This window comes from Methylobacterium cerastii, assembly GCF_022179125.1.
Taxonomy (GTDB): domain Bacteria; phylum Pseudomonadota; class Alphaproteobacteria; order Rhizobiales; family Beijerinckiaceae; genus Methylobacterium; species Methylobacterium cerastii.
The window spans coordinates 55,934-109,597 of sequence record NZ_BPQG01000018.1; the positions used below are offsets into that span (position 1 = coordinate 55,934).

The 53,664-nt window shown below is 70.5% G+C and carries 58 protein-coding genes (2 of these 58 only partly in view); 28 read left to right on the plus strand and 30 right to left on the minus strand.

Translation table 11 applies throughout. The annotated features are described in order from the left end of the window. The 3 genes from MFF13_RS07080 to MFF13_RS07090 all read left to right on the plus strand — a co-directional run. A protein-coding gene (locus MFF13_RS07080) for a glycosyltransferase (RefSeq protein WP_147831921.1) crosses the window boundary here: on the plus strand, positions 1-72 show its end. 1,014 nt of this gene lie to the left of the window's left edge; 72 of the gene's 1,086 nt are visible here — the last part of the coding sequence; its start codon lies off the left edge, out of view; its stop codon occupies positions 70-72. A gap of 276 nt (positions 73-348) precedes the next feature. Further along, a complete protein-coding gene (locus tag MFF13_RS07085; protein ID WP_147753595.1) occupies positions 349-1,833 on the plus strand; it encodes a GumC family protein in 1,485 nt (494 codons plus the stop codon). 19 nt (positions 1,834-1,852) lie between these two features. After that, complete coding sequence (locus tag MFF13_RS07090; RefSeq protein ID WP_238271608.1) at positions 1,853-2,752, plus strand: WecB/TagA/CpsF family glycosyltransferase; 900 nt, start codon at positions 1,853-1,855, stop codon at positions 2,750-2,752. A gap of 10 nt (positions 2,753-2,762) precedes the next feature. On the opposite strand, the gene MFF13_RS07095 is transcribed toward MFF13_RS07090, so the two are convergent. From MFF13_RS07095 to MFF13_RS07110, 4 genes are all read right to left on the minus strand, one after another. Beyond that, positions 2,763-3,335: an NUDIX domain-containing protein gene (locus MFF13_RS07095; protein ID WP_147753596.1), complete on the minus strand. Its 573-nt coding sequence runs from the start codon at positions 3,333-3,335 to the stop codon at positions 2,763-2,765. A 55-nt stretch (positions 3,336-3,390) separates the two neighbouring features. After that, on the minus strand, positions 3,391-3,666 hold the full coding sequence (locus tag MFF13_RS07100; protein WP_238271610.1) for a sulfurtransferase TusA family protein: 276 nt from the start codon (positions 3,664-3,666) through the stop codon (positions 3,391-3,393). 62 nt (positions 3,667-3,728) lie between these two features. Continuing rightward, entirely contained in the window at positions 3,729-5,099 is a 1,371-nt protein-coding gene (locus MFF13_RS07105) for a glutamate--cysteine ligase (RefSeq protein ID WP_238271612.1), read from the minus strand. Between the two features lie 225 nt (positions 5,100-5,324). Beyond that, a complete protein-coding gene (locus MFF13_RS07110; protein ID WP_147831915.1) occupies positions 5,325-6,077 on the minus strand; it encodes a 16S rRNA (uracil(1498)-N(3))-methyltransferase in 753 nt (250 codons plus the stop codon). 292 nt (positions 6,078-6,369) lie between these two features. Between MFF13_RS07110 and MFF13_RS07115 the strand changes: the two genes are divergently transcribed. Both MFF13_RS07115 and ubiA read left to right on the plus strand, forming a co-directional pair. Next, positions 6,370-6,837: a hypothetical protein gene (locus tag MFF13_RS07115; RefSeq protein ID WP_147753600.1), complete on the plus strand. Its 468-nt coding sequence runs from the start codon at positions 6,370-6,372 to the stop codon at positions 6,835-6,837. Positions 6,838-6,889: 52 nt separating this feature from the next. Beyond that, positions 6,890-7,840 carry a 4-hydroxybenzoate octaprenyltransferase gene (ubiA, locus tag MFF13_RS07120; protein WP_147831912.1) on the plus strand — a complete coding sequence of 317 codons (951 nt, stop codon included), beginning with the start codon at positions 6,890-6,892 and terminating at the stop codon, positions 7,838-7,840. Between the two features lie 61 nt (positions 7,841-7,901). Here the strand turns inward: ubiA and MFF13_RS07125 are convergent, their stop codons facing one another. Further along, complete coding sequence (locus MFF13_RS07125) at positions 7,902-8,420, minus strand: DUF6101 family protein (RefSeq protein ID WP_238271614.1); 519 nt, start codon at positions 8,418-8,420, stop codon at positions 7,902-7,904. A 353-nt stretch (positions 8,421-8,773) separates the two neighbouring features. Here MFF13_RS07125 and MFF13_RS07130 point away from each other — a divergent pair, with 353 nt between their 5' ends. Continuing rightward, positions 8,774-9,604: a 3'(2'),5'-bisphosphate nucleotidase CysQ gene (locus tag MFF13_RS07130; protein ID WP_147831910.1), complete on the plus strand. Its 831-nt coding sequence runs from the start codon at positions 8,774-8,776 to the stop codon at positions 9,602-9,604. Between the two features lie 154 nt (positions 9,605-9,758). On the opposite strand, the gene MFF13_RS07135 is transcribed toward MFF13_RS07130, so the two are convergent. Together MFF13_RS07135 and MFF13_RS07140 are read right to left on the minus strand one after the other, a co-directional pair. Beyond that, on the minus strand, positions 9,759-9,995 hold the full coding sequence (locus MFF13_RS07135) for an AsnC family transcriptional regulator (protein ID WP_147753603.1): 237 nt from the start codon (positions 9,993-9,995) through the stop codon (positions 9,759-9,761). Between the two features lie 186 nt (positions 9,996-10,181). Continuing rightward, positions 10,182-10,391: a cold-shock protein gene (locus MFF13_RS07140; RefSeq protein ID WP_147725959.1), complete on the minus strand. Its 210-nt coding sequence runs from the start codon at positions 10,389-10,391 to the stop codon at positions 10,182-10,184. Positions 10,392-10,682: 291 nt separating this feature from the next. On the opposite strand from MFF13_RS07140, the gene MFF13_RS07145 reads away from it, so the two are divergent. Beyond that, positions 10,683-11,072, plus strand: coding sequence for a hypothetical protein (locus MFF13_RS07145; protein WP_147832428.1), 390 nt, complete (start codon positions 10,683-10,685; stop codon positions 11,070-11,072). A 7-nt stretch (positions 11,073-11,079) separates the two neighbouring features. Here MFF13_RS07145 and MFF13_RS07150 read toward each other — a convergent pair whose 3' ends face one another. Continuing rightward, positions 11,080-11,286, minus strand: a complete 207-nt coding sequence (locus MFF13_RS07150) for a hypothetical protein (RefSeq protein ID WP_238271615.1) — start codon at positions 11,284-11,286, stop codon at positions 11,080-11,082. A 147-nt stretch (positions 11,287-11,433) separates the two neighbouring features. Here MFF13_RS07150 and MFF13_RS07155 point away from each other — a divergent pair, with 147 nt between their 5' ends. Continuing rightward, a complete protein-coding gene (locus MFF13_RS07155; protein ID WP_147761992.1) occupies positions 11,434-12,012 on the plus strand; it encodes a type 1 glutamine amidotransferase domain-containing protein in 579 nt (192 codons plus the stop codon). A gap of 80 nt (positions 12,013-12,092) precedes the next feature. Here MFF13_RS07155 and MFF13_RS07160 read toward each other — a convergent pair whose 3' ends face one another. The 3 genes from MFF13_RS07160 to MFF13_RS07170 all read right to left on the minus strand — a co-directional run bounded on the left by MFF13_RS07160 (position 12,093) and on the right by MFF13_RS07170 (position 14,869). Further along, positions 12,093-12,386 carry a hypothetical protein gene (locus tag MFF13_RS07160; protein WP_147752558.1) on the minus strand — a complete coding sequence of 98 codons (294 nt, stop codon included), beginning with the start codon at positions 12,384-12,386 and terminating at the stop codon, positions 12,093-12,095. Positions 12,387-12,751: 365 nt separating this feature from the next. Beyond that, complete coding sequence (locus MFF13_RS07165; RefSeq protein WP_147831785.1) at positions 12,752-13,606, minus strand: NAD(P)-dependent oxidoreductase; 855 nt, start codon at positions 13,604-13,606, stop codon at positions 12,752-12,754. 60 nt (positions 13,607-13,666) lie between these two features. Further along, positions 13,667-14,869 carry a pyridoxal phosphate-dependent aminotransferase gene (locus tag MFF13_RS07170; RefSeq protein ID WP_147761993.1) on the minus strand — a complete coding sequence of 401 codons (1,203 nt, stop codon included), beginning with the start codon at positions 14,867-14,869 and terminating at the stop codon, positions 13,667-13,669. A gap of 184 nt (positions 14,870-15,053) precedes the next feature. On the opposite strand from MFF13_RS07170, the gene MFF13_RS07175 reads away from it, so the two are divergent. Further along, the gene (locus MFF13_RS07175) at positions 15,054-16,076 is read left to right on the plus strand and encodes an LLM class flavin-dependent oxidoreductase (protein ID WP_147831787.1); all 1,023 of its coding nucleotides are present in this window, start codon (positions 15,054-15,056) and stop codon (positions 16,074-16,076) included. A 302-nt stretch (positions 16,077-16,378) separates the two neighbouring features. Next, positions 16,379-17,278 carry a fumarylacetoacetate hydrolase family protein gene (locus MFF13_RS07180; protein ID WP_373322493.1) on the plus strand — a complete coding sequence of 300 codons (900 nt, stop codon included), beginning with the start codon at positions 16,379-16,381 and terminating at the stop codon, positions 17,276-17,278. 212 nt (positions 17,279-17,490) lie between these two features. Here MFF13_RS07180 and cysN read toward each other — a convergent pair whose 3' ends face one another. The 3 genes from cysN to MFF13_RS07195 are packed head-to-tail and all read right to left on the minus strand — an operon-like array spanning position 17,491 to position 20,617. Next, a complete protein-coding gene (gene cysN, locus MFF13_RS07185) occupies positions 17,491-18,891 on the minus strand; it encodes a sulfate adenylyltransferase subunit CysN (RefSeq protein WP_238271619.1) in 1,401 nt (466 codons plus the stop codon). Beyond that, positions 18,891-19,826: a sulfate adenylyltransferase subunit CysD gene (gene cysD / locus MFF13_RS07190; protein ID WP_147831793.1), complete on the minus strand. Its 936-nt coding sequence runs from the start codon at positions 19,824-19,826 to the stop codon at positions 18,891-18,893. The genes cysN and cysD overlap by 1 nt, the downstream gene beginning before the upstream one ends. Beyond that, positions 19,823-20,617 (minus strand): phosphoadenylyl-sulfate reductase, encoded by a 795-nt coding sequence (locus MFF13_RS07195; protein ID WP_147831795.1) that lies wholly within the window; start codon positions 20,615-20,617, stop codon positions 19,823-19,825. Before MFF13_RS07195 ends, cysD begins: the two co-directional genes overlap by 4 nt. A gap of 234 nt (positions 20,618-20,851) precedes the next feature. Here MFF13_RS07195 and MFF13_RS07200 point away from each other — a divergent pair, with 234 nt between their 5' ends. The 5 genes from MFF13_RS07200 to MFF13_RS07220 all read left to right on the plus strand — a co-directional run bounded on the left by MFF13_RS07200 (position 20,852) and on the right by MFF13_RS07220 (position 26,902). Then, a complete protein-coding gene (locus MFF13_RS07200) occupies positions 20,852-21,367 on the plus strand; it encodes an Lrp/AsnC family transcriptional regulator (RefSeq protein WP_147831797.1) in 516 nt (171 codons plus the stop codon). A 111-nt stretch (positions 21,368-21,478) separates the two neighbouring features. Beyond that, positions 21,479-23,263 (plus strand): diflavin oxidoreductase, encoded by a 1,785-nt coding sequence (locus MFF13_RS07205; RefSeq protein WP_238271621.1) that lies wholly within the window; start codon positions 21,479-21,481, stop codon positions 23,261-23,263. Positions 23,264-23,451: 188 nt separating this feature from the next. Next, positions 23,452-25,248 carry an NADPH-dependent assimilatory sulfite reductase hemoprotein subunit gene (locus MFF13_RS07210; protein ID WP_238271623.1) on the plus strand — a complete coding sequence of 599 codons (1,797 nt, stop codon included), beginning with the start codon at positions 23,452-23,454 and terminating at the stop codon, positions 25,246-25,248. A gap of 90 nt (positions 25,249-25,338) precedes the next feature. Continuing rightward, a complete protein-coding gene (locus MFF13_RS07215) occupies positions 25,339-26,436 on the plus strand; it encodes a Gfo/Idh/MocA family protein (RefSeq protein WP_147831803.1) in 1,098 nt (365 codons plus the stop codon). Between the two features lie 268 nt (positions 26,437-26,704). Beyond that, positions 26,705-26,902: a hypothetical protein gene (locus tag MFF13_RS07220; protein ID WP_147752546.1), complete on the plus strand. Its 198-nt coding sequence runs from the start codon at positions 26,705-26,707 to the stop codon at positions 26,900-26,902. 48 nt (positions 26,903-26,950) lie between these two features. Here MFF13_RS07220 and MFF13_RS07225 read toward each other — a convergent pair whose 3' ends face one another. Both MFF13_RS07225 and MFF13_RS07230 read right to left on the minus strand, forming a co-directional pair. Beyond that, positions 26,951-28,213 (minus strand): PilZ domain-containing protein, encoded by a 1,263-nt coding sequence (locus MFF13_RS07225; protein ID WP_238271625.1) that lies wholly within the window; start codon positions 28,211-28,213, stop codon positions 26,951-26,953. A 293-nt stretch (positions 28,214-28,506) separates the two neighbouring features. Then, positions 28,507-29,277 (minus strand): SDR family NAD(P)-dependent oxidoreductase, encoded by a 771-nt coding sequence (locus tag MFF13_RS07230; RefSeq protein WP_147830958.1) that lies wholly within the window; start codon positions 29,275-29,277, stop codon positions 28,507-28,509. A gap of 137 nt (positions 29,278-29,414) precedes the next feature. Here MFF13_RS07230 and MFF13_RS07235 point away from each other — a divergent pair, with 137 nt between their 5' ends. After that, on the plus strand, positions 29,415-30,044 hold the full coding sequence (locus tag MFF13_RS07235; RefSeq protein WP_147752543.1) for a TetR/AcrR family transcriptional regulator: 630 nt from the start codon (positions 29,415-29,417) through the stop codon (positions 30,042-30,044). Positions 30,045-30,054: 10 nt separating this feature from the next. On the opposite strand, the gene MFF13_RS07240 is transcribed toward MFF13_RS07235, so the two are convergent. From MFF13_RS07240 to MFF13_RS07260, 5 genes are all read right to left on the minus strand, one after another. Continuing rightward, a complete protein-coding gene (locus MFF13_RS07240) occupies positions 30,055-30,399 on the minus strand; it encodes a DUF1330 domain-containing protein (protein ID WP_147752542.1) in 345 nt (114 codons plus the stop codon). 5 nt (positions 30,400-30,404) lie between these two features. Further along, positions 30,405-31,124, minus strand: coding sequence for an orotidine-5'-phosphate decarboxylase (gene pyrF, locus MFF13_RS07245; protein ID WP_238271627.1), 720 nt, complete (start codon positions 31,122-31,124; stop codon positions 30,405-30,407). Positions 31,125-31,136: 12 nt separating this feature from the next. Continuing rightward, complete coding sequence (locus MFF13_RS07250; protein ID WP_147762001.1) at positions 31,137-31,823, minus strand: uracil-DNA glycosylase family protein; 687 nt, start codon at positions 31,821-31,823, stop codon at positions 31,137-31,139. A gap of 166 nt (positions 31,824-31,989) precedes the next feature. Continuing rightward, on the minus strand, positions 31,990-34,206 hold the full coding sequence (locus tag MFF13_RS07255) for a xanthine dehydrogenase family protein molybdopterin-binding subunit (protein ID WP_238271629.1): 2,217 nt from the start codon (positions 34,204-34,206) through the stop codon (positions 31,990-31,992). Between the two features lie 69 nt (positions 34,207-34,275). Continuing rightward, a complete protein-coding gene (locus tag MFF13_RS07260; protein ID WP_147830954.1) occupies positions 34,276-34,731 on the minus strand; it encodes a (2Fe-2S)-binding protein in 456 nt (151 codons plus the stop codon). 289 nt (positions 34,732-35,020) lie between these two features. On the opposite strand from MFF13_RS07260, the gene MFF13_RS07265 reads away from it, so the two are divergent. Then, positions 35,021-36,577, plus strand: coding sequence for a sensor histidine kinase (locus MFF13_RS07265; RefSeq protein WP_147830953.1), 1,557 nt, complete (start codon positions 35,021-35,023; stop codon positions 36,575-36,577). A 17-nt stretch (positions 36,578-36,594) separates the two neighbouring features. Here the strand turns inward: MFF13_RS07265 and MFF13_RS07270 are convergent, their stop codons facing one another. The 6 genes from MFF13_RS07270 to MFF13_RS07295 form a co-directional block, all read right to left on the minus strand. Continuing rightward, complete coding sequence (locus tag MFF13_RS07270; protein ID WP_147830961.1) at positions 36,595-37,011, minus strand: EVE domain-containing protein; 417 nt, start codon at positions 37,009-37,011, stop codon at positions 36,595-36,597. 23 nt (positions 37,012-37,034) lie between these two features. Next, positions 37,035-37,538: a hypothetical protein gene (locus MFF13_RS07275; RefSeq protein ID WP_238271631.1), complete on the minus strand. Its 504-nt coding sequence runs from the start codon at positions 37,536-37,538 to the stop codon at positions 37,035-37,037. Beyond that, positions 37,535-38,539: an NAD(P)H-dependent glycerol-3-phosphate dehydrogenase gene (locus tag MFF13_RS07280; RefSeq protein ID WP_147830951.1), complete on the minus strand. Its 1,005-nt coding sequence runs from the start codon at positions 38,537-38,539 to the stop codon at positions 37,535-37,537. Before MFF13_RS07280 ends, MFF13_RS07275 begins: the two co-directional genes overlap by 4 nt. Further along, positions 38,536-39,489, minus strand: a complete 954-nt coding sequence (locus MFF13_RS07285) for a GNAT family N-acetyltransferase (protein ID WP_238271633.1) — start codon at positions 39,487-39,489, stop codon at positions 38,536-38,538. Before MFF13_RS07285 ends, MFF13_RS07280 begins: the two co-directional genes overlap by 4 nt. Beyond that, entirely contained in the window at positions 39,486-40,556 is a 1,071-nt protein-coding gene (tsaD, locus tag MFF13_RS07290) for a tRNA (adenosine(37)-N6)-threonylcarbamoyltransferase complex transferase subunit TsaD (RefSeq protein WP_238271635.1), read from the minus strand. The genes MFF13_RS07285 and tsaD overlap by 4 nt, the downstream gene beginning before the upstream one ends. 98 nt (positions 40,557-40,654) lie before the next feature. Then, entirely contained in the window at positions 40,655-41,005 is a 351-nt protein-coding gene (locus MFF13_RS07295) for a DUF2293 domain-containing protein (RefSeq protein ID WP_238271637.1), read from the minus strand. A gap of 144 nt (positions 41,006-41,149) precedes the next feature. Between MFF13_RS07295 and MFF13_RS07300 the strand changes: the two genes are divergently transcribed. After that, entirely contained in the window at positions 41,150-41,407 is a 258-nt protein-coding gene (locus tag MFF13_RS07300) for a hypothetical protein (RefSeq protein ID WP_147753043.1), read from the plus strand. Between the two features lie 27 nt (positions 41,408-41,434). Next, complete coding sequence (locus MFF13_RS07305; protein ID WP_238271639.1) at positions 41,435-42,382, plus strand: ABC transporter ATP-binding protein; 948 nt, start codon at positions 41,435-41,437, stop codon at positions 42,380-42,382. Positions 42,383-42,696: 314 nt separating this feature from the next. Here the strand turns inward: MFF13_RS07305 and rpsD are convergent, their stop codons facing one another. Both rpsD and MFF13_RS07315 read right to left on the minus strand, forming a co-directional pair. Beyond that, a complete protein-coding gene (gene rpsD / locus MFF13_RS07310) occupies positions 42,697-43,314 on the minus strand; it encodes a 30S ribosomal protein S4 (protein ID WP_147725774.1) in 618 nt (205 codons plus the stop codon). A 193-nt stretch (positions 43,315-43,507) separates the two neighbouring features. Continuing rightward, the gene (locus MFF13_RS07315) at positions 43,508-44,272 is read right to left on the minus strand and encodes an alpha/beta fold hydrolase (RefSeq protein ID WP_147830944.1); all 765 of its coding nucleotides are present in this window, start codon (positions 44,270-44,272) and stop codon (positions 43,508-43,510) included. Positions 44,273-44,377: 105 nt separating this feature from the next. Here MFF13_RS07315 and MFF13_RS07320 point away from each other — a divergent pair, with 105 nt between their 5' ends. Next, the gene (locus MFF13_RS07320) at positions 44,378-45,220 is read left to right on the plus strand and encodes an FkbM family methyltransferase (RefSeq protein ID WP_147830943.1); all 843 of its coding nucleotides are present in this window, start codon (positions 44,378-44,380) and stop codon (positions 45,218-45,220) included. Here MFF13_RS07320 and sfsA read toward each other — a convergent pair. Next, the gene (gene sfsA / locus MFF13_RS07325; RefSeq protein ID WP_147830941.1) at positions 45,207-45,923 is read right to left on the minus strand and encodes a DNA/RNA nuclease SfsA; all 717 of its coding nucleotides are present in this window, start codon (positions 45,921-45,923) and stop codon (positions 45,207-45,209) included. The genes MFF13_RS07320 and sfsA overlap by 14 nt on opposite strands. 122 nt (positions 45,924-46,045) lie before the next feature. On the opposite strand from sfsA, the gene MFF13_RS07330 reads away from it, so the two are divergent. The 8 genes from MFF13_RS07330 to pqqE all read left to right on the plus strand — a co-directional run. After that, positions 46,046-46,786 (plus strand): competence/damage-inducible protein A, encoded by a 741-nt coding sequence (locus MFF13_RS07330; protein ID WP_238271641.1) that lies wholly within the window; start codon positions 46,046-46,048, stop codon positions 46,784-46,786. A gap of 44 nt (positions 46,787-46,830) precedes the next feature. Continuing rightward, entirely contained in the window at positions 46,831-47,706 is an 876-nt protein-coding gene (locus MFF13_RS07335) for a formate/nitrite transporter family protein (RefSeq protein ID WP_238271643.1), read from the plus strand. Positions 47,707-47,838: 132 nt separating this feature from the next. Beyond that, a complete protein-coding gene (locus MFF13_RS07340; RefSeq protein WP_238271651.1) occupies positions 47,839-49,467 on the plus strand; it encodes a sensor histidine kinase in 1,629 nt (542 codons plus the stop codon). After that, the gene (locus MFF13_RS07345) at positions 49,464-50,168 is read left to right on the plus strand and encodes a response regulator transcription factor (RefSeq protein WP_147753035.1); all 705 of its coding nucleotides are present in this window, start codon (positions 49,464-49,466) and stop codon (positions 50,166-50,168) included. The genes MFF13_RS07340 and MFF13_RS07345 overlap by 4 nt, the downstream gene beginning before the upstream one ends. Positions 50,169-50,358: 190 nt before the next feature. Continuing rightward, positions 50,359-50,448, plus strand: coding sequence for a pyrroloquinoline quinone precursor peptide PqqA (gene pqqA, locus MFF13_RS07350; protein ID WP_055889187.1), 90 nt, complete (start codon positions 50,359-50,361; stop codon positions 50,446-50,448). A 45-nt stretch (positions 50,449-50,493) separates the two neighbouring features. Continuing rightward, positions 50,494-51,393 (plus strand): pyrroloquinoline quinone biosynthesis protein PqqB, encoded by a 900-nt coding sequence (pqqB, locus tag MFF13_RS07355; protein WP_147830935.1) that lies wholly within the window; start codon positions 50,494-50,496, stop codon positions 51,391-51,393. Between the two features lie 152 nt (positions 51,394-51,545). Next, the gene (pqqC, locus tag MFF13_RS07360; protein ID WP_147830933.1) at positions 51,546-52,625 is read left to right on the plus strand and encodes a pyrroloquinoline-quinone synthase PqqC; all 1,080 of its coding nucleotides are present in this window, start codon (positions 51,546-51,548) and stop codon (positions 52,623-52,625) included. Then, positions 52,622-53,664, plus strand: the 5' portion of a protein-coding gene (gene pqqE, locus MFF13_RS07365) for a pyrroloquinoline quinone biosynthesis protein PqqE (protein WP_147762005.1). Its footprint extends 103 nt past the window's final position; the window shows 1,043 of its 1,146 coding nt (coding positions 1-1,043); the start codon lies at positions 52,622-52,624; its stop codon lies beyond the right edge, outside the window. Before pqqC ends, pqqE begins: the two co-directional genes overlap by 4 nt.

The window sequence follows — 53,664 nt, forward strand, 5'->3', positions numbered from 1 at the left end:
CTCGTGGAGGGCGCCTCCGCCTACGGACCCGACAGCCTCGTTCCGCCGGCGGCGGTCAGTTCCGAGGCTTGACCGCCGAGACGTGAGCCGGACTACGTATTGAAGGTCGAACCGTCGTATCGTTAAGCATGAAACCGTATCGGCAGCTTCCGAAGCCCGGTTCGGACTTGTCTATAAGGCGACGGGAAAGGTTTTGCTTGGCCGTATGAGGTCGGCGCGCGGTCCGCGAATTGCTGAGATGCTGTCGAACAGTGCGGGCGCCCGCCGCTCCCTGTTCAAGGCGGGACAGGACCGCTCCGATACGGGATCGACCCGACGCCATGCCGGGTACGTGAGGGACAGAGACCGATGTTCGATTTCTCGACCCCCGTGCGCGGCGAGCCGGTGGACGTGACCCTGCCGCCGGGCTTCTCCGATCGGACCGACGCGGGCACGATCCTGCGCCGCCTGTGGAGGGGCGCGAGCTTCATCGTCCTCGGCGGCCTGTTCATGGTCGCCGCCGCCGTCGCGTTCCTCGGACTGCTCACCCCGGTCTACACCTCCAGCATCCAGATCCTGGTCGACCCTTCCGACCTTCGCGTCGTCGACAACGACGTCAGCGCGCGCACGCCCCAGGCCGACAGCGGCGTGTCGCTCGCCGAGAGCCAAACCAAGGTGATCCAGTCGGACAACGTCCTGCGGCGCACGGTCGAGAAGCTCGACCTCGCGCACGACGACGAGTTCGCCAAGCCCGATTCCGACAACCCGACGATCGTCTGGCTGCGGACCGCTCTCGGCATGCTGCCGCCCCCCGGCAGCCGCGACCCGGTCAACGTCGCGATCGACACCCTGCAGACCAAGACGACCGTGCGCCGGGCCGAGCGCACCTTCGTGATCGACGTGCTGGTCCAGTCGCGCGATCCCGCGAAGGCGGCCAGGATCGCCAACGCCATCGGCGACGCCTACTTCGCTGAGGAGGCCGGCGCCCGCACCGAGGCCGCGCGCCGCGCCTCCGACGCCCTGAACGGCCGCCTGTCGAGCCTGCGCCGCGACGTCGAGCTCGCCGAAGGCAAGGTGCAGAAGTTTCGCGAGGACAACAACCTCGTCGCCTCCAGCGGGCGCCTGCTCACCGACCAGCAGCTCGGCGACCTCAACCAGCAGCTCGTCACCGCCCAGATCAAGACCGCCGAAGCGCGCTCGCGCTTGGAGCAGGCCCGCAAGATGAAAGCGGGCGACGCCAGCACCGCGCTGCCGGAGATGCTGCAATCCCTCGAGATGCAGGCGCTGCGCCAGCAATACGCCACGCTGTCGCGCAACACCGCCGAGCTCGCCACCCGCCTCGGCGAGCGCCACCCGGCGATGGCCGAGCAATACGCGCAGCAGCGCGACCTCCAGCGCCTGATCCAGCGCGAGAAGGAGCGGATCATCGAGACGACGCAGAAGGATTACGATCGCGCCGCGGCGAGCGAAGCCGCGATCCGCAAGAGCCTCGACCGGGCCAAGGCCGAGACCGTCACCAGCGACCGTGCCAACGTCGGCCTGCGCGAGCTGGAGCGGACGCTCGAATCCCGCCGCGGCGTCTACGAGACCTATCTCCGCCGGTCGCGCGAGGCGAGCGAGCAGGAGCGGCTGAACAGCATCAACGTCCGAATCATTTCGCCCGCCGTCCCAGCCCGCGTCCGCACCTGGCCGCCCTCGCCGAAGGTGGTGCTGCCGGTGGCGCTTCTGGTCGGAATCCTGCTGGGTGGAGCCATCGCGCTCTCACTCGGGGCCGCCCGCGACCGGCGCAAGGACCGCAACGAGCGCCGTGCCGCGCATGTGTCGCCCCGAAGCTTCCGGGCGGCCGATGCTTGAGGTCGGCGCGGTCCATCTCGTGGACGACAGAACGGTGAAGGCGGCGCGCTTCGATGCGCGTGTCGCATCACCCGGCGCCCGGGCCGCCCCCGGCACGAACCCTTCGCTCGGGCACGGCCCCGACGCCGCGCCGGAACCCATCATGGATCGCGGCATCGAGGCCGGCACGGCCTGGGGCATACGGATGTTCGGGCTCGACTTCGCCGCCGGCCCCGCGGCCGGCATCCTGGCGGCCACGGCGCTGCAGTCGTCTGACGGGCCGCGCCTCGTCGTCACGGCCAACATGGACCACATCGTCCTGCTGTCGGAGAACGATGCGTTCCGGCGGGCCTATGACGCCGCCGCGGCGCGGACGTTGGACGGCATGCCCTTGGTTTGGCTCGCGCGGCTGCGCGGACAGCCGGCCGCCCGCGTCACCGGCCACGACCTCCTCGCGCACGCGCTCTTTGCCGGTCCGGCGGGGCAGCGCGTCTTCCTCGTCTGCTCCAAGGACGCGGTCGCCGACGCGATCCGGGATCGTTTGGTGCGGTCGGGCTACGACCCCGCGGCGGTCGCCACCTGCGTCCCGCCCTTCGGCTTCGTCGACGACGTGGAATACGGCTGCGCGCTGTCTGCCCGCATCCGAGAACACGGCACGACCCTGCTGGTGATGGGCGTCGGCGCGCCGCGTTCCGAGATCTGGGTGACGCGCCAGGGCGCCGCCCTCGGCACGCCAATCGTGCTGGCGGTCGGCGAGGCGGTAAACGTCGCCGCCGGGCTGGTACGACGGGCGCCGATCGTGCTGCAGCGCGCGGGCCTCGAATGGGCGTTCCGCTTCGCCCTGTCGCCCCGGCGGCTGTTCCACCGCTACTTCGTGCGGTCGTGGCGCTTCATCGCGCTGGTCCGTCGCGACCTCAAGGAACGCGACGCGGCCGCCTGAACCGGCCGCCTCAGGCGGCGGCGAACAGGTGGGGGTGGCGCAGGCGCAGGGCGAAGACCAGCGTCAGCGTCTTCATGTCGGCGATCTCGCCGCGGTCGCTACGGGCCGCGAGGTCGTCGAGCGCGACCTCGTGGACCGTGATCGCCTCGTTCTCCTCGGCGAGCCCGCCGCCGGGTCCGGACCGGTCGGCTGCGCTGAAGGCGGCGAGGAACAGGTCCATCCGCTCGGTCGAGATGCCCGGCGCGGTCCAGGCGCTGACCACCCGTTCCAACGCAGTCAGCTCGACGCCGGTCTCCTCGTAGGCCTCGCGGCGGGCGCCCTCCTCCGGGTCGCCCTCGTCGAGGATGCCCGCCGGCGTCTCGAGCATGTCGAGCGGGCCCTCGGCGAAGAACACCGGAGCCCGGAACTGCGAGACCAGAAGCGCGACGCGGCGGGTGGGATCGTAGGGCAGCACGGCGACCGCGCGTCCGTGATCCTCGATCTCGCGGGTGATGCGGGTGCCGTCCGGCATCGTCACCTCGGCGACGAGGAACCGGGCCCAGCCGTCATGAACGAGGCGCGTCCCGCGGATGATGGGTACCATGCCTGTGGATCTTCCTGATCGAGCCGCGTCGATCCTGTCCTAGGCGGGGGATCGTTCAGGAATGAGGCGGCTTCGCGGAGTCTCCGGGGCACGCGGCCGGTCCGCGCCGGATCGAGAAGCACGTCGCGGCGCCGACCCGGTCCCGGGCTTCGAGGGTGTCGCCCTCCTCGCGTACCAAGTTCGGGATGTCGAGCGAGGCCAGCGGATCGGTACAGGTGACCCGCAGCAACGTGCCGGGGGCCAGGCTCCGCAGCGCCTTACGGGTGCGCAGGACCGGCAGCGGGCATTTGAGCCCGGCGAGATCGAGGTCGATCGGTGCTGCGTCCGGCATACGAGGCGCCCCGGCGAGGATGGCGCCGACTTGGTCGAGGGACCGGGTCGGAGCCTAAGGGACTACGCGAACCGGCAATGCGTGAAACTCGGGTCGACCGAGCGCTTCCACGGACCTTCGAAGTCGGCGAGCCGGTCCTCGGCATGCGAGCGGCCGGCGGCGACGATCGCCTCCAGCGGCTGCAGGTAGATCGTCTCGTCCCGTCCCGAGGCGTCGCGGCGGGCGCGGGCCTTGAGGCCGGCGCGGGCGATGGCGAGCGCTTCGGCCGCGACCGCGCCGAGGCTGCGGCGGGGAACCGGCGTGGCGAGGCCCGAGCGCGGGACCGTGGCGCGGATCGCCTCCCGCTCCGTCGCGCTCCAGCCGGAGACGAGGTCGAGGGCGGCGTCGAGCGAGGCCTCGTCGTAGAGCAGGCCGACCCAGAACGCGGCCTGCGCCGCAATCATCCCGGCGTCGCCGACGTCGGCGCCGCGCATCTCGAGGAAGCGCTTGAGCCGGACTTCCGGGAAGGCGGTCGAGGCGTGATTCGCCCAGTCGGAGACGGTGGCGTACTCGCCCGGCATCTGGGCGAGCTTGCCGGCCATCAGATCGCGGAACGAGGCGCCCGAGACGTCGTGGTAGGTGTCGCCGCGCTTGACGAAATACATCGGCATGTCGAGCAACCAGTCGACGTAGCCCTCGTAGCCGAAGCCTTCGTCGAAGGCGAAGCCCAGCATGCCGGTGCGGTCGGGGTCGGTGTCGCGCCAGATCTCGGAGCGGCGCGACAGGAAACCGTTGGGCCGCCCGTCGGTGAATGGCGAGTTGGCGAACAGGGCGGTCGCCACCGGCTGCAGCGCCAGCGAGGCGCGGAGCTTGCGCACCATGTCGGGTTCGGAAGCGAAATCGACGTTGACCTGCACGGTGGCGGTGCGCAGCATCATGTCGAGGCCGAGGGACCCGACCTTCGGCATGTAGCCGGCCATGATCTTGTAGCGGCTCTTGGGCATCGCCGGCGTCTCGGCCCGCGACCATTTCGGGCTCATCGCGAGGTCGAGGAAACCGATGCCGAGGCCGTCTGCGACGCGTTTCGTGGCGGCCAGGTGCTCGTCGAGCTCCGTCGCAGTGGCGTGCACGTCGGCGACCGGTGCGCCCGACAGCTCGAACTGGCCGCCCGGCTCGATCGAGATCGCGCCGCCGGCCTGCCCCGCGAGGCCGATGACGTGGCCCGCGTCGAGGATCGGCTCCCAGCCGGTCTCGCGGCCGACGCCCTCGAGCAGCGCGCGGATGCCGCGCTCGCCCGCATAGGGAACGGGTTCGCGGGTCTCGACGTAGAAGGGGATCTTCTCGTGCTCGGTGCCGATCGCGAAGTCCGCGCGCGGCTTCTCGCCGGCGGCGAACCAGTCGATCAGTTCGACACGCGTGGTGAGCGGTGTCGTGTCGGACGTATCGCGCGCCATGCGCTGCCTCGCCAAGAAATCATGGGCTGAACTCGGGAAGCGCGCCGGCCGTCTGGAAGAGAGCGATGCGGTCGTGTTCCGTCGCCGGGATGGCTCGTGCATAGTCCAGGGCGCCGGACACGACAACGCGACCCTGGGCTTCCCTGCCCCGCATCGGCGGCCAATCGCCCGGCGCCGAGGCCGTCCCGAAGTGCCGATGTGCGCAGGCGCACGCCGGCGGGCGGGTCACCGCGCGTCGCCGAGCACGGCCTGGACCAGGGCGAGGGCTGCGACCATCGCGGTGTCCGCTCGCAGGATGCGGGGGCCGAGGGAGAGCGCCACGGCGTTCGGCCGCGCCAGGATCGCCGCGCGTTCCTCCGGGGCGAACCCGCCTTCCGGCCCGATCAGGACGGCGAGCGGCACCGGGACCGAGGGGTCGGCGGCCGCGCGCAGGGCCGCGACCGGGTCGGCGATGGGCGCGTCCTCGTCGCAGAACACCAGCAGCCGCTCCGGGGCGAGGTCGGCGAGCGCCGCGGGCAGGCGCGCGGCCTCCATCAGGGTCGGCACGGCGAGGATGCCGCACTGCTCCGCCGCCTCGATCATGTTGGCGTGCAGGCGGTCGGTGTTGAGGCGTTCGCCCTGGGTGTAGCGGGTCAGGACCGGGCGGATCGTGCCCGCCCCCATCTCCACCGCCTTCTGGGCGAGGTAGTCGAGCCGCGCGCTCTTCAGGGGCGCGAACAGGTAGTGCAGGTCGGGCGCGACGGTCTGCGTGCGTGCCTGGTCCACGACGGTGAGGTGCGCGCTCTTGCGGCCCGACGGAACCAGGCTCGCCCGCCACTCGCCGTGCCGTCCGTTGAACAGCAGCACCGGGTCGTCCGGCTGCCGGCGCAGGACGTTCAGCAGGTAGTTCGCCTGCGCCCGGTCGAGGGGGAGGTTCGCGCCCGCGAAGAGGTCGTGCGCCACGTGGAGACGGGGCGCGGTGAAGTCGTAGGCGGCCATCCGGGCTCCGTCGCGTGCGCATGCGCGGCTGTCAACGCCTGGACAGGATCGACGATGTTGCCGAAACACCACGAGCCCGGGTTTTCGAAACGTTGCCCAGCCATGTCGGCGCCGGCCCGTTTGCGGCTCGATTGACGCCACATTCCTATGGCGAAGCGGAGCCCGGATCAGTCCGGGCCGTCCGTTCCGCAGCGCGGCCGCCATCCGGATCAAGACGACATCCGTCGACGCTGCGTGCCACGCCGACGGCGCTTCACCCGCGACCGGGGCGGATCTCCAGGGAGTCGAGACCATGCGCATCAAGACCTACGGACTGGCCGCCGCCCTGGTGGTCGGTAGCTTCGCCGCCAGCACCGCCGCCTTCGCCCAGGGCGCCGAGTGCGGCACGATCCAGACGACGCTCCAGACCCGCAAGGACCTCGTCTCCCGGGCGAACTCCGCCTCCACGGCGAAGAAGAAGATGACCCCCCAGGAGGCCTGCGCCCTGTTCGGCAAGCTGCAGGCCAACGGCGTTGAGGGCATGAAGTGGATCGCCGCCAACAAGGAGTGGTGCTCGATCCCCGATTCGTTCGCGGAGGGCTTCAAGGCGGACCACACCAAGGTCGTCGGCATCCGCACCAAGATCTGCGGCATGGCGGCTCAAGCCACCAAGATGGAGGCGCAGGCCCGCGCCCAGGCCCAGAACGGTGGCGGCGGTGGCGGCCTGCTCGGCGGCCCCGGCCTGACCGGCCAGTTCAAGATGCCGCAGGGCGCGCTCTGAGGCGGATGCGACGCAGCCTCCGCCCCACGCGAACCCGATCGCAGGCCTCGGCGTGAACGCCACGAAGGCCGTGGAACCGCCCGTCGCCGACGCCGTCACCGGCCACTGGGTCGACCGGCTCGCGCCGCGGGCCGCGCGGCCCTTCCTCCGGCTCGCGCGGATCGACCGGCCGATCGGCTGGTGGCTGCTGCTGCTGCCGTGCTGGTGGTCGACGGCGTTGGCCGCCACCCATGCCGGCCTGCCCTGGCCCGACCCGCGCCACCTGCTGCTGTTCCTCGTCGGCGCGGTGGCGATGCGGGGGGCCGGCTCGACCTACAACGACATCGCCGACCGCGACCTCGACGCCCAGGTCGAGCGCACGCGCTCCCGCCCCCTGCCCTCGGGCCAGGTGAGCACGCGGGCCGCGGCCGCCTTCCTCGCCGTCCAGGCGCTGGTCGGCTTCCTGGTGCTGATCCAGTTCGACGCCTTCGCGATCGGCGTCGGGCTGTGCTCGCTGGTGCCGGTGGCGATCTACCCGTTCATGAAGCGTGTCATGTCGATGCCGCAGCTCGTCCTCGGCCTCGCCTTCTCCTGGGGCGCGCTGATGGGCTGGGCGGCGCTGCTCGACCAGGTCGGCGTGCCGGCGCTGCTGCTCTACGCCGGCACCATCGCCTGGGTGGTCGGCTACGACACGATCTACGCGGTGCAGGACATCGAGGACGACGAGATCGCCGGCATCCGCTCGTCGGCGCGGTTCTTCGGCGCGCGGCTTCGGCTGGCGGTCGGCGCCTGCTACGGCGCGGCGGTGCTGCTGATCGGCCTGGCCGCCTACGGGGCCGGCGCCGGTCTGCTGGGATGTCTCGGCGTCGCCGCCTTCGCAGCCCATCTCGGCCGCCAAGTCCTGCGCCTCAAGGCGCGCGACGGGCGCGAGGCGCTGGCCTTGTTCCGCTCGAACCGCGGAGCGGGCCTGATCCTGTTCGCGGGGCTTGCCGCCGACACGATCAACCAGGGCTGGCCGACTTAAGATAGTCTTCGATGCGGCGGATGACGGCTGGGTCTCGGGCGAGGCGCCCGGGGGGCGTCGCTTACGAGCGGGCGATGATCTCGTTCTCGCCGCGGTGGATCTGCGGGCGGACCGGGAGGCGGCCGGTCTTGCGGCGCACCAGGAAGCGCGGGCGGCGATCGCCGAGCGAGCCGTGGCGACGGCGGATGCGGGTCTTGCCGAGCATCAGGCGGCCGACCTGGGCGGCGACCACGGCGAGCACGCCGTCCTCACGCACGATCATCCGCGGCAGGCCGGTGCGGGCGGCGAGGTCGCGCCAGATCGCGACGACCTCGTCCTCGCAGAACGGGCCGAGGCTGGCCAGGACGGCGCCGGCGGCGTCGACGAGACACAGCGCGAACCGGTCCTCGCCGCAGCTCTCCGCCTCGTCGGCGGCGAAGGAGAGCGCGATGCCCGTGGGCTTAATCCCGCTGGCGCCGAACACCGGCAAGGCCGAGGCGGCGAAGGCGAAGCCGGCGGGCGCGGCGCCGTCCCGATCGGAACGGACGGTCTCGGCAAGATGATCGGTCGCGGTCCGGTCCATGGTTTCGAAGGTGTTCATCGGTCCGCCGTCCATTTGCAAGTGGCGACCTGCTGGGGTCGTCCGTTCTGCCAAGAAGATTGGCGTCTAACCTCCCCACGGTGCCTTAAGAGTGAGCGTTAAGCGATCGTGGACATCGCCTTCCCGTCGGGAATGCTCAATGGTTCCTTGCCGCGATCAGTGGGTTTTTCCGTTATCGCCCTGCGGCCTCGGCATCCTTGTGGCGCTTTCGAGCAGACCCTACAACGGTGCCGTCGCGCTCCGGCGCGTCGCTCCCCCGTCGCGCCCGGCAACGACCCGCACGTCGCGCCGGCGCGCGGAGCGGTGCGAGCCGCGATGCCGACCCCTTGCCCCATCGCCCGACACGGACCGCCATGACCGACCCGATCTCCGCGGACTTCGTGCACGCCCTGATGCCGGACCTGCGCGAGGCCCTTCGCGAGGCGGCCTCCCTCGCCCTGCCGTTCTTCAAGGAAGGCGGCCATACCTCGGCGAAGATCTGGTCGAAGGCCGGCGGCTCGCCGGTGACGGAGGCGGACGTCGCCGTCGACACCTTCCTGAAGATCCGGCTGAGCCAGATCGTGCCGGAGGCGGCGTGGCTGTCCGAGGAGACGGCCGACGACGCCGAGCGGATCGGGCACGACCTCGTCTGGATCGTCGACCCGATCGATGGCACCCGCGCCTTCCTGTCCGGCCATAGGGACTGGTCGATCGCGGTGGCGCTGCTGAAGGCCGGCGAGCCGGTGGTCGGCTTCGTCAACGCGCCGGCGCTCGGCCATGATTACGAGGCGATCCGGGGACGCGGCGCGACGCGCAACGGCGCCGCGATCGCCGCCGCGCGCGACGCGGCGCTTCCGACCGCCCGCGTCACCGGCCCGAAGCCGATGATCGATCGGTTGGAGCGCGGGGTCTCGCGCGATCGGGCTGAGCCGGCCTTCGACCGGATCGACCGGATTCCGTCGCTGGCCCTGCGGGTGGCCCGCGTCGCCGAAGGCTCGGTCGACGTCGGGCTGGTGTCGTCGGACGCGCGCGACTGGGATCTCGCGGCCGCCGACCTGATCCTGCGCGAGGCCGGCGGGTCGGTCTGCGACATGGCCGGTGTCGCGACGGTCTACAACCGCCCCGATCCGGTGCATGGCGAGCTCATCGCGGTGCCGCACGGCCTGCGCGACGGCGTCGTCGCGGCCTGGGCCAAGGGCCGGTAGCCGTCTTCGAGCAAAAAAAGCGGCCTCGAAACGCGAAAGAGCCGACCCGGTCGGACCGGGATCGGCTCATTGCTGTCGGTCTAAGGCTGGCCCTCGCCGGCTTGCGTTCGTGCCTGGCGGTCACCCGCTCTCGGCCGTTCGCCGCCGCGGGCGATCAGGCGTGGGCGGCTTCGCGCAGCGCGAGAGCCGCTGGCGCGAGCCCGAGGCGCTCGGCGAGATGCCAGCGCAGTTCCCGGGGCGAATGGTAGTTGTAGGAGCCATCGATGAGGTGGGAGAGGTCGAGGGTCGGGGCGTCCGACGTCGCGCTCTGCCTGATGCGTCCCACCTTGAAGGTCGCCGAATCCGTGACGGGCGACCGGACGCTACGGCGTCGGGTGTATTCGAACAACATGGTGTGTGTTTTTGTCTTCCGATTGACCGGGTTTGCTCCGCAGCATGGCGGACCCGGCTCTGTTTCTAAGCTGTGGCGATTAAGATTTGGTTTACCTTGACCGTCCGGCGCAACCGTTCCCGAGGGATGGCGGCGTCGGATGGTTTCGACCGCGTTCACGGTCGCGTGGATGGGAGACCGATGGCCTCAGGCAGCCTGGAGGTTGCCGGCGGCGTCCTTGCCGCTGCGCTTGTCGGTGAGGATCTCGTAGGAGACCTTCTGACCCTCGATCAGGTTGCGCATGCCGGCGCGCTCGACGGCGGAGATGTGGACGAACACGTCCTTGCCGCCGTCATCCGGCTGGATGAAGCCGTAGCCCTTGGTCTCGTTGAACCACTTCACGGTACCGGTATTCACGTAGAGAACCTCGTATCGACGATGGGTCGAGCCGTCCCGCTCCTGAGAACGCGACCGGATCGACTGACTTCTAAGTCTGGTATGGGTGGCAGGGCATCGGGCATGAGACCCGTAACCGGCGTCCGTCCCAGGGTTGAGCCCCCCACAACCCTATCTAAGGGTTGCCTGCGGCCGCAACAAGGCAAGGATGCAGCATCTCGGCGAGGCCCGGCGAAACCGGGTCCGCGGCCGCTGGGATTTTCGGGTGCCTCGGTGCATATAAGGGTTCGCGTTCAGGCTTTTAGGCGATCCATGGCAGGTATCTCGGTTTCGTTGGAAGGGGCCAACATCCAGCTCTCCTTCCAGAAGGACGATCAGGCGACCGCCGTCGTGATGGATGCCCGCGCCGCCCGCGCCCTCGTGCGCGCCGTCGGCCAGCTACTCACCGCCATCGACGAGCCCGAGGAGGCCGACATGGCCGACGAGATGGGCGACGAGGACATCGCGATGCTCGACGTCACCTCCTCGGCGATCGAAGTCGGCACCGACGATCAGGGCCAAGCCGTCGTCGCCTTCCAGGCGGGGGCCCTGCCGCCGTTCCAGCTGCGCCTGACCGACGAAGAGGCCCGTCACGTGGCGACGAGCCTCTCCGAGATCCTCGTGGCGCCGCGCGACGTCAGGGCGTCGCACGGCGGCCATTGAGCCGTCCTCACATCCGGACGCCGGGGTCCGTCGGGGCGCCGGGGAACACGTCCGGCTCGGAGCCGGGGCCGCCCGGTTCGCCGATGCCGGGGTCGTTGACTGGATAGGGCGTGCGCGGCCCGGTCGGGCCGATATCGGGCAGGTCGTCCGGCGGAACGGGCGGCGGAAGGTCGCCGGGGGTGGGATCGGGGGTCGGAAGGCCGGGGTTGGCCATGCGTTGCCTCGTGCAGGTGGGTGGTGGGTTAGGCAACGGATCGCCCGCGCGAGGGTTCCGCGCAGTCCTGGGTTGCCGCTTGGTCCGGGAACCGCGCGCGAGCGTCCCGGTTTGCCGGCCGACGCCATCCATGCGGAGCGAAACGCCATGCCCGACATCAAGCAAGCCAAGGTCCTGATCCTCGCCACCGACGGGTTCGAGGAGACCGAGCTCACCGTTCCCCAGGCCAAGCTGCGCCAGGCCGGCGCGACGGTGCACGTCGCCGCGCCGAAGTCGCGCGAGAAGCCGGAATCGATCCGCGGCTGGGACAAGACCGACTGGGGCAAGAACGTCGCGGTCGACCTCGACCTGGAAGGCGTCGACCCGGGCGCCTACGACGCGCTCGTCCTGCCCGGCGGCCAGATCAACCCGGACAAGCTCCGCCTCGAGCCGAAGGCGCTGGAGGTGATCAAGGCCTTCGTGACCTCCGGCAAGGTGGTCGCCGCGATCTGTCACGCGCCGTGGCTGCTGATCGAGGTCGGCGCCGCGAAGGGCCGCGACCTGACCTCGTTCTCCTCGATCCGCACGGACGTGATCAACGCCGGCGGCCGCTGGCACGACCGGGAGGTCGTGACCGACCACGGTATCGTCACCAGCCGCAACCCGGGCGATCTCGACGCCTTCTCGGCCAAGATCATCGAGGAGATCGCGGAAGGGCGGCACGCGCCGCGGTCGCTCGCCGCCTGATCGGTTGTCCGAACGCGACGAGGCCGTCCACCTTTCGGTGGGCGGCCTTTCGCGTGTTTCGAGACGGTCGCCCGAAGCGCTCAGCGCTTGGCGACGAGCGCTTTCTGCGGCTTCGGCTTCGCACCGGTGGTGCTGGCGATGAGCGCCGAGAGGTGATCCTGATCGAGGTTGGCCGACGCCTTGGCCGGCTGGGCCGCGGCGCGTTCTGCCCTGCGCGGCTCGATCGACCCGGTTGTGGCCGGATCGGGGAGGCTCGCCTGGATCTGCGCGCTGGGCGCCGGATCGCGCTGGACCCGAAGCGCCCAGTGGGCGGCGGTGGACAGCGCCGCGATCGCCAGGATCGCCTTGACGCCGCTGGTGAGGAACCCCCGCATGATGGTCAAGCCCGGCAAAACGCAGTGACACGCGGCCGGTTCCCCGGCCCGTCCTCACTGTTGCCGAAGAGCGTGAACGAAAGCCGAAGGCCTGCGCCGACCTCCGTCCCGGAACGGGTCGAAACTTGTGTGGGCCATGCGCCGGGTCCGCGGTTCCTGTTCCCCGCGCCTCCGACACGCCTGCAGCATCCCGGCCCACCAGGTTTCACAGGAACGGTCCAGAGAACTGGTCCGAGCCGCCCCGTCACTGCCGACCCCGCGTCCATGCAGGCCCGAGCGGGCTCGCGAAACCATCAGGCGCATCGGCCGCAGGGACCGCCGACATAGGTGAAGTGCCTCGAGCCGGCAACCGAAGCGCGGCGCGATCAGCGCGTCCGCGACGATCCGCCTGCGGCCTCGGCGAAGGCGAGCAGCGCGACGACGTCCGCCTCACCCTCGGACGCCGCGAGCCGTGCAAAAATCTCGGCCGCGCCGGCGAAGACTTGGCCGCCGGCGCGGTCCGGCGCGAGGAAGTCGGCGATCTCGTGCATCTCCGCGACCCAGCGATGGGCCTTCGGCATCATGTCGGGAAAGCCAGCGGCGAACCGGGCGAGCAGCTCCGGCTCGCTCTCGGCGAGCTCGGCCCGCAGCGCCGCGCCGGCGCCGGCGCGCTCGGCGCCCAGCACGACGATGGCGGCGAGCGCCCGCAGGCCCTTGTTGATGCCGGCATAGGCCATCTTCAGGCCCGACGCCGCGCCGACGCCGCCCTCGCAGGCGCGCATGTCGAGCCCGCATTCGCGCAGCGCCAGCAAGGGGGCGAGATCCTCGCCCGCCACGTAGATCCGCGGTCCCTTGGCGCCGGGCTTCGGGGGAAGCCCGAGGATGGCTCCGTCGAGGAACGGCGCCCCGCTCGGCGCGATCGTCGCGGCGATGCCGTGCACCGTCGTCGGCGAGACAGCGTTCAGGTCGACGTAGACCGGCTTTTTCACCACCGAGGCCAAGCTCGGTGCGAGACGAGCCACCAGGGCGGCGGCGTCGGCCGGCGGCACGATGGACAGGATCAGGTCGGCCGCGACGATCTCGGCATCCTCGGCATGGGTCATGCCGGCGTCCTCGGCCCGCGCGCGGGTCGCGGCGCTGCGCCTGGTCAGCGAGGTCAGGACGCGGACGCCGTTCTCGGCGAGGCGCCGCGCGACCGCGCTGCCCATGGCGCCCGGGGCGATGACGGCAATCGTTTGCATCGCACCACCTTCAGGCTGGTGCCGGCGCGGGGAGGATCCTCGCGCCGGCCGTCGCCGGTCCTAGCGCAGCGAGCCGCAGAACCGCTGGATGCGGTTGCAGGCTTCCTCCAGGGTCTTGGTCGAGGTCGCGTAGGAGATGCGCAGGTTCGGGCCGAGGCCGAAGGCCGAGCCGTGGACCGCGGCGACGCCCTCCGCCTGGAGCAGCTCGGTGACGAAATCCTCGTCGGTCGCGATGGTCTTGCCGGACGGCGCCGTGCGCCCGATCGTTTCCGCGCAGGACGGGTAGACGTAGAACGCGCCTTCCGGCGTCGGGCATTGCAGGCCCTTGGTCTGGTTCAGCATCGAGACCACGAGGTCGCGCCGCTCCTGGAACGCCGCCTTGAACTGCGCGAGGTGCGCCTGCGTGCCGTCGAGCGCGGCCACCGCCGCCCATTGCGAGATCGACGAGGCGCCCGAGGTCTGCTGGCCCTGGACGAAGTCCATCGCCTTGATCAGCTTCTCCGGGCCGGCGGCGTAACCGATGCGCCAACCGGTCATCGCGTAGGCCTTCGAGACGCCGTTCATGGTCAGCGTCCGCTCGTAGAGGCCCGGCTCGATCTGGGCCGGCGTGACGAACTCGAAGTCGCCGTAGGTCAGGTGCTCGTACATGTCGTCGGTGAGCACCCAGACGTGCGGATAGCGCATCAGCACGTCGGTGATCTTCTTCAGCTCGGCGTGGCTGTAGGCGGCGCCCGACGGGTTCGACGGGGAGTTGAGGATGATCCACTTGGTCTTCGGGGTCAGCACCCGCTCCAGCTCCTCGGGCTGAAGCTTGAAGTCGTGCGCCATGTCGGTCTCGGCGAAGACGGGCGTGCCGCCGCAGAGCACCACCATCTCCGGGTAGGACACCCAGTAGGGGCGCGGGATCACGACCTCGTCGCCGGGGTTCAGGGTGGCGAGCAGCGCGTTGTAGATGACGTGCTTGCCGCCGGTGCCGACGATGGTCTGCGAGACCTTGTAGTCGAGCCCGTTCTCGCGCTTGAACTTCTTCACGATGGCTTCGCGCAGCGGCACGATGCCCGAGACCGGCGGGTACTTGGTCTCGCCGCGGTTGATCGCCTCGATGGCGGCGTGCTTGATGTGCTCGGGCGTGTCGAAGTCGGGCTCGCCGACCGACAGGCTGATCACGTCCATGCCGCCGGCTTTCAGGTCGCGCGCCTTCTGCGTCATCGCGATCGTCGCGGATGGCTTTACGCGCGAGAGGGCGTCGGCAAGAAAGCCCATGATGGGGACTCCGGTTTTCGTGCAGGTTTCGCCGTCCCGTGACGGCGGCGGGACCGTAGTCGCGGGTCGGAAAGCCGGCAAGGCGCCCGGTCGGGGTTCGGCGGGAAACGTCACGCGCCGGATGCAGGGCTCGGGCGCTAGCGACCGCCTCGACGGCCGGTTCGGGCGACACCATCTCCGGTCGATGGCAAATCTCTCCGTTCTCGACCTGTCGTTCGTCGGTTCCGGCTCGACCCCGGACCAGGCGCTGCGCGATTCCCTCGACCTCGCCCGCCATGTCGACCGCCTCGGCTACGGCCGTTACTGGCTCGCCGAGCACCACGCCCTGCCCTCGGTGGCGAGCCCGGCCCCCGACATCATGGTCGGCCAGATCGCGGCTGCGACCCGTACGATCCGCGTCGGCTCCGGCGGCATCATGCTGCCGAACCACGCGCCGCTGATGGTGGCCGAGCGGTTCAAGGTCCTGGAGGCGCTGTTTCCCGGGCGAATCGACCTCGGCCTCGGCCGCGCGCCCGGCACCGACGGCATCACCGCCCAGGCGTTGCGCCGCCGCGAGGCGCCACGCGGCGGCGACGACTTCCTCGACCGGCTGCAGGAACTGATGCTGTGGGAGACCGGTGGGTTCCCCGAGGGCCATCCGTTCAACACCGTGGCGGTGATGCCGGCCGGCGTGCCCCTGCCGCCGATCTTCCTGCTCGGTTCGTCGGATTACAGCGCGCACCTGTCCGCACGCCTCGGGCTCGGCTTCGCCTTCGCGCAGCACTTCGCCTCGTTCGACGCGCGTTTCCCGATGCTCGATTACCGCAGGGGCTTCCAGCCCTCGCGCTGGGGCGCCAAGCCCCACGCGATCCTCGCGGTCGCAGTCGTCTGCGCGGAGACCGACGCGCAAGCCGAGCGCCTGGCGCTCAGCACGCAGCTGGCGACGCTGCGGCGCGAGCGCGGCGAGTACGCACCGATCCCGACCCTGGCCGAGGCCGAGGCTTATCCCTACGGCGACGCCGAGCGCGCCCGCATCGCCCGCGGCCGCGACCGGCTGCATGTCGGCGCGCCCGAGACCGTCTGCGCGCTGCTGGCGGGCCTCGCCGAGGCGACGCAGGCCGACGAGATCATGGTCGTGTGCGCCATCCCCGACCAGGAGGCGCGCCGCCGCTCCTACAGCCTGCTCGCGCAGGCCTGGGGCCTCGCCGAAACCGCCGTCGCGGCGTGAGGCGGGGAACGACAAACCCGTCCCACCTGTCCCGTAGGTTGCATTCGTTCGCCTGACATCGCGCGCAGATCGGCGCATCCTGTCGATCCCGATGCGGTTTCGCCGCATCGGACACGCGGACGGCCCTCCAAAGGGCCGCCACGACGGGACAGCGATCTCGAGAGGAGACGATGATGGGCGATCGACGCAATTTCCTGAAGGCGACGGCGGGCCTTGCGGCTGCTGCCGTTACGGCATCAGCGCCTGCGCAGGCGGCCGAGACGGCGGCGTCCGCGCTGCCCCCGGCAAAGGCCCTATGGGGCATGCCGCGCGACATGATCCTGATCAACCTCCGCCGCGACGGCGCGTACGGCCTCGGGTTGAAGACCCGGGACGGCGTGCTCGACGTCACCGCCGCCGGCAAGGCGGTGGGCCTGCCGGTGCCGGCCGACATGGACGACCTCCTGCAGAACGGGAAGGGTCCGATGCTGCGCGCGGTGATCGACGCGGTCGAGGCAGCCCCCGACCCGCGCCTGACGATCGCCGAGGATCAGGTCGCCTATGCGCCGCTGGTCACCCGACCGGAAAAGATCATCATGATGGGGTTCAACTACCGCAAGCACGCCGAGGAGACGGGAACGCCGCCGCCGAAGGACCCACCGCTGTTCAACAAATACAACAACACGCTCAATCACCACGGCGGGACGATCAAGCTGCCGACGTACGCCGCCCGCGAGTTCGACTACGAGACCGAGCTGGTGATCGTCTTCGGCCGCGAATGCCGCGACGTCTCGGAGGCCGACGCCCTCGACTACGTTGCAGGCTACGCCACCGGCAACGACTTCAGCGCCCGCGACCTGCAGACGCTCACATCGCAATTCATGATCGGCAAGACATCGGACGGGTTCGCGCCGCTCGGCCCCTACCTCGTGACCGCCGACCGCGTGCCCGACCCGAACAATCTGCGGCTCGTCACCAAGGTCAACGGTGCGGTGCGGCAGGACTGGACCACGGCCGACATGATCTTCAACTGCCGCCAGCTGATCAGCTTCGCCTCGAAGGTCATGACCATCAAGCCGGGCGACATTTTCTACACCGGCACGCCGCAGGGGGTGATCTTCGGCGAGAAGATCCCGCGGGCGGAACGGCGATGGCTGAAGCCGGGCGACGCCGTCGTATCCAGCCTCGAGGGACTGGGCGAGCTGCACTTCACGCTCGTTTGAGAGCTGGGCAGCAGCCCGCCGCCCATCTTACGATCCCCCGAACGTCCTGATCCCGAGGTGCCCGCCTCGGCGGGCCTCGAAGGAGCATTCCAGCGACCGCGCGGCCGGTTGGAGACCTCCTTCAAGGCGTCCGCTTCGCGGAAGCGCCTCAGTTCGAGGTGGTGGATCGGATGGAGGGCGCGACGGATGAGCGAGCGCGCACCCTTCTCGGATCAGCCGCCGAACAACCCGCGCAGGCGGCTGAGGAGGCCGCCCCCGTCATTCGTCGTCGGCCTTTCGGCCGTTACCGCCACGCGTGCCGGCGCCTGCACCAGCCCCAGAGCCGCCGTATCCGTGCTCTCGCGGTCGATCAGGATCAGGCCACCGGTGTCGCGGGTCTCGGCGTAGGCGTCGAAGGGCACCGCGCGGTCGAGCTTGAGCGTGACGTCGGCGATGTCGTTGGCGACGAGCTTGTCGGCCGGGCCGGGCTGCCCCGTCTCCGGGTCGACGCGGTTGCGGATGCGCTCGACCACGGCGTTGGCCGTGACGGTGCCGACCTTGGCGAGCAGCGTCGCGCCGGGCGCGAGCTCGGTCTCGGCGGCCCAGAACAGGCGCACGTCGAGGGTATCGGAGACCTGCATCGGGTGGGAGGCGGCGGCGATGACGCTGCCGCGCGAGGCGTCGACCTCGTCGGCAAGCACCAGGGTGACCGACTGGCCCTCCTGGGCGCTGGCGAGGTCGCCGTCCGGGCCGACGACGCGCGCGACCGTGCTGGTGCGGGCGGAAGGCGCGATCGCCACCGCATCGCCCGGCCGAACGGTGCCGGCAGCGATCAGGCCTGAGAAGCCGCGGAATTCGGAATTGGGCCGGTTGACCCACTGCACCGCCATGCGGAACGGGGCGGCCAGGGCCTCCTCGTGCACCGGCACGGTTTCGAGATACGCGAGCAACGGCCCGCCCTGGTACCAGGGCGTGGAGACCGCCGGCAGCACGACGTTGTCGCCGTTCTTCGCCGAGAGCGGGATCGCGCGGACCTCGGTGAAGGCGAAGTCCTTGGTGAAGGCGGTGAAGCCCGCGACCAGCTCGTCGAACCGGGCCTGCGACCAGCCGACGAGGTCCATCTTGTTGATCGCGAGCACGATGCGACGGATGCCGAGCATCGAGACCAGCAGGGCGTGGCGCCGGGTCTGACGGGTGAGGCCCTGGCGTGCGTCCACCAGGATGATGGCCACATCGGCGGTCGAGGCGCCGGTCGCCATGTTGCGGGTGTACTGCTCGTGGCCGGGGGTGTCGGCGACGATGAAAGAGCGCCTGTCGGTGGAGAAGAACCGGTAGGCGACGTCGATGGTGATGCCCTGCTCCCGCTCGGCCTGGAGGCCGTCGACGAGGAGGGCGAGGTCGACCTCCTGTCCCTGCGTGCCGTGCTTCTTCGAATCGCGCTGGAGCGCGGTGATCTGGTCGTCGAAGATCTGCTTGGTGTCGTGCAGCAGGCGGCCGATCAAGGTCGACTTGCCGTCGTCCACCGAGCCGCAGGCGATGAAGCGCAGGACTTCCTTGCTCTGATGCGCGGCGAGGAACGACTCGTAGCCGAACTCGGCGGTGTCGAACGCGTCCTTGGGGGGGTGGACCGTCATCAGAAGTAGCCTTCCTGCTTCTTGCGCTCCATGGCGCCGGCGCCGTCCTTATCGATCACCCGGCCCTGCCGCTCCGAGGTGCGGGCGGCCAGCGTCTCGCCGATGATCGCGGGCAGCGTGTCGGCGCCGCTCTCGACGGCGCCCGTGAGCGGATAGTCGCCGAGCGTGCGGAAGCGGACGTTGCGCAGCATCGGGGCCTCGCCGGGCTCCAACGGCAGGCGGTCGTCGTCCACCATGATCAGCTGGCCGTCTCGCTCCACCACCGGCCGGGGCTTGGCGAAGTAGAGCGGCACGATCGGGATCCGCTCCTGCTCGATGTAGAGCCAGATATCGAGCTCGGTCCAGTTCGAGAGCGGGAAGATGCGCAGCGACTCTCCGCGCTTCTTCCGCAGGTTGTACAGGTGCCAGGGCTCGGCGCGCTGCCGCTTCGGGTCCCAGCGGTGCTGGGCGGTGCGGAGCGACACGATGCGCTCCTTGGCGCGCGAGGCCTCCTCGTCGCGCCGGGCGCCGCCGAAGGCCGCGTCGAACTTGTGCTTGTCGAGGGCCTGACGCAGCGCCTGCGTCTTCATCACGTCGGTGTGGACTTCCGATCCGTGGCTGATCGGGCCGACGCCGCGGGCGAGCCCGTCCTGGTTGGTGTGGACGATCAGCTCGAGGCCGAGCTCCTTCGCGCGGGCGTCGCGGAAGGCGATCATCTCCCTGAACTTCCAGGTCGTGTCGATGTGCATCAGGGGGAACGGCAGGCGGCCGGGCGCGAACGCCTTCAGCGCCAGGTGCAGGAGCACCGACGAATCCTTGCCGATCGAGTAGAGCATCACCGGGTTCTCGGTCTCGGCGACCGTCTCCCGGAAGATGTGGATGCTCTCGGCCTCGAGCCGCTGCAGGTGCGTGAGGCGGGAGCCGGCCGGAGCCTGGATCGCGGGTGCGGCGCTCATCGGGCCATCTCCGGTCTATGGGATTTCGTGGTTTCGAACGCGGCAGCTTCCTCGCCGGGCGCGACGTCGGCCTCGGGCGCATGGATGTGCAAGCCGCATTCCTTCTTGGATTCCTGCTCCCACCACCAGCGTCCGGCACGCTCGGATTCGCCGACGCGGACGGCGCGGGTGCAGGGGGCGCAGCCGATCGAGGGGAAGCCCCGGTCGTGCAGGACGTTGTAGGGCACGTAGTTGTCGCGCACGAAGCGATCGACGTCCTCCCTCGTCCAGTCGGCCAGCGGGTTGATCTTGATCAGGTTGCGGGCCTCGTCGAACTCGGCGAGGAGCGTGTCGGCCCGGTTGGCGGACTGGCCGGCGCGCAGGCCGGTGAGCCAGCCGGCGGCGCCGTCGAGGGCGCGGCCCAACGGCTCGACCTTGCGGAAGCCGCAGCAGGCCTGTCGCGCCTCCACCGAGTGCCGGAAGCCGTTGATGCCGGCGTCGCGCACGAACGCCTCTTCGGCGACGCGCTCCGGCGCGTAGGCCTGGATGCGGATGCCGTAGGCCGATTCTGTCTCGGCCCAGACATCGTAGGTCTCGGGGTAGAGGCGCCCCGTGTCCAGGGTGACGATCTCGGTCCGGCCCTTCGCCATTGCGAGCGCGTGGGTGAGCGCCTGATCCTCGATGCCGAGGCTCGTGGTGAAGACGAGCCGGCCGGGGATCGTCGCCTCGACGAGGGCGATTCGCCCGCGCAGGTCGAGGGGATTCATCTGGGCGGCGAGGTCGAGGGCCGCCTGGGGGCTTTGAAGGGTCATCGCCTGTTCGTTCGCGGGCCGGCACGTGCGCCGGGCACTGGTTGTTCCGTGAGATGTTCGCTATAACGAACGGTGTCAAGGCGCCGCCGTACGGCCGGACGGGACTGCGCTGCACTGCAGAAGACCTTGGCAACACGCTGCGATCGGGATCGGTTGCGCGAAAATGGAAGTTCCTTCTCATGGGGGCCCTGCGCGGGCCGCATGGTGGGACGACGTCGAGACGTGAGGTTAGCCTTGGATTCGATCGACCTGAAGATCCTGGCACTGCTCCAGACGGACGCCACGCTGTCGATCGCCGCGATCGGCGAGCGGGTCGGCCTGTCGCAGACGCCGTGCTGGAAGCGCATCCAGCGTCTGGAGGCGGACGGTGTGATCGACCGGCGGGTGGCCGTGCTCGATCCCGTCAAGCTCGGGCTCGGGCTCACCGTCTTCGTGTCGATCGAGACCGCCGACCATTCCCGCGATTGGCTGGAGCGATTCGCCGGCACCGTCTCGGCGATGCCGGAGGTGCTGGAATTCTACCGGATGGCCGGCGACGTCGACTACATGCTCCGCGTCGTCGTGGCCGACATGAGCGCCTACGATACGTTCTATAAGCGGTTGATCGCGACGCTGCCGTTGAAGAACGTCACCTCGCGCTTCGCCATGGAGAAGGTGAAGTCGACCACCGCCCTGCCGCTGCCCGCCCCCCCGACCAACGGCCGCCAGATCCAGGGGCTGCCACCGACCCTGGTTGCGGTCGGAGAATAACCTTCTTTTTTGCGCCGCAACGACGATCGACTCCTTCTCCAAATCGAGCGTTCTGTAAAACGGACGTTTTCCCGTTGACAGGGGCTCGCCGCCCCACGACATGGTCTGCCGATGTCACGCCAAAGCCTCCTTCCCCGCACTGCGCCGTTCGACGACAGCGAGCGGGCCAGCCTCGACGCCGTCCTCGGCAGCGCGACGGCGATCCAACGCGCCTGGCTCGCCGGCTTCCTCGCGGGCGTCGACGCGGCCGGCGGGCAGCCGGCGGCGGCACCCGCGGCCCCGCCGAAGGCCGCCGAGCCGCTGACGATCATCTACGCGAGCGAATCAGGCAACTGCGAGTCGCTGGCCGGCAACGTCGCCAAGCTCGCGCGCAAGCAGGGCTTCAAGCCGAAGGTCATCGACTTCGCCGACCTCGACCTCGCGGTGCTGCCGAAGGCCGGCAAGCTCGTCGCCATCGCCGCGACCTGGGGCGAAGGCGAGCCGCCGGCTCGTGCGGTCTCCACCTACAACGCGCTGATGGGCGACGGCGCCCCGCGCCTCGACGGCGTGGAGTTCGCCGTGCTGGCGCTCGGCGACACCTCCTATGCCGAGTTCTGCGCCACCGGGAAGGCGCTCGACGCCCGCTTCGAGGCGCTCGGCGGCAAGCGCGCGGCGGAGCGCGCCGACCTCGACCTCGACTTCGAGAAGCCGGCGGCCGACTGGATCAAGGGAACCCTGAAGGCGCTGGCGCCGGCGCCCGTCGCCGCCGACAACGTCGTGGCGGTGGACTTCGCCCGCGCCGCCTCGTCCGAGGACGACGAGGCCGAGCCGAGCCGCGAGCCGGTCGTCGTCGAGGTGGTCGAGCACGTGAACCTCAACTCGTCGCGCTCCGACAAGGAGACGATCCACCTCGCCCTGGCCTTCGAGGACGGCGCCCCCGCCTACGAGCCCGGCGATTCGCTGGAGATCTACCCGGAGAACGACCCGGCGCTCGTCGAGGAGATCCTGAAGGCGACCGGGCTGACCGGCGACGAGGCCCTGCGCCGCTCGCTGCTCGCCGAGCGCGACATCACCACCCTCTCGGCCGCCACCGTCGAGCGCTTCGTGAAGGCCACCGGACACGAGGAGGCCAAGCGCCTGATCGAGGGCGGCGAAGTCCGCGCCTGGATCGAGGGGCGCCACCTCATCGACCTGATCGAAACCTATCCGGCGGCGCTGACCGCCGAGCACCTCGGCGGCATCACCCGGCCGCTGCCGCCGCGCGCCTACTCGATCGCCTCGTCATACAAGGAAGTCGGCGACGAGGTCCACCTCGCCATCGCCGCCGTGCGCTACGAGACCCACGGCAAGGCGCGCTCCGGCGTCGCCTCGACCCACGTCGCCGACCGGATCTCGGACGGCGCGAAGCTCCGCGTCCGCCTGAAGCCGAACCGCCACTTCCGCCTGCCGGCCGACCCGGCGACCGACATCATCATGGTCGGCCCCGGTACCGGCGTCGCGCCGTTCCGCGCCTTCGTGCAGGAGCGCCGCGCCGTCGAGGCCACCGGCCGCAGGGTCGGCAGATCTTGGCTGTTCTTCGGCGACCGGCACTTCACCCACGACTTCCTGTACCAGCTCGAATGGCAGGAGGCGCTGGAGGACCGCTCGCTGACCCGGATCGACGTCGCGTTCTCGCGCGACCAGCCGGAGAAGCTCTACGTCCAGCACCGGATCGACCAGCACCGCGCGGAGCTGGTGGAGTGGCTGGAGGGCGGCGCGCACCTCTACGTCTGCGGCGACGCCAAGGCGATGGCCAAGGACGTGCGCCTCGCGGTCGAGAACGCCTACGCAGCGGTGAAGGGCCTGAGTGCCGACGATGCCGCAGCGGCGGTGTCGGCCCTTGAGCGCGCCGGGCGTTACCAGCAGGACGTGTACTGACACGCGCCAGCCCTCCCCCCGCTGCGGGGGAGGGTGGCCCCTGCCTTGGCAGGGGTCGGGAGAGGGGAACGCCCTTTCCGGAGATGTCGCTCCCCTCGCCCGACCCGCTTCGCGGGCCACCCTCTCCCGCAGAGGGGAGAGGGATCGGCGATCCCTGAGATTTGCGAGAACGAAGTCGGATCACCGCCATGGACGACCACAAGCCCGTTTCCGAGCGCGTCTACGAGACCCCGCCGACCGGTCGCCCGATCGACGAGGCCGAGGCCGCGCGGACCGCGGGGCTCGCGCATAACGAGCACCTGAAGATCGCGAGCGGCTATCTCCGCGGTGGCTTAGCCGACGGGCTGCTCAAGCATGCCACCGGCGCGATCTCCGACGACGACGGGCAGCTCGTGAAGTTCCACGGGATGTACCTGCAGGACGACCGCGACCTGCGCCCGGAGCGGACCAAGAAGAAGCTCGACAAGGCCTACGCCTTCATGATCCGCCTGCGCATCGCCGGCGGCGTCATCAGCCCGAAGCAGTGGCTGGCCCTCGACGACATCGCCACGACCTACGCGGGCGACGCGATCCGCGCGACCACGCGCCAGACCTTCCAGTACCACGGCGTCATCAAGTCGAACCTCAAGCGCACCATGGCGGCGATCGACGCGGCGCTGCTCGACACCATCGCGGCCTGCGGCGACGTCAACCGCAACGTCATGGCCGCGACCAATCCGGCCCAGACCCACGCGCACGCCGCGGCCTACGCGCTCGCCAAGGACATCTCCGATTCGCTGTTGCCGAAGACCAACGCGTGGCGCGAGATCTGGCTCGACGGCGAGAAGGTCGTCGGCGGCGAAGAGGAGTTCGAGCCGGTCTACGGCAGGACCTACCTGCCGCGGAAATTCAAGGTCGTCGTCGCGGTGCCGCCGTCGAACGAGGTCGACGTGTTCGCTCACGACCTCGGCTTCATCGCGATCCTCGACAAGAACAACAAGCTCACCGGCTGGAACGTCACCGTCGGCGGCGGCATGGGCATGACCCACGGCGAGACGGACACCTTCCCGCGCACCGCCGACCTGATGCTGTTCTGCAAGCCGGACGAGGCCGTGAAGGTCGCGGAAGCCGTGATGACGGTGCAGCGCGACTGGGGCAATCGCACAAACCGCAAGAACGCCCGGCTGAAGTACACGATCGAGCGCTACGGCCTGAAGGCGTTCCGCGCCGAGGTCGAGAAGCGCGTCGGCATCAGCTTCGCCGACCCGAAGCCCTTCACCTTCACCGGCAACGGCGACCGCTACGGCTGGACGGAGGGCGACGACGGCCGCCACCATCTCACGCTCTACGTGCCGTCGGGCCGGATCAAGGATTACGAGGACGGCCCGAAGTTCCTCAGCGGCCTGCGCCGGATCGCCACCCAGCACGAGGGCGACTTTCGCCTCACCGGCAACCAGAACGTCATCATCGCCAACGTCCCGTCCGAGAAGCGGGCGGCGATCGAGGCGTTGGTCGACGAGTACGGCCTGACCAAGGGCGCAGGTGCCCTTCGCCGCAATTCGATCGCCTGCGTTGCGCTGCCGACCTGCGGCTTGGCGCTCGCCGAGAGCGAGCGCTACCTGCCGCACCTGATGACCGAGCTGGAAGAGAGCTTGGCCCGCCACGGCCTGCAGGATGACGAGATCACCATCCGCTCGACCGGCTGCCCGAACGGCTGCGCCCGCCCCTTCATCGCCGAGATCGGCCTCGTCGGCCGCGGGCCGGAGCGCTACCACCTCTATCTCGGCGCCGCCTTCGACGGCTCGCGCCTGGGCAAGCTCTACCGCGAGGACGTGGCGGCGTCGGAGATCCGCGACACCCTCGACCCGCTCTTCGCCGACTACGCCAAGAGCCGGAACCCGGGCGAGCGCTTCGGCGACTTCCTCGTCCGCGCGGGCCACGTGGCCAAGACGACGAACGGGCCGGACTTCCACGACAACATCGGCGCGCTGAAGCCCGCCGCCTGACGCCGGGCCGCCGGGACCGTCCGGCGGTCCTCGCGGAAACCTCGGCTCGCACCTCGCGTTGCGCCTGCGTTGGCGCAACCGGGGGCGAGCATGGGTGAGGCGAAGACGATCCGTTACGCGGTGGTCGGCGGCGGTTGGATCTCGCAGGCGGCCTTCATGCCGGCGGTGGCGCAGACCGGCAATTCCGCGATCACGGCCCTGGTCACCGGCGACCCGGAGAAGGCCACGGCGCTCGCCGAGCGTTACGGGCTGACGGCGTTCTCCTACGAGCGGTATCGCGAGGCGCTGGCGTCCGGGCTGTTCGATGCGGTCTACCTCGCGCTGCCGAACGGCATGCACCGCGACTACGCCGTGCCGGCGCTGGAGGCCGGCCTCCACGTGCTGCTCGAGAAGCCGATGGCGACGAGCGTCGCCGATTGCGAGGCGATCATCGCGGCGGCCGAGCGCGGCAACGCGCGGCTGATGCTCGCCTACCGCCTGCACTTCGAGCCCGGCACCCTCGATGCGATCGAGCGCGTGCGCGCCGGGGCGATCGGCGAGCCGCTGGTGTTCTCGGCGACGTTCGGCCAGCACGTGGCGACCCAGAACCACCGCGCGCACCAGGGCTACTGGGCCGGCCCGGTCCCCGACATGGGCACTTACCCGATCAACGCCGTGCGCAACCTGTTCTCCGACGAGCCGGTCGAGGTCCACGCCCACGGCGCCCGCCGGCCGGGGAGCCCCTACGGCTTCCACGGCACGGTCGCGGTGACGCTGCGCTTCCCCGGCGATCGCCTGGCGCAGTTCACGGTCTCCTACGAGACCGACTCGGTCGACGCCTACCGCGTCGTCGGCACCGAGGGCGACCTGCTGATGGCGCCGGGCTTCACCTTCGGCCAGCCGCTTGCGGGCGAGCTGACCCGCGTCGGCAAGACCGAAAGCCTGTCCTACCCGAGCGTCGACCAGTTCGGCGCCGAGACGCGGTACTTCTCTGATTGCATCCTGGACGGCCGGGTGCCGGAGCCGGACGGCGAGGAAGGCCTCGCCGACGTCCGCATCTTGGCAGCAATCGAGCGCGCGCTCGAGACCGGCCAGCCGCAGACGCTGCCGCCGATGCGACGCCGGACCCGACCCGACACGTCGCAGGCGATCGAATTGCCGGAGATCACGGTCCCCGAACTGGTGAACGCCGCCAAGCCGGGCGGCTGAGGGCGTCCATCGAAATCCGGCCCGGAACACGCACCTTCCTACCAAGACCCCGATGCTGAGGCGTTTTGTGGAAGCGGCCGGCGAAGACGCGTTGGAGTGCGCCTGCGAAGGGACCAAGCTTTGGTACGGTCGGCCATGCTGCTTTGCAGCAAAGCCGACGCGCCCTTCATGGTCCTGAGCTTGGCCGTTCCGGTGCGATAATTCTTCGGTTGCATCGAACGAAGTGCGATTCTGCTCGTTGTCCCGAAAATCCGTACGGGACCGCGACATGGCCAAGCACGAAATCCTCGGATACTTCGAACATCGCCGCGACGGCGCCTGGGTCTGCGTCCGTCCGTTCACGCTCACCACGAAGAGCGCGGCGGTCGACATCCGCCAGGGCATGCGCTTCGACTACGGCAAGCGCATCGGCGGCGTGGACCTCGCCGAGTACCTGGAGCAGCTCGGCTCCCAGTTCGGATCGTAGACCTTCGCGTCGGCACTCAGCGTTGCAAGCCCGGAGGCCTGCGTCGCGTCAAAGCCTGTAGGCGGTCCTGCAGGCGCCCCAATGCCGGCCGGCGAGCTTCACCGGCGCGTCGACCTCCGTCACCATGATGACCTGCGTCCCGAGTTCGCGGCGGTAGACCTGCAGCGTCACGGGGCGCGTCGAGCGGGCCGCGGTGATGCCGGTGCGGTCGTCGAAGATCCGCAGGTTGCGTGCGTTGACTTGGTTCCACATCGGGTCGTCGTGGCGCTGCGGCTGCGAATAGATGCGGTTGTGGAACGGCAGGAAGCCGTTGCGGTCGGTGAGGATGCAGAACATCATCCGCGGGTCGCGAGCGACTTCCGCTTCGAGGATCGGCCCTAAGAGCCTGGCGATCGGCTCGACCGAGCGGGTCAGGAATTGCGCCGGGTTCGAGCCGACCACCGGGTGGTCGTCCGCATCGAACAGCGCGGCCTCCGAGATCCGGCCCGACGAGAGCTCGCCTTCGAGGATCGCCGCCGCCTGCTCTGCCGGGCTTTGAACCTTCGTGATCGGCGGCGCGTGCTCGGCATGGATCGATGCGAGCTTGGCGAGGAGCCTGTCGCGGAACGCGGCATCGCTCGCCGCGAAGGCGCAATGCACCCCCATCGCGCTCGTCGCGACCACCTGGGCGGGAACCGCGCCGACGGTCTCGATGTCGAGGGCCACCCCGCTGCCGACGGCGAGCGTACCGCCCTCGGGCGCGCGGAGCAGGACGCCGCCCTCGCTCCGGTCGATCGAGCGCGTGCCGCGACCGTCGGGCAGGCGGACTTGTAGGTCGGCGGGGTAGCGATCGAACCGGCGGCGGTTACCGAGTTCGCTCTGGTGGATCACCGTGACGAAGCGCTGGCCCAGGCGCGCGGCCTGTTCGGCCGCGGCAGCCGTCGCCGATTGCATGCGCTCCGCCTGCCGGTCGAGGTCGAAGGCGGCGGCGCTGGCCGACCCGGCTTCGGCGTCGAGGTGGGCGACGAGGTCCGAGGTGCGCGTCGCCTCGTCGACGATGCTCGTGACCGTGCGCGCCGGGATGTCGACGATGCCGGCGATCTCGTTGCCGGCCTGGGCCAGGGTCGCGTTCAGCGCCCTCGCCTCGCTGCCGCGATCGCCCGCGTGATCGAGATGGCCACCGGCTTGCGACATCGCCGCCGCCGTCCGGTCGGCGAGGCTCGACAGGCTGCCGGTCTGCCCCGCCAGGCTCGCCGCCGCGGCGGCCGCGCTCCGCGAGGCCTGCGCCAGCTCGTCCATCCGTGCGCGGATGGCCGAGAAGCCATCCTTCATCTCGGCGACATCGGTCTGGGCCGCGCCGATCGAACGGCTGACGCCTTCGATGGCCGAGCGGACATCCTCCTCGATGGCGTTCAGGACATCCCCATCGAACCGTGCGACCGCTGGCGCGATCGGTGCAGCGGCATCTGCAACAGCCGTCGCAGGCTTCGCGGTTCGCTCCTGAGTTCCGGGCTTGAATTGGAACTGAATACACGAAGGTGTGATTGAATTCGTCTACGCATCCTTTAACGCCGCCGATCCCCTGCGACAAAAATGCTCGGCGCTAGGGCATCCGTCGAGCGCGTTCAGGCGCCGCCCCACTGCATCGTCAGCCCGCCGTCGACCACGAGCGTGTGCCCGGTCACGTAGTCGGCGTCGTCGCCGCTGAGGTAGAGGATCGCCTTGGCGATGTCGTCGGGCTGGCCCGCGCGGTGCCACGGGATGCGCTCGAGCGACTTTTCCAGCACATTCGGGTCCTCGAAGCGGTCGGCGGTCATCGGCGTCTCGATCAGGCCTGGAGCGACGTTGTTGACGTTGATCCGGTCGTCGGCGAGCTCGCGCGACAGGCTTCGGCACAGCGAGCCGACGCCCGCCTTCGACATGCCGTAGGGAGCGCTTTCCGGCGTCGGCAGGTGCTGAGCCACCGAAGACACCATGACGATCTTGCCACGCCCGCCTTGCGCCCGGCGCACCTTGATGAAGGCGCGCGCGCAGAACAGCGGACCTATCAGGTTGACGCGCAGGATCTGCTCCAGCCGCTCGTCCTCCATGTCCGCGACCGCCATGCCGCTCATCGCCTGGCCGGCGTTGGCCACCAGGATGTCGAGGGGGCCGAGGTCGCTGGCGACGCGGTCGAAGGTGGCGGCGACCGAGGCCGGGTCGCCGACGTCGTTCTGGATCACGAGCGCCCGGCGCCCGGTCTCCTCCACGAGGCGGGCGGTCTCGGCGATGCCGTCCGCGTCGGTGTTGTAGGTGATCGCCACGTCCGCGCCGTGCTGCGCGAACAGGAGCGCCGTAGCCCGGCCGATCCCGGAATCGGCGCCGGTGATCAGGGCCTTCTTGCCTTCGAGCTTCATCGATGTCGGCTTTGCTGCGTGAGGTGCGGCCTCGGGGGGCCGGGTCAGCGGGCCAATTCGAGCGCGGCGGCACGGTTCCGCGCGGGTCCGACGGCCGACATTTTGACGCTTCGCCGGATTGCGGCATACGCTCGGGGATGACCATCGCCGTCCCCGTCGAACCCATCCTGAGCGAAGAGAGCGCGCCCACGACCCGCTGCCGCATCCTGGCGACGGCCGAGCGTTCGTTCCGCGAGATCGGCTACCAGAAGACCACCGTCGCCGACATCGCCAAGACGCTGAAGATGAGCCCGGCCAACGTCTACCGGTTCTTCGACTCGAAGAAGGCGATCAACGAGGCGGTGGTGGAGCGCCTGATCGGCGAAGTCGAGGCGCTGATCTCGGCGATCGCCGACGCGCCGGGCTCGCGCGCCGCCGACCGTCTCACGGCGGTGATCGAAGCCTTGCACCGCGACACCCACGAGCGCTGCAGCGCCTTCCCGCGGATGCACGAGATGATCGAGGCGGCGATGAGCGAGAGCTGGGACGTCTGCCGCCACCACGTCGACCGGATCGGCGCGGTTTTCGAGCGGATCGTCGTCGACGGCGTCGCCCGCGGCGAGTTCGAGACGGACGACCCCGCCGGCGCGGCGCGCTGCCTGCACACGGCGATCGCGCGCTACAGCCATCCGCTGCTGGTCAGCCAGTACCCGGATGCGCCGGTGCCGCAGCTCGACGTGATGACCGCGTTCCTGCTGCGCAGCCTGCGGCCGGTCGGCGCGCGCTGAGGCGGCCCGCCTATTCCGAAGCGGGGTTGTCGGGCTCGGACGCGATGCCGACGCTCGGCTGCTCGCCGTCGTAGCCTTCGATGATCAGGATGTCGGCGTCGGCGCCGTCCTTCTGCTTGGCGCGGGCGGCCTGATACAGGTCCGACTTCCAGCAGGCGACGGCGTCGTCGTAGCTCGCGAACTCGATCACGACGTTGCGTGCGCGCGTCGTGCCGACCACGGCCTCGAAGCGGCCGCCGCGCACCAGGAAGCGGCCGCCGAAGGCGGCGAAGGCCGCGCCGTTCGAGGCGGCGTAGTCCTTGTAGGCCTCCGCGTCGCGGACATCGACCCGGACGATCCAGTAGCCGCGCGTCATCGTCGTCACTCCTGTGCTGCCATCTCGGCGAGGATCGCCTGCGTCACGGCGCGCGGGTCGGCGGCCGCGGTGATCGGGCGCCCGACGACGACGTGGTCGATGCCCGCCGCGCGCGCCTGCCCCGGGGTCATAACCCGCTTCTGGTCGCCGCTGTCGCTGCCCGCCGGCCGGATGCCCGGCGTCACGATCAGGCTCGCCGGGCCGACCACGTTGCGCACGGCCTGCGCCTCGAAGGCGCTGCAGACGATGCCGTCGATCCCGGCTTCCGCCGCCTGGAAGGCACGGTGCGCCACGAGTTCGGAGATCGGCAGGGCGTAGCCGGATTCGCGTGCGTCGCCCTCGTCGTAGGAAGTCAGCACCGTCACCGCGATTATCTTCAGGCTCGACGTGCCGCGCCCGCGCACGGCCGCGCGCATGGTCTGCGGATAGGCGTGCACCGTCAAAAAGGTGGCGCCGAGTCCGGAGAGCGCGCGCACCCCCTCCTCGACCGTGTTGCCGATGTCGTGCAGCTTCAGGTCGAGGAAGACCTTGAGCCCGCGCGCGGCGAGTTCCGGCACCAACGCCAGCCCGCCCGCATAGGCCAGCCGGTAGCCGATCTTGTAGAAGGTCGCGGCGTCACCGATCCGATCGACCATGGCCCGTGCCGCGGCCGGCTCGTCGAGGTCGAGGGCGACGATGAGGCGGTCGCGCGGATCGGTCGGGCTCTGAGAGGTTGAATCACGCATCGTGGTTCCCGATCACGCCGCCGGGTTCGGTGTCAATCGCGCAGCCGAGGGGGCAGGCATGACACCGGGCTTCAGGACCGCAGGTGCCATGACGCGCGCGACCTCCGCCTTCAGCACCGGCAGCAGCTCGGCCTCGAACCAAGGCTCGCGCTTGAGCCAGCCGTTGTTGCGCCAGGACGGATGCGGCAGCGGCAGGACCCGCGGCGCCCGCGGCTCGGCCAGGATCTCGCGCCAGCGCCGCACCGTGCCGGTGAGCCCGTCCGGCATCTTTCCGAGGTGCCAGGCCTGCGCGTACTGGCCGATCACGAGGATCAGCTCCAGGTCCGGCAAGCCGGCGAAGAGCTCGCCGCGCCAGCGCTCGGCGCATTCCCGCCGCGGCGGCTTGTCGCCGCCCTTGGCATCGAGTCCCGGGAAGCACGAGCCCATCGGCACGATCGCGATCCGGCCGGCATCGTAGAACGCGGCCTCGTCCAGGCCGAGCCAGGATCGCAGCCGCACGCCGGACGGGTCCATGAACGGGATGCCGGTGCGGTGCGCCCGCGTCCCCGGCGCCTGGCTCGCGATGCACAGGCGCGCCGTAGCGCTGCCCTGGACGATCGGCAGCGGCTCCTGCGGCAGCGGCGCGCCGTAGAGCGGCGTGTCCCGGCAGATCCGGCAGGCGCGCAGGTTCGCGGCGGTGGTGTCGAAGGCGGTGACCATGCTCGATGTGAGATGGGCACGACGCCGCGTTTCGGCGAGCCTGCATCGACGCGACCAAAAGAAACGGCGCGGGACTGAAGGCCCGCGCCGCGTTTTGAGGTGGGTTCGAAGCTCTGGGAGGCCGGGTGACGGTAAGCTTCGTGTGCCGTCCGCGACGTGTCCTGCCTCACACGCCCTTCAGGCCTGCGAGGTCGAGGGGCAGCGAGCGCAGGCGCTGGCCCGTGGCGGCGAAGATCGCGTTGGAGATCGAGGGTGCCAGCACCGGGACGCCGGGCTCGCCGATGCCGGTCGGCGCCGCCGAGGACGGCACGATGTGGACCTCGACCACCGGCATCTCGCTCATCCGGGTCGGCTCGTAGGTGTCGAAGTTCTTCTCCTGCACCACGCCGTCCTTGAGGGTGATGCGGTTGCGCAGCACCGAGGAGAGGGCGAAGCCCACCGCGCCCTCGACCTGCGCACGGATCACGTCCGGGTTGACCGCGACGCCGACATCCACCGCCGCGACGATGCGGTTGACCTTCACCTTGGCGTCCTCAGCGGTGATGTCGGCGACCATCGCCACGTAGGAGCCGAAGGATTCGTGCGCGGCGATGCCGAGGCCCCGGCCCTTGCCGTTGGTCTTGGCTCCCGAATCCCAGTTCGCCTTCTCGGCGGCGAGCTTGAGCACGCCCGAGAGGCGCGGCGCGCCGGTCAGCAGCGAAAGCCGGTAGGCGAGCGGGTCGACGTCGGCGGCATGCGCCAACTCGTCGATGAACACCTCCATCGCCTGCGCGGTGTGGCTGTGGCCGACCGAGCGCCACCACAGGACCGGCACGCCCTCGCGGGTGTTGTGGACCTCGAAGCGGTAGGCCGGCAGCGCGTAGGGCGTGTCGGACGCGCCCTCGACGGTGGTGGAATCGATCCCGTTCTTGACGATCATCGCCTCGAAGGGCGAGCCGATCATGATCGACTTGCCGACCATGACGTGCTGCCAGCCGACGATCCCGCCCTTGGCGTCGAGGCCGGCGCGGACCTTGTGGTAGACGGTCGGGCGGTAGTAGCCGCCGGCCATGTCGTCCTCGCGGGTCCAGACCAGGTGCACCGACGCCTTGGCCCCCGTCGCCTTCAGGATGGTCGCGGCCTCGGCGACGTAGTCGGCCGAGGGCGTGGCGCGCCGTCCGAACGAGCCGCCGGCCCATTGCGTGTGCAGGCGGACCTTGTCGGTGGTGGTGCCCATCACCGCGGCGACGGCGGCCTGCTCGATCGTCTGGAACTGCAGGCCGGCGTAGACGTCGTAGCCGCCGTCCGGCGCGCGCTCGATCGTGGCGTTCAGCGGCTCCATCGCGGCGTGCGCCAGGTAGGGGAAGGTGAACTCCGCCTCCAGCACCTTGGCCGCGCCCTTGATGCCGGCTTCCGGGTCGCCGCGCTCGGAGGCGACGAGGCCGGGCCGCTTGGCCTGTTCGCGGTAGCCGGCCAGGATCGCGTCGGAGGAGTGCGCCTCCGCCGCGCCGTCGTCCCATACGACTTTCAGCGCCTCGCGGCCCTTCATCGCCGACCAGGTGTCCTTGGCGACGACCGCGACACCGGACGGGATCGCGACGACGTCGACCACCCCCGCGACCTTGCGGGTCGCCGCGTCGTCGAAGCTCTTCACCGTACCGCCAAAGCGCGGCGGGCGGGCGACGACGGCGGTGACCTGGCCGGGGCGGCGGATGTCGAGGGCGTAGACCGCGCTGCCGTCCGTCTTGGCGACGGAATCGAGGCGCGGCACGCGAGCGCCGATCAGCGTCCACTGGCTCGGGTCCTTCAGGTGCGGCTCCTGCGGCACCGGAAGCGTCGCCGCCGACGCGGCGAGTTCGCCGAACCGCGCCTGACGGTTCGAGCCCGCATGGCGGACGACGCCGTTCGCGACCGTGATCTCGCCCGCCGGCACCTTCCACTGGTAGGCGGCGGCGGCCACCAGCATCTCGCGGGCGGCGGCGCCCGCCTTGCGCAGCTGGAACCAGGAGTTGGCGACCGCGGTCGATCCGCCGGTCCCCTGGATCGGGCCCATCAACATGTTGTTGTAGCGGGCGGCGTCGGCGGGGGCGAACTCGGTGCGCACCCGCGACCAATCCGCGTCGAGCTCGTCGGCGAGGATGGTGGCGAGGCCGGTCGTGTTGCCCTGCCCCATGTCGAGGTGCTTGATGATCACCGTCACGGTGTCGTCGGACCCGATCCGCACGAAGGCGTTCGGGTCCGCCTTCACCCCCGAAAGGTCGGGGCCGGCGGCGGCGCGCGCCGTGTTCTTCAGGTCGAGGCGGAAGCCGACGACGATGGCGCCGGTCGCGGCGGCGCCCCCGGCGAGGAAGCTGCGGCGGGTCGCGCGCGGAAAGCGCGGGTCCGTCTGACGGATCTTCAGCATGGCGTGGCTCCGGTCAGTGCGGGAACGGGCGTAGGGTCTGGGGGCGACGGGCGACGCGGACGCGAGCGATCACGCCAGCGTCTTGGCGGCCTCGTGGATCGCCGCGCGGATGCGCTGGTAGGTGCCGCAGCGGCAGACGTTGCCGTCCATGGCTCCGTCGATGTCGGCCTCGGACGGCTTCGGGTTCTCCGTGAGCAGGCCGATCGCGGACATGATCTGCCCGGACTGGCAGTAGCCGCACTGGACCACGTCGAGCTTGCGCCACGCGCCCTGCACCGCCTCGGCGACGCGGCCGGACACGCCCTCGATCGTGGTGACCTTGGCTTCGCCGACGTCGCCGACCCGGGTTTGGCAGGAGCGGACCGGCTGCCCGTCGAGGTGGACCGTGCACGCGCCGCACTGGGCGATGCCGCAGCCGTACTTGGTGCCGGTCTTGTCGAGGTGGTCGCGCAGCGCCCAGAGCAACGGCATCTCGGGGTCGGCGTCGATCGCGTGCCGGACGCCGTTGACGGTGAGGTTCAGCATCCGAGATCTCCCGCGCGTAAGTCTCTCTCGTCGATCGCTAGTCCCGGCACGCCCCGATGCGATGTGCGTCCGCGCACCCGCGGCGAACACTTGTTGACGCGCCATCGGCGAACGTCGGCCACCCGCCGGCGGCGAACACCTGGCACCGTGATCGCGACCTTCGCGCGATCAGGACAATCGTCGCGACCGCGGCAGGCCGTTCTTAACATATCGCGCGCAACGTCGGGCCTCTCATGTTGCGGTCCGGCGCGTCGAGCCGGCCCCCTTCGTCCAGCCTTCGAAGAGGCCGATGTCCGAACTGACGGTCGAGATGGTGCAGCGCGGCCGCGGTCCTTCGTCGGAAGAGGCCGTGCGACGCCGTGGGGTCGCGCGCGACATGCGCTCGGCCCGGGAAAAGCTGACCTCGAAGACCGGCCTCGTGCGGGCGTTCGACTACGAGCTGCTGCGCCTCTACGCGCAGTACCGGGCGGGCGCCGGGATCCCGCTCGGCCTGTTCGCGATCGCGATGGCCAGCGCCGCCTGCTTCTGGGTGGAGCCGCTGGTCGCGTCGATCTGGGCGCTCTGCGCGTTCCTGATGATCACCCTCAACGCGTCGATGAGCCGGAGCTTCCTCCGCGCCGAGCCCGGCGCGGTGTCCCTCGCGCGCTGGCGCCGACGCTTCGCCTTCGGCGAGGTGATGCAGAGCCTGAGCTGGTCGGCGATCGTCGGCCTGGGCATGCTGGGCGGCTGGCACTTCGCGCTGTTCGGCCTGATCATCGCGGCCGCCGTCGCCACGATGGTGGCCGCCACCGTTCCGACCGCCGCCGCCGCCGCCCTCGTTCCCCTCGCGCTGGCGACCCTGTGCCTCCTGACCTTCGCCCGCGAGGCCGACGCCGTGATGCTCGTCGCGATGGCGATCGGCTCGCAGATCTTCTTCCTCGGCCTGGCGCGGCGGATCTACACCTCCACTGTGGGCGCGCTGCAGTCGCGCGCGGAGAAGGATGCGGTGTTCGGCGAGCTGGAGCAGGCCAAGGCCAACTCCGACGAGGCCCGGCGCCGGGCGGAGGAGGCGAATCTCGCCAAGTCCCGGTTCCTGGCGACGATGAGCCACGAGTTGCGCACGCCGCTGAACGCCATCCTCGGCTTCTCCGAGGTGATGAAGAACGAGGTGTTCGGCCCACACACCGCGCCGAGCTACGGCGAGTATTCCACCGACATCCACGACAGCGGGATGCACCTGCTGAACCTGATCAACGAGATCCTCGACCTCTCCCGGATCGAGGCCGGCCGCTACGAGCTCAACGAGGAGGCGGTGACGCTGGCCCACATCGTCGAGGAGTGCCGCCACATGATGGGGCTGAAGGCCCGCGGCAAGAACCAGACCTTCCTCGACTTCGTCGACGACACCCTGCCACGGCTCTGGGCCGACGAGCGCGCCCTGCGCCAGGTGGTGCTGAACCTGCTCTCGAACGCGGTGAAGTTCACCCCGCCCGGCGGCGAGATCACGATCAAGGTCGGCTGGACCAGCTCCGGCGGCCAGTACGTCGCGGTCAAGGACAGCGGCCCCGGCATCCCGGAGGACGAGCTCGGCACGGTCATGTCCTCGTTCGGCCGCGGTTCGCTCGCGATCAAGACCGCCGAGCAGGGCTCCGGCCTCGGCCTACCGATCGTGAAGGGCCTCGTCGACCTGCACGGCGGCAACTTCACCCTGAAGTCGCGCCCGCGCGAGGGCACCGAGGTGATCGTCACGCTGCCGGCGAGCCGGGTGATGGACACGCTCGCCGCCGTCGCCGTCGGGGGAGAGCCGGCACCCGAGACGCGGGCCGGCACGGGCCGCCCCAAGGCCCCGTCCGCCAAGGCCGCGTAAGGGCTACGTGCAGGCGGTCAGCCGAGCCCGCCCATGGCACGCACCAGGTCCCACTCGGCGTCCGTCACCGGCTGCACCGACAGGCGCGAGTTGTTGACGAGCACCATGTCCTTGAGCGCCGACTCGGCCTTGATCGCATCGAGGGTGACAGGGTTCGGCAGTGCCTCGACTGCGGCGAGGTCGACCATGCCGAAGCGTCCGGTCGCGTCGGTGTGGTCCGGGTAGTACGGCTTGATCACGCGCACGATCCCGACGACGGCCTTGCCCTCGTTCGAGTGATAGAAAAACCCGAGGTCGCCGACCTGCATCGCCATGAGCTGCTTCTTGGCGAGGTGGTTGCGCACCCCGTTCCAGTGGGTGCCGCCCTCACCCGCCGCGACCTGCTGCGCCCACGACCAGGTCGCGGGTTCGGACTTGTAGAGCCAGTAGGCCATCCGTCTCATCGCTCGTTCGAAAGTCAGGGCCGGCCGGCGGCGTCGGCCCAGAAGGCCAGGCTCGCCGGGTTGATCGGCGAACCCGCTTGCGCGTTGCGCAGGGTCGCGAACGCGTGGAAATCCTGCGCTTCCGCCGCGCCGAGGAGGTCGCGGGTCGCCGTGAGGATGCGGGTAATGCGCAGGTGGTTGTGGTCGTGCGGCGCCAGCCACCGGTCGGTCCCGACGTAGAAGCGGCGCATGCGTGCGAGGGCGGCGCGCAGGCCCTCGCGGGCCGCCGGGTCGGCGCGGATCGCGTCCGCTTCGGCCGGCGTCAGCACCGGTGCGCCGGGCACGGCGCGGCTCGCCTGGGCGAGCGGGAAGCACCATTGGATGAAGTCGTGCACCGCCTCGATCCGCAGGTCGTCGAAGGCGAGCACCGTCGCCAGCGTGCGGCCGGCGCCGTCCGTGCCGGTGCCGGCGAGGAAGGCGTGGATCGGGGTCGCCGGGGTCGAGGTCGCTAGGGTCGAGGTCGCTGGGGTCGAGGTCACTCGGCCTCCGCCTTCAGCGGTCGGGCGAGCAGCGCGGCGACCACGTCTTCGACGCTGGCGCGTCCGGCGACGATCGCCGCGACGGCTTCGGCGATCGGCATCTCGATCCCCTGCCCGCGGGCGAGCCCGACCAAGGCTGTCGCGGTGAAGGCGCCCTCGGCGAGCTTGCCCCCGGCGGCGGCCTCCGGCGCGGCGCCCTGCCCGAGCGCGAGGCCGAAGGCGAAGTTGCGCGATTGCGGCGAGGAGGCGGTGAGCACGAGGTCGCCGAGGCCCGACAGGCCCATCAGCGTCTCGGGCCGGCCGCCGAAGCTGCGGGCGAACCGCATCAGCTCGGCGAAGGCGCGGGCGATCAGCGCGGCGCGGGCGCTCTCGCCGAGGCCGCGCCCGGCGACGATCCCCGCGGCGATGGCGAGCACGTTCTTGCCGGCCCCGCCGATCTCGACGCCGCGCACGTCGTCGGTGTGGTAGAGCCGCAGGGCCGGGCCGGACAGCAGGCGGGCGAGGCTCGCGGCGAGCCCGGCATCCGCGGCGGCCAGCGTCACCGCCGTCGGCAGGTTGCGGGCGACGTCCACCGCGAAGCTCGGGCCGGACAGGACCGCGACCGGCGCGCCCGCCGGCAACACCTCGGCCGCCACCGCGCTCATGAACGCGCCGGTCGTGCGCTCGATCCCCTTCGAGCACAGGACCACCGGCGCGCCCGGCGCGAAGGCGGGGGCGAGCTGCGCGAGCACCGCGCGCGAGGTCTGCGCCGGCGTCACCATCAGCACCGCGTTCGCGCTGGCGAGGTCGCCGGCCTCGGCCGTCGCGCGGATGCGTGGATGCAGCTTGACGCCCGGCAGGTAGCGCGCGTTCTCGCGCGACGCTTCGAGTGCGGCGGCGGTTTCGGCGTCGCGCAGCCACAGGGTGACCGGCCGGCCCGCTGCCGCTGCGGCGTTCGCCAGCGCCGTGCCCCAGGCGCCGCCGCCGACCACCGCGACGGGTCGCGCGTTCTCGCCGGTCATGCGGGCTCTCCGGCAAAATCCGCCGCGGCGAGGCGGTAGAGGACGTGCCGGCGCAAGGGGGCGTCGGCGGGAACCGCGGGATGGTCGAAATCCTCCGCCTGCACCATCCCAAGCCGCTCCATCACCCGCCGCGACGGCGTGTTGCCGAGGGCTGTGAACGCCACCACGCCTGGGAGCCCGCAACGGCCGAACAGGTCCGCGAGGATCAGGCGCGCGGCGCGGGTGGCGATGCCGCGGCCCCAGGCCTCGGGGCTGAGGCGCCAGCCGATCTCGATGAGGCTGCCCGGGCGTTCGCCGCCGGCGAACGGCATCGCGCGCATCAACCGCATCGCGCCGACGAAGCCGAGGAACGGCCCGCTTGGCTCCTCGACGGCCCAGGGGCCGAAGCCGTCGGCCTCGAAGCGCCGGTCGAGGGCGCGGGCCTCGGTCAGGCTCTCGCCGGCCGACTTCAACTTCGGGAAATGGCGCATCACCTCCGGGTCGGCGTTCAGCCGCGCGAAGGGCGCGTCGTCCGCGCGGCGCCAGCGGCGCAGGCGCAACGACGCCGTCTCCAGGGTCGCGGGGGCCTCGGGCGGGCGGCGCTTGCCGCGCCATTGCAGCGAGCGCCGATTGAGCAGGGCGAGGTCGGCGCGCCCCGAAAGCACGGCGTTGCCGAGGTCGATCGCCACCGCGAGCCGATCGGGCGGCATGTTGGCCCAGGCCGGCGCGGCCACGCTCTCGCGCCACGGGCCGTTGCAGGCGTTGTCGAGGAGGATGCGCGCGAAGCAGTGGTCGTCGACGACGGGCCAATCCGGATGCGCGGGCGCGGCCTGCGGCAGCAGGCGGTCGACGAGGTCGCGCCAGCGCGCCTGCGGCTCGCCGACGGGAGGCGCGGCGTCCGGCTCGGGCGCAGGCGACCTCAGATCGCGAAAATTTCCGCGGGCGAGGACGTGGCGGGCGGCTCCGCTCATCCGGCGGTCGCCTCGGCGCGGGGTGCTTCGGCGGGAGGCACGTCGGCGAAGGGCCAGCGGGCGCGGGCCGGCGCGGTGATGTCGTCGGTCATGCCGAGCCGCAGGCGCTCGATGCCGGCCCAGGCGATCATCGCGCCGTTGTCGCCGCAGAGCGCCAGCGGCGGTGCGACGAAGGCGAGGCCCGCCTCCCCCGCCAGCGCCGCCAGCGCCCTACGGATCGCGCCGTTGGCCGAGACGCCGCCCGCGGCCACCAGGGCGGTCGGGTGCCCGGCGACGCCGGAGAAGGTGCGCAACGCCACGCGGACGCGGTCGACCACCACGTCGACCACCGCGGCCTGGAAGCCGGCGCAGAGGTCGGCGACGTCGCGCTCGGCGAGCGGCGCGGTGCGCTCCGCCTCGATCCGGAGGGCGGTCTTGAGGCCGGACAGGGAGAAGTTCGCGTCGCGGCGCCCGAGCATCGGCCGCGGCAGGGCGAAGCGCTCCGGGTCGCCGGCTTCCGCCATGCGCTCGACCTCGGGGCCGCCGGGATAGGCCAGCCCCAGGAGCTTGGCGACCTTGTCGAAGGCTTCGCCGATGGCGTCGTCGATGGTGCCGCCGAGGCGGACGTAGTCGCCGACGCCCTTCACCGCGACGAGCTGGGTGTGGCCGCCCGAGGCGAGCAGCAGCAGGTAGGGGAAGGCGAGGCCGTCGGTCAGCCGCGCGGTGAGCGCGTGCGCCTCGAGGTGGTTGACGGCGAGCAACGGCTTGCGCGCGACGAGCGCCAGGGTCTTGGCGGTGACGAGGCCGACCAGCACCCCGCCGATCAGGCCGGGGCCGGCCGCGACCGCGATGCCGTCCACGTCCTTGAGGGCCATGCCGGCGCGGTCCAGGGCGCGGGCGATCAGCCGATCCAGCACCTCGACGTGAGCGCGGGCGGCGATCTCGGGCACCACGCCGCCATAGGCCGCGTGCTCCGCGATCTGGCTCAGCACCTCGTTCGAGCGGATGACGCCGCGCCCGTCCTCGCCCGGCGCGACGATCGCGGCGGCGGTCTCGTCGCAGGTGGTTTCGATGCCCAGCACGTTCATGGTGACGATCGACGCTTCCGTTCCCGCGCGAACCCGCCCGCCCCGTGTATCCGCTCGGGGCGCCCCCCGGCAACGACCCGCGGCGCCGATCGCGCGCCTCAGGGCGTGTCGGCCTCGTCGGAGGCTTCCGCCTCCGGGATCGGCGCCGCGCCCCAGCCGGCCAGCACCGCGTTCAACGCGTCGAGGACGAAGTGGCGGGCGCTGTCACGATCGTAGCCCTCGGCGAGGAGGTCGTCGTAATCGGTGAAGACGTGGCGGGCGTAGGCGACGAGGGCGAGCCGCGCCGCCGTCTCGGGCGCCGCTCCGCGCAGGCCCTGGCTGGCGAGCGCCGAATCGACGACCGCCTCGGCCTCGAACTCCGGCAGGCGCCGGGCGAGGCGTGCGAGCGCGGCCGCGACCTGCTCCCTTCGGTTGCGCGGCGCCCCGCCGTCCTGTCGCGCTGCGGGCAAACGACGCTCCCTCGGATTCTCGGCGCGATCGGCCGGCATCGGTGGCGGGCGTGCCATAGTTTTTGACCGAGCGCACGCTAGGATGACGCCATCGACGTCGTGCCCGGGTCTGAGCCTGCACGCGCGACGCTCCCGGAGACGACCATGATCCGCCGCCTCGCCTTCTTCCTGCTGATCCCCGCCCTCGCGACCGCCCCCGCGTTCGCGGAGAAGGCCGCCACCGGTGCGACCGTGCCTCGGCCCGCCGGCGCCCAGCCCACGAGCGAGGCCCGCAAGGAGTCGGCGATGAAGGCGGCGAATCAGGCCGAGATGCTCAAGGCGCAGAAGGCGTCCGCCGCCCGCGACAAGGCCTGGGACACGCGCACCCGCGCCTCGATGTCCTCGATCTGCAAGGGCTGCTGAGCGGCGCGCCGAGGCGCCGCACCGGCCGTGATCCGCTTCGAGGGCGTCTCCAAGCACTTCCCCGGGGCGCCCGGCCCCGCCGTCGACCGGCTCGACCTGACGATCCCCGAGGGCAGCACCTCCGTGCTGATCGGGCCTTCGGGCTGCGGCAAGTCGACGACGCTGCGGCTGGTCAACCGGCTGATCGACCCGGATGCCGGGCGCATCACCCTCGGTGGGCGCGATGTCGCGACCACGGACCCGATCGCCCTGCGCCGCGGCATCGGCTACGTGCTGCAGGGGGTCGGCCTGTTTCCCCATCGCAGCGTCGCCGAGAACGTCGCCACCGTCCCCGGCTTGCTGGGCTGGCCGAAGGCGCGGATCGCCGGCCGCGTCGACGCGATGCTCGATCTCGTCGGCCTCGATCCGGCGACCTATCGCGACCGCCGCCCGGACGCGCTCTCCGGCGGCCAGCGCCAGCGCGTCGGCGTCGCCCGGGCGCTCGCCGCGGACCCGCCGGTGATCCTGATGGACGAGCCGTTCGGCGCCGTCGACCCGGTCGCGCGCGGCCGGCTCCAGGCCGAGATCGGCGCGATCCTCAAGCGTCTGTCCAAGACCGTGTTGATCGTCACCCACGACATCGACGAGGCGATGCTGATGGGCGATCGCGTCGTGCTGATGCGGGCCGGTCGCGTGGTCCAGGCGGAGGTGCCGCGCGCCCTCCTGGCGGCGCCGGCCGACGCCTTCGTGGCGTCCTTCGTCGGGGAGGACCGGGCGCTGCGCCGTCTCGCGCTGGTGACGGTGGCGGAGGCCGCCGAGCCCGGCGAGGCTGTGGGTGCGCCGAGTATCGCGGCCGGTGCGTCGCTGCGCGATGCCCTCTCGGCGATGCTGGCCGCCGGCTGCACGCGCCTCGTCGTCACCGGCGGGCCGGGGGCGCGCCACGTGACCCTGGACGCGATCCAGCGCGCGGGCTCCGTCGGGAAGCGCGAGGCCTGAAGGGGCGTCGGTTTTTCCGGGGCGTTTACAGGCGACGCCCGGTCCTGGCCGCCCATTTCCAGACCCTCCCCGTCATCCCGGGCTCGTCTGCGGCACCCCGGGATGACGGAAGCGTTGCGCGCGGCAGTGGAAAGTCGCGTGAACGCAAAACCGCGCGCGCCACCTCGCCTGATCACACATGGAAAAGGGCCGCCCTTTCGGACGACCCTTCCCGTAGATACGACGATGAGACGTCACGAAGATATGACGATGGAACGTCACACAGATACGACGATGACACGTCACATAGAGATGACGATGGAACGTCGAGACGATCAGCGCGAGTAGAACTCGATCACGAGGTTCGGTTCCATCTGCACCGGGTACGGCACCTCGGTGAGGCCCGGCACGCGGGTGACGCGCGCGGTCATCTTCTGGTGATCGACCTCGATGTAGTCGGGCACGTCGCGCTCGGGGAGCTGCGAGGCGACGACCACGATCTCGAGCTGACGCGAGGCTTCCTTGACCTCGATCAGGTCGCCCGGCTTCACGAGGTAGCTCGGGATGTTGACCCGGCGCCCGTTGACCTTGATGTGGCCGTGGTTGACGAACTGGCGGGCCGCGAACGGCGTCGCCACGAACTTGGAGCGGTACACCACGGCGTCGAGGCGGCGCTCGAGCAGGCCGATCAGGTTCTCGCTCGAGTCGCCGCGCAGGCGGATGGCCTCGGCGTAGTACCGGCGGAACTGCTTCTCGGTGATGTTGCCGTAGTAGCCCTTGAGCTTCTGCTTGGCGCGCAGCTGCGTGCCGAAGTCGCTCATCTTGCCCTTGCGGCGCTGGCCGTGCTGGCCGGGGCCGTATTCGCGGCGGTTCACGGGGCTCTTCGGGCGGCCCCAGATGTTCTGCCCCATGCGGCGGTCGAGCTTGTGCTTCGCCTGAATCCGCTTCGACATATCGCGTGTCCTCTCGCAAACGAGAATTCGAGGAACGCGCCCTCCTCTTCCCGCCGGCCTTGCGGCCCGGGACGACAGAGCGGCCGTGTCGGCCGTTCGCGGGTGCGTATGAAAACGCCAAGCGGCCCCTCAGAGGAGCCGCGATGACGAGGGCGTTCCTAGTCGAGCCGGCCGAACTGGTCAATCCTCGCCGTCACGGGCGCGCCGCGAGGAAGGCCAGCACCCCGTCGCGGTGCGGCTTGGCGCCGACGGCGGAGCTGTGGTCGCGCCCTTCGAGCTCGAGGCTCTGCGCGTTCGGCATCAGCGCGGCGAGCGCCGGCCCGGAGCCGGCGACGGTGTCGAGGGTGCCGACGCTGACGAGGACCGGCACTTCGATCTGCCCGATCTCGGCGCGCGACAGGGTCTGGCGCGAGCCGCGCATGCAGGCGGCGAGCGCGCGCAGGTCGCTCCTGGTCTGCTCGGCGAAGATGCGGAAGGCGGCCGCCGTCGGGTTCGCGGCTTTCGTGCCCGCGGGCGCCTCGAGCGCCTCGGCGATGCCGGAGGGCAGGCCCTTTCCCTCGACGAGGTGCAGGCCGAGGCCGCCGATCAACGCCGAGCGGACGCGCGCCGCGTGGTCGAGGGCGAGGTGCGCGGTGATGCGGGCCCCCATCGAGTAGCCCATGATGTCGGCGCGCGCGATCCCGAGATGGTCGAGGAGGCGCACGGCGTCGCCCGCCATGTCCTCGGAGCCGTAGCGGGCGGGGTCGTAGAGCTTCTCGCTCTCGCCGTGGCCGCGGTTGTCCAGGGCGATGGCGCGGTAGCCGGCCTGGGTCAGCGTGCGCACCCACGTCGTGTTGACCCAGTTGACCGCGTGGTTCGAGGCGAAGCCGTGGATCAGCAGGACCGGGTCGCCGGTCCCGCCGACGGCCGGCACGTCGATGTAGGCGATCCGCACGCCGTCCGAATCGAAGCTGTCCATGGTCGTGGCCTTTCGCGTCCCGCGCCTCGCTTAAGAGCCGGCGCAGCGATGGGCAACGCGCGAGATGCTTGCGGGCCGGCGGCGCGGCTGGCATCAGCCCGGGGCATGAGCGACCATCAGCCCTACGGCACCTACGCCCCGGCCGGCCTCGTGGCGGCGATCGCCCGGCGGACCCTGCGGTTCTCGCCCGATTCCTGGCGCGGCCGAAGGATGGCGATGTTCCTGCGGCGCCTCGCGATCACGCTGATGCGCGGCAAGCCCCTCGACGTCGAGCGGCTCGGCGCCCGGATGCGGCTGCACCCCTACAACAACAATTGCGAGAAGAAGGTGCTGTTCACGCCGCAGTTCTTCGACCCGCAGGAGCGCGCCCTGCTGAAGGCGCGCCTGGAGCCGGGCTGCACCTTCCTCGACATCGGCGCCAACATCGGCGCCTACGCCCTGTTCGTGGCGGCCTTCGCCGGGCCTCGTGCGCGCATCCTCGCGGTCGAGCCGCAGCCTGACATCTTCGACCGGCTGACCTACAACATCGCCCAGAACCCGTTCCACACTGTGAAGGCGGTGGCCTGTGCCGTCGCCGACAAGGCCGGCGAGCTGACGCTGTTCGTCGACCCGCGCAACCGCGGTGAATCGAGCCTGAAGATCGTCGGCACCAACGAGAGCGCGCAGATCAAGGTGCCGGCGGTGACCCTGATGGACCTCGTGCGCACCGAGGGCCTGACCCGCATCGACGCGATCAAGCTCGACGTGGAGGGTGCCGAGGACCTGATCCTCGAACCGTTCCTTCGCGAGGCGCCCCCGGCCCTGCTGCCGAAGCTGCTTGTCATCGAGGACGGCGTCGATCAGTGGCAGATCGACCTGCCGAAGCTCCTAGAAGGCCACGGCTACCGCGAGACCGGCCGCACCCGGCTTAACCGGATGTTCGAGCGGGTCGCCGCTAATCCGGCGTGACGATCGGGATCGCGTCGGCGACCGTCACCCCCTCCGGGTCGATCCGGCAGCGGTAGGCGTAGGTCTCCACTCCGGCTGCCCGCGCGTCCCGAAAGGCGCGGTCGAAGGCCGGATCGAGGTCGCGGGCGACGTCGAAGGCTTCCGCCTGCATCTGCGCCACGACGATGACGACCGCGCGGCCGCCGCCGGCGACCACCTCGGCAAGGTCGCGCATGTGCCGCGCACTCCGGGCCGCGACGCAGTCGGGGAACTCGGCGAGGTCCGCCTGCCGCATCAGGTGGCAGTTCTTCACCTCCACGTGGGCCGGCGGGAGCCCGCCCCCGCTTGCGAGGAAATCGACGCGGCTCGCCGCAGCGTAGCGGACCTCTGGCTTCAGCGCCGTGTAGCCGGACAGCGGCGCGAGGCCGCCTGCGGCGAAGGCTTCGGCGACCAGCGCGTTCGGGCGCATCGTGTTGATGCCGACCCATTGCGGGCCGCCGGGCAAGTTCGCCTCCACTAGCTCCCAGGAATAGGTGAGCTTCCGGGTCGGGCTGTTGGCAGGCGAGAGCAGGACGCGGTTCCCGGCTTCCTTCAGGCCCAGCATCGCGCCGGGGTTGGCACAATGCGCGGTGACGCGCGTGCCGTCGGCCAGGTCCACGTCGGCGAGGAAGCGCTTGTAGCGCTGCACCAGGCGGCCTTCGATCAGGGGTGTGGGAAAGCGCATCGGGTCCTGGCTGCGTCGCGGTCGCAGTGCATAGCCGACACGTGCCCGCGCATGAAGGCACCCTCGGTGGTCGCGCGCCCTCCGCCGCGCTATCTGCGACGGAACCCAGGACGACGAGCCCCATGACAATCGATCCCACCGCGATGACCGCCGCAATCCTCGTGATCGGCGACGAGATCCTGTCCGGCCGGACGAAGGACAAGAACATCGGCACGATCGCCGACTATCTCACAGCGGTCGGCATCGACCTGCGCGAGGTGCGGATCGTGCCCGACGAGCCGGACGCGATCGTCGGCGCGGTGAACGCGCTCCGCGCGGCCCACACCTACCTGTTCACCACCGGCGGCATCGGCCCGACCCACGACGACATCACCGCCGACTGCGTCGCCGAGGCCTTCGGCGTCGGCATCGACGTCGACCCGCGCGCCAAGGCGATGCTGCTGGAGCGGCACAAGCCCGAGGACCTGAACGAAGCCCGACTGCGCATGGCGCGGATCCCGGACGGCGCCGACCTGATCGCCAACCCGATCTCGAAGGCGCCGGGCTTCCGCATCGGCAACGTCTTCGTCATGGCCGGCGTGCCCTCGATCATGCAGGCGATGCTCGACCAGGTCGGCCCGACCCTGCCCACCGGCGCCCGGATGCTCTCCGAGACTGTCGAGGCCGGCAACCTGCCCGAGGGCAACTACGCCGCCGACCTCGCTGAGATCGCGAAGTCCTACGCGGACGTATCGATTGGATCCTATCCCTCGATGACGAAGGACGGGTTCGCCAACCGCATCGTCGCCCGCGGCAAGGATGCCGCCTCGGTGGCGCGTGCGCGGGCCGAGATCGAGGCGCTGGTGGCGCGCCTGCGCGGCTGACGGCAGCCCGTCTCAGTTTTTCCGGTTCGTGGAGCGTATGCGTGATGGCCGAGCGGAAGCCCGACGACAAGGAAGCCCGGCACGACGCGCACAAGGAAGCGGTGGCCGAGATCGGCCGCCCGGATGCCTTCGTGCTGCACGAGGTGATCCGGCGCGAGGGCAATGAGGAGTTGCGCCGCGACGGCGGGGCGCTGTTCCTCTCGGCCTTCGCCGCGGGCTTGAGCATCGCACTGTCGCTGATCGTGCCTGGCGTGCTGAAGACCCATCTTCCCAAGGGCGAGTGGACAAAGCTCCTCACCACGATGGGCTATGCGGTGGGCTTCCTGGTGGTGGTGCTCGGGCGGCAGCAACTCTTCACCGAGAACACCATCACGCCGATCCTGCCGCTGCTACACGACCGCTCGGCGAAGACCGCGTGGCGGGTGCTGCGCCTCTGGGCGATCGTGCTCTCGGGCAACATCCTGGCGACCCTGGCGATCGCGACCGTGCTCGCCCATACCGGCGCCTTCGAGCCGTCGGTTAAGGCGGCCTTTGCCGAGATCAGCCACCAGGCCATCGCGTTTCCGTTCTGGGACACCGTGCTGAAGGCGATCTTCGCCGGCTGGATGATCGCCTTGATGGTCTGGTTCCTACCGGCCACCGGTACGGCGGCGCCGTTCGTGATCTTTCTGATGACCTGGCTGGTCTCCCTCTGCGGCCTCGCCCACATCGTCGCGGGATCGGTCGAGGCGTTCTACCTCGTGGTCACCGGCGCGGCGACGATGGGCGAGTACGCCGAGCGGTTCTTCGTGCCGACGTTGGTCGGCAACGTCTTCGGCGGCATGACGCTGGTGGCGGTGCTCAATTACGGACAGGTCGCCCCGGAGGTCGAGGAGAGCCGCGAGGTCGAGGAGGCCGAGGGCGGCGCCAACCGGGATTGAGGACGGTTCGCCCCCGCCGGCTGAGTTGGCTTTCCCACGGATTCGACCGAAAAGCTGATCCGAAGAGGCCGTGCTGGCGGCGTTCGCTCCATCGCGACGCGGCCGGAAACAGGGTCGATTGGGAAAGGGACGATGCGTTCGCTAAAGGTCCGCTTCGCCTTGCTGCTCGGGTCGATCGCCCTCGTCGTCGTGCTGGCGGCGGCCGGCGTGCTCGCCGCGATCGGCGCCGCCGAGCGGACGATCGACCGGACGCTCGCCGCGCAGGGGCGCCTCGAACTCCTGGCCGAGCTGTCGGGCCGGATGACCCAATTCGGCATGGCCGCGGTCGAGACCATCGGCAACCCCGACCTCGCGCCGGAAGCGATGGGCATCGCGCGGAGCAACGTCGACCGCGCGCTGACAACCGTCGACGAGGCGCTGTCGCGATCCGTCGCCGGCAGCGACGACCCGCTGGACCGGATGCAATACGCCCTGCGCAGCCGGCCGATGGCGCAGCTGCGCGCGGCCCGGGTGATCCTCGACCGGCAGGTGTCTCAGATCGTCCGCGAGACCGATTCCGAGAAGCGCCAGAACTCGATCAAGGGTGCGCTCAACGGCTTCGGCGCGATGACCGGGCAGCCGCTCTCGTTCCTGATCGAGGCCGAGCGCCGCAGCATGGTGCTGGGCTCGGATGCGGCCCGCGAGCTGTCGCGCCGCCTGCGGATCGCGGCGGCCCTGGCGGTGCTCGACGCGCTCGGGCTCGTCGTGCTGCTGTGGCGGAGCATCACCCGGCCGACTTTGGCGCGGATCGAGGCCGTGCGCCGGGCCGCCGGCGCCATCGGCGGCGGAAAGCTCGACACGCGCTTGTCCGTCGCGACCCGCGACGAGCTCGGCCTGTTGGTCGCCAACGTCAACCGCATGGCGGCACGCCTTTCTCGCCGCGAAGGCCGCGTTGCCGCCGACCGCGCGGCCTTGGAGGACACGGTCGAGGCCCGCACCGCCGACCTTCGCGCCGCCAACGCCCGACTCGAGGCGGTCGACCGCTCGCGCCGCCGCTTCTTCGCCGACGTGAGTCACGAGCTGCGCACCCCGCTGACCGTCATCCTCGGGGAATGCGACCTCGCGGCCCGCGCCGGACCCCGCATCACCGATCACGCCCCGGCCTTCGCCACCATCCGCAAGCGCGCGATGCGGCTGAAGCTGCGTGTGGAGGATCTCCTGCGTGTCGCCCGCTCGGAATCGGGCGAGATCGAGCTCGACCGCCGGGCCCTCGGGCTCGCCCCGGTCCTGGCCGAGGCGGTCGACAACCTCGCATCGGAGGCCGCCCGACGCCGCGTCGCGCTGACCTTCGAGCCGGGTGCGCGAGACCTCGAAGTGCTGGCCGACCGCGAGTGGATGCGCCAGGTCGTCGAGAGCCTGATCGACAACGCGCTGCGCCACGCCACAGGGCTCACCCGGGTCGTCGTCGCCCTGTCCGGCGGCGGCGCGGCGCCGGCGCGCATCACGGTCACCGACGACGGGCCGGGTTTCGGCGACCGCGAGCAGACGTTGTTCGAGCGCTTCCGGCGCGGCGACCGCCCGGCGGAGATGGGCTTCGGGATCGGATTGGCCCTGGCGCGTTGGCTCATCGAACAGCATGATGGCACAATCCGCCTCGGCGCTGGCGAGGACGGCCACGGGGCGAGGGTCACGCTGGACCTCCCGCCTCTCGACCTCACCGTTGAGGGCGACGACGCGGCGAGCCGGGACGATCGACGGATGCGGAAGGACGACGCGGCATGACGCGAATCCTCGTGGTCGAGGACGACATCGACATCCGTGGCCTGCTCACCCGCGGCCTCGAGGCAGAGGGCTTCTCCGTCGACACCGCCGGCTGCGTCGGCGACGCGCTGGCCGCCGCTCGAGACGAGAGTCCGGAGGCGGTGGTGCTCGACATCACCCTGCCCGACGGGTCGGGCCACGACGTGTGCCGCTCCTTGCGCGAGGGCGGCTATCCCGGCCCGATCCTGTTCCTCTCGGCACGCGACGAGATTCGCGACCGGGCCGAAGGCCTCGCGCTCGGGGCCGACGACTACATCGTCAAGCCCTTCGTGTTCGACGAGCTGGTGGCGCGCCTGCGCACGCACCTGATGCGCCGTCAGGCGGCGGAGGGGCCTCGCACGCTGATCAACGCGGGCAAGCTCGTCCTCGACCTAGACACCCGGCAGGTCACCTGCGGCGAGGCGTCGGCCCGCCTGACCCCGCGCGAGGCCGAGCTGCTGGCCATGCTGATGGAGAGCGTGAACCGCCCGGTCTCCCGCGCCGACATCTTCGAGCGGCTGTGGGCGAGCCAGGGCGGCCTTTCGCTGAACGTGGTCGACGTCTACGTCGGCTACCTGCGCACGAAGATGGCCGACTTCGTCCGCCACGGTGGTCCGCTCCTCGTCACCGTGCGCGGACGCGGCTTCATGCTGGACTCCCGCGGTCCGGACTACCGGCACTGACCGGTGCGACGTTCGGGCGGGTGGTTCCTCACAAAAATTTGGGAGCATCCGGCAATTTAGTGCTTGAAGCCGGAGCGGGAATTGCGGATACCCGTGCCGCGCTGGAAAACAAAAGCGCCATCAGTGTCTTAGGGTATCCTTAAGTTTACCTTTTCGGCACCGGATGCTCGCAATCAGACGGAGAAACACCATGACCTGGGCTGCCCCGATCGTTTCCGAAATCTGCGTCGGCATGGAAGTCACGAGCTACGAGTCCGCCGAGATCGACACCTTCAACTGAGGTGTCGCGCCGAGCTGAGGATTGTTGGCTGCATCGGACCATTCCATGCGCGTCGTAATCCTCGGCTCGGCTGCTGGCGGCGGCCTTCCCCAGTGGAATTGCCGCTGCCCGAACTGCCACCTCGCGAGAACCGAGCCGAACCGCGTCAGGCCGCGGACCCAGTCGAGCATCGCGGTGTCTGCGGACGGCACGGATTGGCTCCTGGTGAACGCCTCGCCGGACATCCGGCAGCAATTCTTCGACAACCCGGTGATGCATCCGCGGGAAGGACTTCGGCATTCGCCGATCCGCGCCGTGCTGCTCACCAACGGCGACGTCGATCACGTCGCCGGCCTGCTGACGCTCCGCGAAGGCCAACCCTACACCCTCTACGGCACCGGCAGCATCCTCGATTCGGTCGCTGACAACCGCGTCTTCGACGTGATGGCCGAGGGCGTCGTTGTGCGCGAGGCGATCACCCTGGGCATGCGCTTCGAGCCGCTCCCCGGCTTGGCCGTCACACTGTTCGCGGTGCCCGGCAAGGTGCCGCTCTGGCTGGAGGATGCCAGCATGGAGCTCGGCGCCGAATCCGAGACCACGGTCGGCGCGATGATCGAGGCCGACGGACGGCGGCTCGCCTACATCCCCGGCTGCGCCCGCGTGACCGAGGACCTGAAGGCGCGGATTGCGGGCGTCGACGCGCTGCTCTTCGACGGCACGGTACTCCACGACGACGACATGATCCGCGCCGGTGTCGGCACCAAGACCGGCTGGCGCATGGGGCACGTGCCGATGCGGGGCGACGCGGGCTCGATCGCCGGCCTCAAGGATGTCGCGATCGGGTCGCGCGTCTTCGTGCATATCAACAACACCAATCCCGTCCTCGTCGAAGGTTCGCCCGAGCGCGAGGCGGTCGAGGCCGAGGGTTGGACGATCGCCCATGACGGGCTCACCTTGAGCCTCTGACGGCGACGACCGGGCGCGGTTGGCATTTGCCGGTGCCGCGACCTATCTCATGACGAGACGTGCGCGATTCGATTGCGCCGAGACGCCGCCGCCAGACGCGGCGCACGACGAGACGACCAGGAAACGCCTCCGAACGGACGCTTGGTGACGCCATGAACGCAGTGTTCCCGACCCCCCAATCCGAGACTTCCGAGCGGCTGCTGAGCCCCGAGGAACTGGAGGCGGCGCTGCGCGACATCGGCGCCCGGCGCTACCACAACCTGCATCCGTTTCACCGCCTGCTGCACGACGGCAAGCTGAGCAAGGACCAGGTCCGGGCCTGGGCGTTGAACCGCTACTATTACCAGGCGATGATCCCGGTGAAGGACGCCGCGGTGCTGGCGCGGATGACCGACGCCTCGCTCCGCCGCGTCTGGCGCCAGCGCATCGTCGACCACGACGGCGACGCGCCTGGCGACGGCGGCATCGAACGCTGGCTGAAGCTCGCTGAGGGCGTCGGCTTCCGCCGGGACTACGTCGAGTCCACCGACGGCATCCTGTCGGCCACCAAGTTCTCGGTCGAGGCCTACGTCCACTTCGTTTCCGAGCGCTCGCTGCTCGAAGCCATCGCGTCGTCGCTGACCGAGATGTTCTCGCCGAACATCATCTCCGAGCGCGTTTCGGGCATGCTGAAGAACTACGACTTCATCACCAAGGAGACGCTGGCCTATTTCGAGAAGCGCATGACGCAGGCGCCCCGCGACGCCGACTTCGCCCTCGACTACGTCAAGCGCCACGCCACCACCCCCGCGTTGCAGCGCCAGGCGATGGCGGCGTTGACCTTCAAGTGCAACGTGCTGTGGACGCAGCTCGACGCGCTGTACTTCGCCTACGTCGCCCCCGGGATGATTCCGCCGGACGCCTGGACGCCCGGCACCGGTCTCGTCGCCGAGACGCAGACCCAGGCGCCGGGGACCGGCCGGCTCTCGGCCGCCGACGTCCCGCGCCTGCCGCGCGGCGTGCGGATGCGCTTCGACCAGACCCGTGACAAGCACGTTCTGCTCGCCCCCGAGCGCACCTTCGACCTCGACGACAACGCCGTCGCGGTCCTCAACCTCATCGACGGCCAGACCAGCGTCGCAGCGATCGCCGACCGGCTTGGCCAGACCTACGCCGCCGACCCGCGCGTCATCGAGGTCGACGTGCTGGCCATGCTGAACGACCTCGCCGCGAAGAGGGTCTTGGAGCGATGAACGCGATCACCCCGAACGCGGCGGCGATCCCGGCCCCGGTCGGGCTGCTCGCCGAGCTGACGCATCGCTGCCCGCTGCGTTGCCCATATTGCTCGAACCCGCTCGACCTCGATCGACGCTCGCGCGAGCTCGACACCGCGACGTGGCAGCGCGTGCTGACAGAGGCCGCGGCCCTCGGCGTTCTGCACGTCCACCTGTCCGGCGGCGAGCCGACCGCGCGCAACGACATCGTCGAAATCACCGAGACCTGCGCCAAGCTCGGGCTCTATTCGAACCTCATCACCTCCGGCGTCGGCGGTGCGCTGGGCAAGCTCCAGGCGCTCTACGACGTCGGCCTCGATCACGTGCAGCTCTCGGTGCAGGGCGTGGACGCGGCCAACGCCGAGAAGATCGGTGGCCTGAAGAACGCGCAGCCGCAGAAGATGGAGTTCGCCGCCAAGGTGACCGAGCTCGGACTGCCGTTGACGCTGAACTCGGTGATCCACCGCGGCAACATCCACGAGGTCGAGGGCTTCATCGATCTCGCCGTGAAGCTCGGCGCCAAGCGGCTCGAGGTGGCCCACACCCAGTATTACGGCTGGGCCTACGTGAACCGCGCGGCGCTGATGCCGGATAAGGCTCAGGTCGATCAGTCGATCCGCATCGTGGAGGCGGCGCGCGAGCGGCTGAAGGGCCAGCTCGTCATCGACCTCGTCGTGCCAGACTACTACGCGAAGTACCCGAAGGCCTGCGCCGGCGGCTGGGGCCGCAAGCTCATCAACGTGACGCCGCAGGGCAAGGTGCTGCCGTGCCATGCGGCCGAGACGATCAGCCACCTCGAGTTTTGGCACGTGACCGAGCATTCCCTCGGCGACATCTGGGCGAACTCGCCGGCCTTCACTGCCTATCGCGGCACAGACTGGATGCAGGAGCCCTGCCGCTCCTGCGACCGGCGCGAGAAGGATTGGGGCGGTTGCCGCTGTCAGGCGCTGGCGCTGGCTGGCGATGCGGCGGCGACCGACCCGGCCTGCTCGCTCTCGCCGCTACATGCCAAGGTGCG

Coding starts and splice junctions, on each gene's coding strand:
- MFF13_RS07175 (WP_147831787.1), top strand. CDS start 15,054: ATGGCAAATCTCTCCGTTCTCGACCTGTCGTTCGTCGGTTCCGGCTCG.
- sfsA (WP_147830941.1), bottom strand. CDS start 45,923: ATGCGCTTTCCCACACCCCTGATCGAAGGCCGCCTGGTGCAGCGCTAC.
- pqqB (WP_147830935.1), top strand. CDS start 50,494: ATGCGCGTCGTAATCCTCGGCTCGGCTGCTGGCGGCGGCCTTCCCCAG.
- MFF13_RS07335 (WP_238271643.1), top strand. CDS start 46,831: ATGGCCGAGCGGAAGCCCGACGACAAGGAAGCCCGGCACGACGCGCAC.
- MFF13_RS07260 (WP_147830954.1), bottom strand. CDS start 34,731: ATGCTGAACCTCACCGTCAACGGCGTCCGGCACGCGATCGACGCCGAC.
- MFF13_RS07100 (WP_238271610.1), bottom strand. CDS start 3,666: ATGCCGGACGCAGCACCGATCGACCTCGATCTCGCCGGGCTCAAATGC.
- MFF13_RS07130 (WP_147831910.1), top strand. CDS start 8,774: ATGACCGACCCGATCTCCGCGGACTTCGTGCACGCCCTGATGCCGGAC.
- tsaD (WP_238271635.1), bottom strand. CDS start 40,556: ATGAACGTGCTGGGCATCGAAACCACCTGCGACGAGACCGCCGCCGCG.
- MFF13_RS07160 (WP_147752558.1), bottom strand. CDS start 12,386: ATGCGGGGGTTCCTCACCAGCGGCGTCAAGGCGATCCTGGCGATCGCG.
- MFF13_RS07125 (WP_238271614.1), bottom strand. CDS start 8,420: ATGAACACCTTCGAAACCATGGACCGGACCGCGACCGATCATCTTGCC.
- MFF13_RS07215 (WP_147831803.1), top strand. CDS start 25,339: ATGGGTGAGGCGAAGACGATCCGTTACGCGGTGGTCGGCGGCGGTTGG.
- MFF13_RS07110 (WP_147831915.1), bottom strand. CDS start 6,077: ATGGCCGCCTACGACTTCACCGCGCCCCGTCTCCACGTGGCGCACGAC.
- MFF13_RS07250 (WP_147762001.1), bottom strand. CDS start 31,823: ATGGTCACCGCCTTCGACACCACCGCCGCGAACCTGCGCGCCTGCCGG.
- pyrF (WP_238271627.1), bottom strand. CDS start 31,124: ATGCGTGATTCAACCTCTCAGAGCCCGACCGATCCGCGCGACCGCCTC.
- pqqC (WP_147830933.1), top strand. CDS start 51,546: ATGAACGCAGTGTTCCCGACCCCCCAATCCGAGACTTCCGAGCGGCTG.
- MFF13_RS07195 (WP_147831795.1), bottom strand. CDS start 20,617: ATGACCCTTCAAAGCCCCCAGGCGGCCCTCGACCTCGCCGCCCAGATG.
- MFF13_RS07230 (WP_147830958.1), bottom strand. CDS start 29,277: ATGAAGCTCGAAGGCAAGAAGGCCCTGATCACCGGCGCCGATTCCGGG.
- MFF13_RS07270 (WP_147830961.1), bottom strand. CDS start 37,011: ATGGCCTACTGGCTCTACAAGTCCGAACCCGCGACCTGGTCGTGGGCG.
- MFF13_RS07265 (WP_147830953.1), top strand. CDS start 35,021: ATGTCCGAACTGACGGTCGAGATGGTGCAGCGCGGCCGCGGTCCTTCG.
- MFF13_RS07095 (WP_147753596.1), bottom strand. CDS start 3,335: ATGGTACCCATCATCCGCGGGACGCGCCTCGTTCATGACGGCTGGGCC.
- MFF13_RS07165 (WP_147831785.1), bottom strand. CDS start 13,606: ATGCAAACGATTGCCGTCATCGCCCCGGGCGCCATGGGCAGCGCGGTC.
- cysD (WP_147831793.1), bottom strand. CDS start 19,826: ATGAGCGCCGCACCCGCGATCCAGGCTCCGGCCGGCTCCCGCCTCACG.
- MFF13_RS07115 (WP_147753600.1), top strand. CDS start 6,370: ATGCGCATCAAGACCTACGGACTGGCCGCCGCCCTGGTGGTCGGTAGC.
- MFF13_RS07150 (WP_238271615.1), bottom strand. CDS start 11,286: ATGGCCAACCCCGGCCTTCCGACCCCCGATCCCACCCCCGGCGACCTT.
- MFF13_RS07240 (WP_147752542.1), bottom strand. CDS start 30,399: ATGACGCGCGGCTACTGGATCGTCCGGGTCGATGTCCGCGACGCGGAG.
- MFF13_RS07085 (WP_147753595.1), top strand. CDS start 349: ATGTTCGATTTCTCGACCCCCGTGCGCGGCGAGCCGGTGGACGTGACC.
- MFF13_RS07135 (WP_147753603.1), bottom strand. CDS start 9,995: ATGTTGTTCGAATACACCCGACGCCGTAGCGTCCGGTCGCCCGTCACG.
- MFF13_RS07285 (WP_238271633.1), bottom strand. CDS start 39,489: ATGAGCGGAGCCGCCCGCCACGTCCTCGCCCGCGGAAATTTTCGCGAT.
- MFF13_RS07330 (WP_238271641.1), top strand. CDS start 46,046: ATGACAATCGATCCCACCGCGATGACCGCCGCAATCCTCGTGATCGGC.
- MFF13_RS07255 (WP_238271629.1), bottom strand. CDS start 34,206: ATGCTGAAGATCCGTCAGACGGACCCGCGCTTTCCGCGCGCGACCCGC.
- MFF13_RS07220 (WP_147752546.1), top strand. CDS start 26,705: ATGGCCAAGCACGAAATCCTCGGATACTTCGAACATCGCCGCGACGGC.
- MFF13_RS07170 (WP_147761993.1), bottom strand. CDS start 14,869: ATGGGCTTTCTTGCCGACGCCCTCTCGCGCGTAAAGCCATCCGCGACG.
- MFF13_RS07205 (WP_238271621.1), top strand. CDS start 21,479: ATGTCACGCCAAAGCCTCCTTCCCCGCACTGCGCCGTTCGACGACAGC.
- pqqA (WP_055889187.1), top strand. CDS start 50,359: ATGACCTGGGCTGCCCCGATCGTTTCCGAAATCTGCGTCGGCATGGAA.
- MFF13_RS07225 (WP_238271625.1), bottom strand. CDS start 28,213: ATGAAGGATGGCTTCTCGGCCATCCGCGCACGGATGGACGAGCTGGCG.
- MFF13_RS07155 (WP_147761992.1), top strand. CDS start 11,434: ATGCCCGACATCAAGCAAGCCAAGGTCCTGATCCTCGCCACCGACGGG.
- MFF13_RS07320 (WP_147830943.1), top strand. CDS start 44,378: ATGAGCGACCATCAGCCCTACGGCACCTACGCCCCGGCCGGCCTCGTG.
- MFF13_RS07105 (WP_238271612.1), bottom strand. CDS start 5,099: ATGGCGCGCGATACGTCCGACACGACACCGCTCACCACGCGTGTCGAA.
- MFF13_RS07300 (WP_147753043.1), top strand. CDS start 41,150: ATGATCCGCCGCCTCGCCTTCTTCCTGCTGATCCCCGCCCTCGCGACC.
- MFF13_RS07180 (WP_373322493.1), top strand. CDS start 16,379: ATGCCGCGCGACATGATCCTGATCAACCTCCGCCGCGACGGCGCGTAC.
- rpsD (WP_147725774.1), bottom strand. CDS start 43,314: ATGTCGAAGCGGATTCAGGCGAAGCACAAGCTCGACCGCCGCATGGGG.
- MFF13_RS07235 (WP_147752543.1), top strand. CDS start 29,415: ATGACCATCGCCGTCCCCGTCGAACCCATCCTGAGCGAAGAGAGCGCG.
- MFF13_RS07315 (WP_147830944.1), bottom strand. CDS start 44,272: ATGGACAGCTTCGATTCGGACGGCGTGCGGATCGCCTACATCGACGTG.
- cysN (WP_238271619.1), bottom strand. CDS start 18,891: ATGACGGTCCACCCCCCCAAGGACGCGTTCGACACCGCCGAGTTCGGC.
- MFF13_RS07345 (WP_147753035.1), top strand. CDS start 49,464: ATGACGCGAATCCTCGTGGTCGAGGACGACATCGACATCCGTGGCCTG.
- MFF13_RS07145 (WP_147832428.1), top strand. CDS start 10,683: ATGGCAGGTATCTCGGTTTCGTTGGAAGGGGCCAACATCCAGCTCTCC.
- MFF13_RS07210 (WP_238271623.1), top strand. CDS start 23,452: ATGGACGACCACAAGCCCGTTTCCGAGCGCGTCTACGAGACCCCGCCG.
- MFF13_RS07340 (WP_238271651.1), top strand. CDS start 47,839: ATGCGTTCGCTAAAGGTCCGCTTCGCCTTGCTGCTCGGGTCGATCGCC.
- MFF13_RS07280 (WP_147830951.1), bottom strand. CDS start 38,539: ATGACCGGCGAGAACGCGCGACCCGTCGCGGTGGTCGGCGGCGGCGCC.